Source organism: Massilia sp. TS11, assembly GCF_022012445.1.
GTDB lineage: Bacteria > Pseudomonadota > Gammaproteobacteria > Burkholderiales > Burkholderiaceae_D > Telluria.
In genome coordinates, this window is the sequence record NZ_JAKLTS010000001.1 from 1 (window position 1) to 54,705 (window position 54,705).

The 54,705-nt window shown below is 64.0% G+C and carries 57 protein-coding genes and 2 tRNA genes (1 of these 59 only partly in view); 33 read left to right on the forward strand and 26 right to left on the reverse strand.

The window, feature by feature from the left end:
- Positions 1-134 precede the first annotated feature (134 nt).
- Genes aceE through lpdA form a run of 3 tightly spaced genes read left to right on the forward strand, consistent with a single transcriptional unit; the run spans position 135 to position 5,939 of the window.
- Positions 135-2,831 (forward strand): pyruvate dehydrogenase (acetyl-transferring), homodimeric type, encoded by a 2,697-nt coding sequence (gene aceE / locus LZ005_RS00005; protein WP_237802783.1) that lies wholly within the window; start codon positions 135-137, stop codon positions 2,829-2,831.
- Between the two features lie 18 nt (positions 2,832-2,849).
- Complete coding sequence (gene aceF / locus LZ005_RS00010) at positions 2,850-4,154, forward strand: dihydrolipoyllysine-residue acetyltransferase (RefSeq protein ID WP_237802790.1); 1,305 nt, start codon at positions 2,850-2,852, stop codon at positions 4,152-4,154.
- A gap of 12 nt (positions 4,155-4,166) precedes the next feature.
- Positions 4,167-5,939: a dihydrolipoyl dehydrogenase gene (gene lpdA, locus LZ005_RS00015; protein ID WP_237802792.1), complete on the forward strand. Its 1,773-nt coding sequence runs from the start codon at positions 4,167-4,169 to the stop codon at positions 5,937-5,939.
- Positions 5,940-5,987: 48 nt separating this feature from the next.
- Here lpdA and LZ005_RS00020 read toward each other — a convergent pair whose 3' ends face one another.
- A complete protein-coding gene (locus tag LZ005_RS00020) occupies positions 5,988-6,668 on the reverse strand; it encodes a TetR/AcrR family transcriptional regulator (RefSeq protein ID WP_237802794.1) in 681 nt (226 codons plus the stop codon).
- A gap of 132 nt (positions 6,669-6,800) precedes the next feature.
- Between LZ005_RS00020 and LZ005_RS00025 the strand changes: the two genes are divergently transcribed.
- From LZ005_RS00025 to LZ005_RS00035, 3 genes are read left to right on the forward strand one after another with little or no spacing between them, the layout of a single operon-like run.
- Positions 6,801-7,922: an HlyD family secretion protein gene (locus LZ005_RS00025; protein ID WP_237802802.1), complete on the forward strand. Its 1,122-nt coding sequence runs from the start codon at positions 6,801-6,803 to the stop codon at positions 7,920-7,922.
- 6 nt (positions 7,923-7,928) lie between these two features.
- A complete protein-coding gene (locus LZ005_RS00030) occupies positions 7,929-9,527 on the forward strand; it encodes a DHA2 family efflux MFS transporter permease subunit (protein ID WP_237802804.1) in 1,599 nt (532 codons plus the stop codon).
- Between the two features lie 21 nt (positions 9,528-9,548).
- On the forward strand, positions 9,549-10,997 hold the full coding sequence (locus tag LZ005_RS00035; RefSeq protein ID WP_373889291.1) for an efflux transporter outer membrane subunit: 1,449 nt from the start codon (positions 9,549-9,551) through the stop codon (positions 10,995-10,997).
- Here the strand turns inward: LZ005_RS00035 and LZ005_RS00040 are convergent.
- A complete protein-coding gene (locus LZ005_RS00040; RefSeq protein WP_237802808.1) occupies positions 10,882-11,844 on the reverse strand; it encodes a LysR family transcriptional regulator in 963 nt (320 codons plus the stop codon). The genes LZ005_RS00035 and LZ005_RS00040 overlap by 116 nt on opposite strands.
- 101 nt (positions 11,845-11,945) lie before the next feature.
- Here LZ005_RS00040 and LZ005_RS00045 point away from each other — a divergent pair, with 101 nt between their 5' ends.
- The 5 genes from LZ005_RS00045 to LZ005_RS00065 all read left to right on the forward strand — a co-directional run bounded on the left by LZ005_RS00045 (position 11,946) and on the right by LZ005_RS00065 (position 16,654).
- The gene (locus LZ005_RS00045) at positions 11,946-12,548 is read left to right on the forward strand and encodes a short chain dehydrogenase (protein WP_237802810.1); all 603 of its coding nucleotides are present in this window, start codon (positions 11,946-11,948) and stop codon (positions 12,546-12,548) included.
- A gap of 90 nt (positions 12,549-12,638) precedes the next feature.
- The gene (locus LZ005_RS00050; protein ID WP_237802812.1) at positions 12,639-13,328 is read left to right on the forward strand and encodes a hypothetical protein; all 690 of its coding nucleotides are present in this window, start codon (positions 12,639-12,641) and stop codon (positions 13,326-13,328) included.
- Between the two features lie 94 nt (positions 13,329-13,422).
- On the forward strand, positions 13,423-14,391 hold the full coding sequence (locus LZ005_RS00055) for a BON domain-containing protein (RefSeq protein WP_237802814.1): 969 nt from the start codon (positions 13,423-13,425) through the stop codon (positions 14,389-14,391).
- A gap of 171 nt (positions 14,392-14,562) precedes the next feature.
- Positions 14,563-16,089, forward strand: a complete 1,527-nt coding sequence (locus LZ005_RS00060) for an HDOD domain-containing protein (protein ID WP_237802816.1) — start codon at positions 14,563-14,565, stop codon at positions 16,087-16,089.
- Between the two features lie 421 nt (positions 16,090-16,510).
- Entirely contained in the window at positions 16,511-16,654 is a 144-nt protein-coding gene (locus LZ005_RS00065) for a hypothetical protein (protein ID WP_237802818.1), read from the forward strand.
- A gap of 317 nt (positions 16,655-16,971) precedes the next feature.
- Here the strand turns inward: LZ005_RS00065 and LZ005_RS00070 are convergent, their stop codons facing one another.
- The 7 genes from LZ005_RS00070 to LZ005_RS00100 form a co-directional block, all read right to left on the reverse strand.
- Complete coding sequence (locus LZ005_RS00070) at positions 16,972-17,463, reverse strand: PAAR domain-containing protein (RefSeq protein ID WP_237802820.1); 492 nt, start codon at positions 17,461-17,463, stop codon at positions 16,972-16,974.
- 65 nt (positions 17,464-17,528) lie between these two features.
- On the reverse strand, positions 17,529-19,484 hold the full coding sequence (locus LZ005_RS00075) for a DUF3274 domain-containing protein (protein ID WP_237802822.1): 1,956 nt from the start codon (positions 19,482-19,484) through the stop codon (positions 17,529-17,531).
- A 3-nt stretch (positions 19,485-19,487) separates the two neighbouring features.
- Positions 19,488-20,072: a hypothetical protein gene (locus tag LZ005_RS00080; RefSeq protein ID WP_237802824.1), complete on the reverse strand. Its 585-nt coding sequence runs from the start codon at positions 20,070-20,072 to the stop codon at positions 19,488-19,490.
- A 203-nt stretch (positions 20,073-20,275) separates the two neighbouring features.
- Positions 20,276-20,351 (reverse strand) — tRNA-Lys (locus LZ005_RS00085).
- A gap of 44 nt (positions 20,352-20,395) precedes the next feature.
- Complete coding sequence (locus LZ005_RS00090) at positions 20,396-22,207, reverse strand: GspE/PulE family protein (RefSeq protein WP_237802831.1); 1,812 nt, start codon at positions 22,205-22,207, stop codon at positions 20,396-20,398.
- A 13-nt stretch (positions 22,208-22,220) separates the two neighbouring features.
- Positions 22,221-23,003 (reverse strand): methyltransferase domain-containing protein, encoded by a 783-nt coding sequence (locus LZ005_RS00095; protein ID WP_237802833.1) that lies wholly within the window; start codon positions 23,001-23,003, stop codon positions 22,221-22,223.
- Positions 23,004-23,080: 77 nt separating this feature from the next.
- Complete coding sequence (locus LZ005_RS00100) at positions 23,081-23,614, reverse strand: glycine zipper 2TM domain-containing protein (protein ID WP_237802840.1); 534 nt, start codon at positions 23,612-23,614, stop codon at positions 23,081-23,083.
- A gap of 306 nt (positions 23,615-23,920) precedes the next feature.
- On the opposite strand from LZ005_RS00100, the gene LZ005_RS00105 reads away from it, so the two are divergent.
- The 5 genes from LZ005_RS00105 (at position 23,921) to LZ005_RS00125 (ending at position 28,876) form a co-directional block, all read left to right on the forward strand.
- On the forward strand, positions 23,921-24,319 hold the full coding sequence (locus tag LZ005_RS00105) for a barstar family protein (protein ID WP_237802842.1): 399 nt from the start codon (positions 23,921-23,923) through the stop codon (positions 24,317-24,319).
- A gap of 38 nt (positions 24,320-24,357) precedes the next feature.
- On the forward strand, positions 24,358-24,963 hold the full coding sequence (purN, locus tag LZ005_RS00110; RefSeq protein WP_237802855.1) for a phosphoribosylglycinamide formyltransferase: 606 nt from the start codon (positions 24,358-24,360) through the stop codon (positions 24,961-24,963).
- Positions 24,964-24,976: 13 nt separating this feature from the next.
- Complete coding sequence (locus tag LZ005_RS00115) at positions 24,977-26,245, forward strand: RsmB/NOP family class I SAM-dependent RNA methyltransferase (RefSeq protein WP_237802863.1); 1,269 nt, start codon at positions 24,977-24,979, stop codon at positions 26,243-26,245.
- 6 nt (positions 26,246-26,251) lie between these two features.
- Positions 26,252-27,574, forward strand: coding sequence for a mechanosensitive ion channel family protein (locus LZ005_RS00120; RefSeq protein ID WP_237802871.1), 1,323 nt, complete (start codon positions 26,252-26,254; stop codon positions 27,572-27,574).
- Between the two features lie 102 nt (positions 27,575-27,676).
- Positions 27,677-28,876 carry a fatty acid desaturase gene (locus tag LZ005_RS00125; RefSeq protein ID WP_237802873.1) on the forward strand — a complete coding sequence of 400 codons (1,200 nt, stop codon included), beginning with the start codon at positions 27,677-27,679 and terminating at the stop codon, positions 28,874-28,876.
- 36 nt (positions 28,877-28,912) lie between these two features.
- Here LZ005_RS00125 and LZ005_RS00130 read toward each other — a convergent pair whose 3' ends face one another.
- The 4 genes from LZ005_RS00130 to radC all read right to left on the reverse strand — a co-directional run bounded on the left by LZ005_RS00130 (position 28,913) and on the right by radC (position 31,398).
- A complete protein-coding gene (locus tag LZ005_RS00130; RefSeq protein WP_237802875.1) occupies positions 28,913-29,917 on the reverse strand; it encodes a sulfate ABC transporter substrate-binding protein in 1,005 nt (334 codons plus the stop codon).
- Between the two features lie 260 nt (positions 29,918-30,177).
- The gene (rpmG, locus tag LZ005_RS00135; RefSeq protein ID WP_154371792.1) at positions 30,178-30,345 is read right to left on the reverse strand and encodes a 50S ribosomal protein L33; all 168 of its coding nucleotides are present in this window, start codon (positions 30,343-30,345) and stop codon (positions 30,178-30,180) included.
- A gap of 13 nt (positions 30,346-30,358) precedes the next feature.
- On the reverse strand, positions 30,359-30,595 hold the full coding sequence (gene rpmB / locus LZ005_RS00140) for a 50S ribosomal protein L28 (protein WP_237802877.1): 237 nt from the start codon (positions 30,593-30,595) through the stop codon (positions 30,359-30,361).
- A 128-nt stretch (positions 30,596-30,723) separates the two neighbouring features.
- Positions 30,724-31,398 (reverse strand): DNA repair protein RadC, encoded by a 675-nt coding sequence (gene radC, locus LZ005_RS00145; protein ID WP_237802879.1) that lies wholly within the window; start codon positions 31,396-31,398, stop codon positions 30,724-30,726.
- A 48-nt stretch (positions 31,399-31,446) separates the two neighbouring features.
- Between radC and LZ005_RS00150 the strand changes: the two genes are divergently transcribed.
- The 6 genes from LZ005_RS00150 (at position 31,447) to LZ005_RS00175 (ending at position 36,689) form a co-directional block, all read left to right on the forward strand.
- Complete coding sequence (locus tag LZ005_RS00150) at positions 31,447-31,896, forward strand: peptidylprolyl isomerase (RefSeq protein ID WP_237802881.1); 450 nt, start codon at positions 31,447-31,449, stop codon at positions 31,894-31,896.
- 16 nt (positions 31,897-31,912) lie between these two features.
- Entirely contained in the window at positions 31,913-32,860 is a 948-nt protein-coding gene (gene ispH / locus LZ005_RS00155; protein WP_237802883.1) for a 4-hydroxy-3-methylbut-2-enyl diphosphate reductase, read from the forward strand.
- 172 nt (positions 32,861-33,032) lie between these two features.
- Positions 33,033-33,962, forward strand: a complete 930-nt coding sequence (locus tag LZ005_RS00160; protein ID WP_237802885.1) for a branched-chain amino acid ABC transporter permease — start codon at positions 33,033-33,035, stop codon at positions 33,960-33,962.
- 13 nt (positions 33,963-33,975) lie between these two features.
- Positions 33,976-35,181 (forward strand): branched-chain amino acid ABC transporter permease, encoded by a 1,206-nt coding sequence (locus tag LZ005_RS00165; RefSeq protein ID WP_237802887.1) that lies wholly within the window; start codon positions 33,976-33,978, stop codon positions 35,179-35,181.
- 9 nt (positions 35,182-35,190) lie between these two features.
- Complete coding sequence (locus LZ005_RS00170; protein WP_237802901.1) at positions 35,191-35,964, forward strand: ABC transporter ATP-binding protein; 774 nt, start codon at positions 35,191-35,193, stop codon at positions 35,962-35,964.
- Positions 35,964-36,689 (forward strand): ABC transporter ATP-binding protein, encoded by a 726-nt coding sequence (locus LZ005_RS00175; RefSeq protein WP_237802903.1) that lies wholly within the window; start codon positions 35,964-35,966, stop codon positions 36,687-36,689. The genes LZ005_RS00170 and LZ005_RS00175 overlap by 1 nt, the downstream gene beginning before the upstream one ends.
- Before the next feature lie 73 nt (positions 36,690-36,762).
- On the opposite strand, the gene phaP is transcribed toward LZ005_RS00175, so the two are convergent.
- Positions 36,763-37,329 carry a TIGR01841 family phasin gene (phaP, locus tag LZ005_RS00180; protein WP_237802905.1) on the reverse strand — a complete coding sequence of 189 codons (567 nt, stop codon included), beginning with the start codon at positions 37,327-37,329 and terminating at the stop codon, positions 36,763-36,765.
- 241 nt (positions 37,330-37,570) lie between these two features.
- Between phaP and LZ005_RS00185 the strand changes: the two genes are divergently transcribed.
- Together LZ005_RS00185 and pbpG are read left to right on the forward strand one after the other, a co-directional pair.
- Positions 37,571-38,266 carry a nitroreductase gene (locus LZ005_RS00185; RefSeq protein ID WP_237802907.1) on the forward strand — a complete coding sequence of 232 codons (696 nt, stop codon included), beginning with the start codon at positions 37,571-37,573 and terminating at the stop codon, positions 38,264-38,266.
- Positions 38,267-38,322: 56 nt separating this feature from the next.
- Complete coding sequence (gene pbpG, locus LZ005_RS00190; protein ID WP_237802915.1) at positions 38,323-39,324, forward strand: D-alanyl-D-alanine endopeptidase; 1,002 nt, start codon at positions 38,323-38,325, stop codon at positions 39,322-39,324.
- Between the two features lie 31 nt (positions 39,325-39,355).
- Here the strand turns inward: pbpG and LZ005_RS00195 are convergent, their stop codons facing one another.
- The gene (locus LZ005_RS00195; RefSeq protein WP_237802917.1) at positions 39,356-40,141 is read right to left on the reverse strand and encodes an IclR family transcriptional regulator; all 786 of its coding nucleotides are present in this window, start codon (positions 40,139-40,141) and stop codon (positions 39,356-39,358) included.
- Positions 40,142-40,254: 113 nt separating this feature from the next.
- Between LZ005_RS00195 and LZ005_RS00200 the strand changes: the two genes are divergently transcribed.
- The 7 genes from LZ005_RS00200 (at position 40,255) to LZ005_RS00230 (ending at position 46,098) form a co-directional block, all read left to right on the forward strand.
- Positions 40,255-40,641 (forward strand): diacylglycerol kinase, encoded by a 387-nt coding sequence (locus LZ005_RS00200; RefSeq protein ID WP_237802919.1) that lies wholly within the window; start codon positions 40,255-40,257, stop codon positions 40,639-40,641.
- A gap of 101 nt (positions 40,642-40,742) precedes the next feature.
- Positions 40,743-41,381: a peroxiredoxin gene (locus LZ005_RS00205; RefSeq protein WP_237802921.1), complete on the forward strand. Its 639-nt coding sequence runs from the start codon at positions 40,743-40,745 to the stop codon at positions 41,379-41,381.
- Between the two features lie 87 nt (positions 41,382-41,468).
- Entirely contained in the window at positions 41,469-42,242 is a 774-nt protein-coding gene (locus LZ005_RS00210; protein WP_237802923.1) for a sulfite exporter TauE/SafE family protein, read from the forward strand.
- 187 nt (positions 42,243-42,429) lie between these two features.
- Positions 42,430-43,248, forward strand: a complete 819-nt coding sequence (cysT, locus tag LZ005_RS00215) for a sulfate ABC transporter permease subunit CysT (RefSeq protein WP_237802931.1) — start codon at positions 42,430-42,432, stop codon at positions 43,246-43,248.
- Entirely contained in the window at positions 43,245-44,099 is an 855-nt protein-coding gene (cysW, locus tag LZ005_RS00220) for a sulfate ABC transporter permease subunit CysW (RefSeq protein WP_237802933.1), read from the forward strand. Before cysT ends, cysW begins: the two co-directional genes overlap by 4 nt.
- On the forward strand, positions 44,089-45,159 hold the full coding sequence (locus LZ005_RS00225) for a sulfate/molybdate ABC transporter ATP-binding protein (protein ID WP_237802935.1): 1,071 nt from the start codon (positions 44,089-44,091) through the stop codon (positions 45,157-45,159). The genes cysW and LZ005_RS00225 overlap by 11 nt, the downstream gene beginning before the upstream one ends.
- A gap of 9 nt (positions 45,160-45,168) precedes the next feature.
- Positions 45,169-46,098, forward strand: coding sequence for a CysB family HTH-type transcriptional regulator (locus LZ005_RS00230; RefSeq protein WP_237802937.1), 930 nt, complete (start codon positions 45,169-45,171; stop codon positions 46,096-46,098).
- Between the two features lie 88 nt (positions 46,099-46,186).
- Here the strand turns inward: LZ005_RS00230 and LZ005_RS00235 are convergent, their stop codons facing one another.
- From LZ005_RS00235 to LZ005_RS00255, 5 genes are read right to left on the reverse strand one after another with little or no spacing between them, the layout of a single operon-like run.
- On the reverse strand, positions 46,187-47,230 hold the full coding sequence (locus tag LZ005_RS00235; protein WP_237802939.1) for an aldo/keto reductase: 1,044 nt from the start codon (positions 47,228-47,230) through the stop codon (positions 46,187-46,189).
- 2 nt (positions 47,231-47,232) lie between these two features.
- Positions 47,233-48,273, reverse strand: a complete 1,041-nt coding sequence (locus LZ005_RS00240; protein WP_237802941.1) for a quinone-dependent dihydroorotate dehydrogenase — start codon at positions 48,271-48,273, stop codon at positions 47,233-47,235.
- Positions 48,274-48,315: 42 nt separating this feature from the next.
- Positions 48,316-49,044, reverse strand: a complete 729-nt coding sequence (locus tag LZ005_RS00245) for an arginyltransferase (RefSeq protein WP_237802943.1) — start codon at positions 49,042-49,044, stop codon at positions 48,316-48,318.
- 31 nt (positions 49,045-49,075) lie between these two features.
- Positions 49,076-49,792: a leucyl/phenylalanyl-tRNA--protein transferase gene (gene aat / locus LZ005_RS00250; RefSeq protein WP_237802944.1), complete on the reverse strand. Its 717-nt coding sequence runs from the start codon at positions 49,790-49,792 to the stop codon at positions 49,076-49,078.
- Positions 49,789-50,343, reverse strand: coding sequence for an NUDIX hydrolase (locus LZ005_RS00255; protein ID WP_237802946.1), 555 nt, complete (start codon positions 50,341-50,343; stop codon positions 49,789-49,791). The genes aat and LZ005_RS00255 overlap by 4 nt, the downstream gene beginning before the upstream one ends.
- Before the next feature lie 131 nt (positions 50,344-50,474).
- On the opposite strand from LZ005_RS00255, the gene LZ005_RS00260 reads away from it, so the two are divergent.
- Positions 50,475-50,550: transfer RNA gene (locus LZ005_RS00260), tRNA-Met, on the forward strand.
- Positions 50,551-50,597: 47 nt separating this feature from the next.
- On the opposite strand, the gene LZ005_RS00265 is transcribed toward LZ005_RS00260, so the two are convergent.
- From LZ005_RS00265 to LZ005_RS00280, 4 genes are all read right to left on the reverse strand, one after another.
- On the reverse strand, positions 50,598-51,092 hold the full coding sequence (locus tag LZ005_RS00265) for a GNAT family N-acetyltransferase (RefSeq protein WP_237802949.1): 495 nt from the start codon (positions 51,090-51,092) through the stop codon (positions 50,598-50,600).
- An 82-nt stretch (positions 51,093-51,174) separates the two neighbouring features.
- Positions 51,175-52,056 (reverse strand): DNA-3-methyladenine glycosylase 2, encoded by an 882-nt coding sequence (locus LZ005_RS00270; RefSeq protein WP_237802956.1) that lies wholly within the window; start codon positions 52,054-52,056, stop codon positions 51,175-51,177.
- Positions 52,053-52,943 carry a DMT family transporter gene (locus LZ005_RS00275; RefSeq protein WP_237802958.1) on the reverse strand — a complete coding sequence of 297 codons (891 nt, stop codon included), beginning with the start codon at positions 52,941-52,943 and terminating at the stop codon, positions 52,053-52,055. The genes LZ005_RS00270 and LZ005_RS00275 overlap by 4 nt, the downstream gene beginning before the upstream one ends.
- Before the next feature lie 76 nt (positions 52,944-53,019).
- Positions 53,020-54,030 (reverse strand): XdhC family protein, encoded by a 1,011-nt coding sequence (locus tag LZ005_RS00280; protein ID WP_237802960.1) that lies wholly within the window; start codon positions 54,028-54,030, stop codon positions 53,020-53,022.
- 21 nt (positions 54,031-54,051) lie between these two features.
- Between LZ005_RS00280 and LZ005_RS00285 the strand changes: the two genes are divergently transcribed.
- Complete coding sequence (locus tag LZ005_RS00285) at positions 54,052-54,198, forward strand: hypothetical protein (RefSeq protein ID WP_237802963.1); 147 nt, start codon at positions 54,052-54,054, stop codon at positions 54,196-54,198.
- 1 nt (position 54,199) lies between these two features.
- On the opposite strand, the gene LZ005_RS00290 is transcribed toward LZ005_RS00285, so the two are convergent.
- Both LZ005_RS00290 and LZ005_RS00295 read right to left on the reverse strand, forming a co-directional pair.
- Positions 54,200-54,604 (reverse strand): surface-adhesin E family protein, encoded by a 405-nt coding sequence (locus tag LZ005_RS00290; RefSeq protein WP_237802964.1) that lies wholly within the window; start codon positions 54,602-54,604, stop codon positions 54,200-54,202.
- A protein-coding gene (locus LZ005_RS00295) for a M48 family metallopeptidase (RefSeq protein WP_237802966.1) crosses the window boundary here: on the reverse strand, positions 54,601-54,705 show its 3' portion. The gene runs 981 nt beyond the window's last position; 105 of the gene's 1,086 nt are visible here — the last part of the coding sequence; its start codon lies off the right edge, out of view — the gene reads right to left on this strand; its stop codon occupies positions 54,601-54,603. The genes LZ005_RS00290 and LZ005_RS00295 overlap by 4 nt, the downstream gene beginning before the upstream one ends.

Genomic DNA, 54,705 nt, shown 5'->3' on the forward strand with positions numbered 1-54,705 from the left:
TTTTTTTATTGCGATGCACCACAAGATTTCACAATATGGAATGATATTCCGCTATTTGAAATAGCCAAAATCTCAGGTAGAATCCTGCGGAAGCTGCAAAAGTCTGCAGAAAACGTCAACAAAGGAGACTCACCATGTCCGCTCAACTCGACCAGGTCACGGCGCAGACCGCTACTGATCCTGATTCGCTGGAAACGAAAGAATGGCTGGACGCGCTGGAAGCCGTTCTCGAGAACGAGGGTCCGGAGCGTGCCCATTACCTGATGGAGCGGCTGGTCGACCTGGCGCGCCGCCGTGGCGCCCACATTCCCTTTTCGGCCAATACGGCCTACGTGAACACCATTCCGGCCCACGCCGAAGCCCACTGCCCGGGCAACCTCGAATATGAAGAGCGCCTGCGCTCGTGGATGCGCTGGAACGCGATGGCGATGGTGGTCAAGGCCAACCGCGCCGACGGCGACCTCGGCGGCCACATCTCCTCGTTCGCCTCGCTGGCCAATATGCTGGGCATCGGCTTCAACCACTTCTGGCACGCCCCGACCGAAAACCACGGCGGCGACCTGCTGTACATCCAGGGCCACAGCTCGCCCGGCATCTACGCGCGCGCCTTCCTCGAAGGCCGCCTGAGCGAAGAGCAGCTGCTGAACTTCCGCCGCGAAGTCGATGGCAAGGGCCTGTCGTCCTACCCGCACCCGAAACTGATGCCGGGCTTCTGGCAGTTCCCGACCGTGTCGATGGGCCTGGGCCCGCTGATGGCGATCTACCAGGCGCGCTTCCTCAAATATCTGCACGCGCGCAAAATCGCCGACACCGCCAACCGCAAGGTCTGGGTGTTCTGCGGCGACGGCGAGATGGACGAGCCGGAATCGATGGGCGCGATCGGCATGGCCGCGCGCGAACAGCTCGACAACCTGGTCATGGTGGTCAACTGTAATCTGCAGCGTCTGGACGGCCCGGTGCGCGGCAACGGCAAGATCATCCAGGAACTGGAAGCCGACTTCCGCGGCGCCGGCTGGAACGTGGTCAAGGTGATCTGGGGCTCGAACTGGGACCCGCTGCTGGCCAAGGACAAGGACGGCATCCTGATGCGCGTGATGATGGAAACCGTCGACGGCGAATACCAGAACTACAAGGCCAAGGATGGCGCCTACGTGCGCAAGCACTTCTTCGGCAAGCATCCGAAGCTGCTCGAAATGGTCGCCAACATGAGCGACGACGACATCTGGCGCCTGACCCGCGGCGGCCACGATCCGCACAAGATCTACGCGGCCTTCAAGGTGGCGCAGGAGCACAAGGGCCAGCCGACCGTCCTGCTGGTGAAGACCGTGAAGGGCTTCGGCATGGGCAAATCGGGCGAGGCGCGCAATACCGCGCACCAGACCAAGAAGCTGGACGACGAGGCCGTGCGCGAGATGCGCGACCGCTTCAACATCCCCATCCCGGACGACAAGCTGCCCGAGATCCCTTTCTTCAAGCCGTCCGACGACGCGCCCGAGATGAAGTACCTGCACGAACGCCGCAAGGCGCTCGGCGGCTACCTGCCGCAGCGCCGTCCGCAGGCCGATGAAAAACTGGACGTGCCGCCGCTGTCGGCCTTCCAGGCAGTGCTCGACAAGACGGCCGAGGGCCGCGAAATCTCGACCACCCAGGCCTATGTGCGCATGATCACGGCCCTGCTCAAGGACCAGAGCCTGGGTCAGCGCGTGGTGCCGATCCTGGTCGATGAATCGCGTACCTTCGGCATGGAAGGCCTGTTCCGTCAGATCGGTATCTTCAACCAGCAGGGCCAGTTGTACGAGCCGGTCGACAAAGACCAGGTGATGTACTACCGCGAAGACAAGGCCGGCCAGATTCTGCAGGAAGGTATCAATGAAGCCGGTGGCATGAGCTCGTGGATCGCCGCGGCGACCTCGTACTCGACCAACAACCGGGTGATGATCCCGTTCTACACCTTCTACTCGATGTTCGGCATGCAGCGCATCGGCGACCTGGTCTGGGCTGCCGGCGACATGCGCGCCCGCGGCTTCCTGATGGGCGGCACCTCGGGCCGCACCACGCTCAATGGCGAGGGTCTGCAGCACGAGGACGGCCACAGCCACATCATGGCGGCCACGGTCCCGAACTGCATGCCCTACGACCCGACCTTCGCGCACGAAGTCGCGGTCATCATCCATGACGGTCTGCGCCGCATGGTGGCCAATCAGGAGGATGTGTTCTACTACATCACCATCATGAACGAGAACTATGCCCAGCCGGGCCTGAAGCCGGGCCAGGAAGAGGGCATCCTCAAGGGCATGTACCTGCTGCAGGAAGGCGACAAGGACGCCAAGCAGCGCGTGCAGCTGATCGGCTCGGGCACGATTCTGCGCGAATCGATGTTCGCCGCCGAACTGCTGAAGAACGACTGGGGCATCGCCGCCGACATCTGGTCGGCGCCGTCGCTGACCCTGGTGGCACGCGAAGGCCAGGACTGCGAGCGCTGGAACATGGTCAATCCGAACGCCACGCCGCGCGTGCCCTACGTGACCGGCCTGCTCGAAAAGACCAGCGGCCCGATCGTCGCCACCACCGACTACATGCGCCTGTTCGCCGAGCAGATTCGCGCCTACATGCCGAAGGGCCGCAGCTACAAGGTGCTGGGCACGGACGGCTTCGGCCGCTCGGATTCGCGCGTCAAGCTGCGCGAGTTCTTCGAGGTGAACCGCTACTACATCACGGTCGCGGCGCTCAAGTCGCTGGCCGATGAAGGCGTGCTGTCGGCGTCCGTGGTGGCACAGGCGGTGGCCAAGTATGGCATCGACCCGAACAAGCCGAACCCGGTGACCCAATAATCGAGCGGAGCGAAGAACATGAGCATTGTGGAAGTCAAAGTCCCGGATATCGGCGACTTCAAGGAAGTCGAAGTCATCGAGCTGATGGTCAAACCGGGCGACACTATTCAGGTGGACCAGTCGCTGATCACGGTCGAATCGGACAAGGCCTCGATGGAGATTCCGTCCTCGCACGCGGGCGTGGTCAAGGAAGTCAAGGTCAAGGTCGGTGACAAGGTCGCCGAAGGCTCGCTGGTGCTGCTGGTGGAGGCCGATGGCGCCGCCGCTGCGCCGGCCGCTGCTCCGGCTGCCGCCGCACCGGCTCCGGCCCCGGCGCCTGCCGCCCCGGCACCCGCGCCGGCTCCTGCACCGGCTGCCGCTGCACCGGCTGCCGCCGTCTCTTCCGTCGAGACGGGCAAGCTGGCCCACGCGTCGCCCTCGGTGCGCAAGTTCGCGCGCCAGCTGGGTGTCGATCTGGGTCTGGTCGCTGGCAGTGGTCCCAAGGGCCGCATCACCCAGGACGATGTGCAGAACTATGTGAAAGGCGTGCTCTCGGGCGCCGCCGCCGCCCCGGCCAAGGCCGGTGGTTCGGGCGTGGGCCTGGACCTGCTGCCGTGGCCCTCGCTGGACTTCTCGAAGTTCGGTCCGACCGAGCTGCTGCCGCTCTCGCGCATCAAAAAGATCTCGGGCCCGAACCTGCACCGCAACTGGGTCATGATCCCGCACGTCACCCAGTTCGACGAAGCCGACGTGACCGACCTCGAACAGCTGCGCGTGGATTCGAACGCCGCCTACGCCAAGGCCAAGTCGTCGGTCAAGCTGACCATGCTGGCCTTCGTGATCAAGGCCTCGGTCGCCGCACTCAAGAAGTACCCGAGCTTCAATGCCTCGCTCGACGCCGAGGGCGCGAACCTGATCCTCAAGCAGTACTACCACATCGGCTTTGCGGCCGATACGCCGAATGGCCTGGTGGTCCCGGTGATCAAGGACGCCGATAAGAAGTCGGTCTCGCAGATCGCCACCGAAATGGGCGAGCTGTCGGCCCAGGCGCGCGAAGGCAAGCTGAAACCGGCCGACATGCAGGGTGCCACCTTCACCATCTCTTCGCTGGGCGGCATTGGCGGTACGGCCTTCACGCCGATCATCAATGCACCGGAAGTGGCCATTCTTGGCCTGTCCAAGTCGGCCATGAAGCCGGTCTGGGACGGCGCCGCCTTCCAGCCGCGCCTGATGCTGCCGCTGTCGCTCTCGTATGACCACCGCGTCATCGACGGCGCCGGCGCCGCGCGCTTCACCGCCTATTTGGCCGAAGTGCTGGCCGATCTGCGCAAGACGCTGCTGTAAGGGAGGATTGCGATGAGCCTGATCGAAGTGAAAGTGCCGAATATCGGCGACTTCAAGGAAGTGGAAGTGATCGAAGTGCTGGTCAAGGCGGGCGACACCATCGCCGTCGACCAGTCGCTGGCGACGGTGGAATCGGACAAGGCTTCGATGGAGATTCCGTCGAGCGCCGCGGGCGTGGTCAAGGAAGTCAAGATCAAGCTGGGCGACAAGGTCAGCGAAGGTTCGCTGCTGCTGATGCTGGAAGCCGCTGGCGATGCGCCGGCCGCTGCAGCCCCGGCCCCGGCGCCTGCGCCGGCAGCCGCTGCTCCGGCAGCCGCTGCGCCGGCCCCTGCGCCGATCGCCAGCAGCTATGCCGGCAGCGTCGACATCGAATGCGACATGATGGTGCTGGGCGCTGGCCCGGGCGGCTATTCGGCTGCCTTCCGCAGTGCGGACCTGGGCATGAACACCGTGCTGGTCGAGAAGTATGCGGCCCTGGGCGGCGTCTGCCTGAACGTGGGCTGCATTCCGTCCAAGGCCCTGCTGCACGTGGCCGCCGTGATCGACGAGACCGCGGGCATGGCCGCGCATGGCGTCAAGTTCGCCAAGCCGGAGATCGACATCGACGCGCTGCGCAAGCATAAGGAAGACGTGATCGGCACCATGACCAAGGGCCTGGCCGGCATGGCCAAGGCGCGCAAGGTGAATGTGGTGCAGGGCGTCGGCCAGTTCGTCAGCCCGAACCACCTGGAAGTGACGGCGGCCGATGGCAGCAAGAAGGTGATCGCCTTCCGCCAGGCCATCATCGCGGCCGGTTCCTCGGTGGTCAAGCTGCCGTTCGTGCCGGAAGATCCGCGCATCGTCGATTCGACCGGCGCGCTGGAACTGCGCCAGATTCCGAAGAAGATGCTGGTCGTTGGCGGCGGCATCATCGGTCTGGAAATGGCGACCGTGTATTCGACCCTGGGCGCGCGCATCGACGTGGTGGAAATGATGGATGGCCTGATGCAGGGCGCCGACCGCGACATGGTCAAGGTCTGGCAGAAGCACAATGAAAGCCGCTTCGACCGCATCATGACCAAGACCAAAACCGTGGGCATGGAAGCCACGCCGGAAGGCATCAAGGTCTTCTTCGAGGCCGCCGAGGCCGGCGCCGCCGCGCCGGAAGCAGGTCTGTACGATCTGGTGCTGGTGGCCGTGGGCCGCAGCCCGAACGGCAAGAAGCTCGCCGCCGACAAGGCCGGCGTGACGGTGACCGAGCGTGGCTTCATCCCGGTCGACAAGCAGATGCGCACGAATGTCCCGCACATCTTCGCCATCGGCGATATCGTCGGCCAGCCGATGCTGGCCCACAAAGCCGTGCATGAAGCCCACGTGGCGGCCGAAGCCGCGCATGGCGAGAAGGCCTTCTTCGACGCCAAGGTGATTCCCTCGGTGGCCTACACCGATCCGGAAGTGGCCTGGGTCGGCATCACCGAAGATGAAGCCAAGGCCAAGGGCATCAAGCTGGAGAAGGGCCACTTCCCGTGGGCCGCGAGCGGCCGCGCTGTGGCCAATGGCCGCGCCGAGGGCTTCACCAAGCTGCTGTTCGACGCTGAGACCCACCGCATCGTCGGTGGCGGCATCGTCGGCACGCATGCGGGCGACATGATCGGCGAGATCGCACTGGCGATCGAAATGGGCTGCGATGGCGTCGATATCGGCAAGACCATCCACCCGCACCCGACCCTGGGCGAGTCGCTCGGCATGGCGGCCGAAGTGTATGAAGGGGTCTGTACCGACCTGCCGCCGGCACGCAAGCGCTGAGCCATCGGTGGCCGACAAAAAACGCGGGCCTGGCCCGCGTTTTTTATTTCAGCCTGCCGCGTCCTTCAGGACGGCGCGGTAGAACAGGCGCATGCGCGCCTGCAGCGCCACGCGCTGCTCGTCGCGGGTGCGCGGTGGCTCGGTCATCAGCACGCGCGACATCTGGTCGCCCATGATGCAGTTGAGCAGAAACACCGGCAGCTGGGCCAGCGGCGCATCGTCGATCAGCTGGGCGCGCACGTCGGCGCGCTCGAAATAGCGCAGCAGGGCGCCTTGCGTGACCTTGGGGCCGACCGCGTAGAAGGCCTGGATCAGATCGGGATTGGCCTTGGCCTCGGCCGCCAGCATGCGCTGCAGGGCCACGGCTTCGGGCGCCGTCACCAGATCGAAAAAGCGCAGGGCGAAGTCGTCGATCACGGTGCGCAGCGGACGCGGGTCGGTGTCCATGTCCATCTGCTGGAAGAAGCGGGTGCGGTTGGCCGCCATCGCCTCACGCAGCAGGCCCATCTTTCCGCCGTATTTGACGTAGATGGTGCGCACCGCCACGCGCGCCTCGCGCGCAATCATCTCCAGACTGACATTGCCAAAGCCTTTGTCGAGGAAGAGGCGGGCCGCCGTGTGCATCAGGCACTGGTAGCGCGCTTCCAGCTCGGCGGCCTTGGGCCGCCCCGCACCCTTGGCCACCGGCGTCAGCGGGGTCTCGAGATCGGGCAGGGATTTGATTTTCATAATTGCAATTGTAGTGTCCTGAGTCCACTTTAAGCCAAACAGAAATGAAATGCAATCATTTCATTTCTTGACTTTACTGAACGCGTAGTCAATAATTCGCCTACTTCATCCCCTCTCAGTACGGAGTTGCACATGCAAAATCAATCGGCCAAGGCGGACGCGCCCACTCTGAGCGCCGTGGACAAAGACGGCCCGGTTTCTGCCCCCGCCGGCAAGGCCCCCACCAACCGCCGCCCGCTGATTGTGCTGGGCGTGATCGCGCTGCTGGCCCTCGGGGTCGGCGGCCGCATGTACTGGCGCAGCGTGAATTTCGTGGAAACCGAAAACGCCTACGTGTCGGGGCATGTGCACCCGATCTCGGCGCGCGTGGCCGGGGTGGTGGCCAAGGTGCTGGTCGAAGATAACCAGCTGGTGAAGGCGGGCGAGGTGATCGCCGAACTCGATCCGGCCGACCAGCAGGTGCGGGTCGAACAGATTCAGGCCCAGTTGGCCGCTGCCCAGACCCAGGTGCTGCAGGCCGAGGCCCAGGTGGCCCAGGTGAAGGCCTCGGCCAGCGCGGCCGGCGCCCAGGTGGCCGCGGCCGAAGCCCTGGCCCTGCGCGCGCGCCAGGACGCCGAGCGTTTCAGCGCCCTGCACAACGCCCAGATGAAGGCAGTGTCGAAAGCCGAACTGGATGCGGCCATCGCCGCGCGCACCAGCGCCCAGGCCGACGTGGCCGCGCGCAAGGATGCGGCCCAGGCAGCCCAGGCCCAGATCGCGGCGGCCAATTCGGCGCGCGAAGTGGCCAAGGCCCAGGTGGCGGTGCTGCAGGCCCAGTTGAAAGACGCCCAGCAGCAGCTTGGCTATAACAAGATCGTGGCGCCGGTGGCGGGCCGCATCGGCAAGAAGAGCGTGGAAGTGGGCGCGCGCGTGCAGCCTGGCCAGCAGCTGCTGGCCATCGTCCAGGACGACGTGTGGGTGACCGCCAATTTCAAGGAAACCCAGCTGCCGGGCCTGAAGCCGGGCCAGAGCGTGCATGTGGCCGTCGACGCGCTGCCGGGTGAAAAGTTGGAAGCCAAGCTCGATTCGTTCTCGCCGGCCTCCGGCAACCAGTTTGCGCTGCTGCCGGCCGATAACGCCACCGGTAACTTCACCAAGATCGTCCAGCGCGTGCCGGTCAAGCTGCGCCTGCGCGCCGAGGACACCAAGCGCCTTGCGGGCCGCCTGGTGCCGGGCATGTCGGCCGTGGTGGAAGTGGACCTGCGCCAGAAGTAAGCAGCCATGGCCAATTCGAATTCGGCTTCGCTGCAGCCGATGCTGGCGGCGCACGATCAGAAGGTCGATGCGCGTACCTGGATCGCCGTGGCCTCGGGCATGCTCGGGGCCTTCATGGCGGTGCTCGACATCCAGATCACCAATTCCTCGCTGAAGGACATCCTCGGCACGCTGTCGGCCACGCAGGAGGAGGGCTCGTGGATCTCCACCGCCTACCTGTGCGCGGAGATCATCGTGATTCCGCTCACGGCGCTGCTAGCGCGTGTGCTGTCGGTGCGCTTCTACATGGTGCTGACCACGGCCGCCTTCCTGGTCTTTTCGACCCTGTGCGGCGCGGCCTGGAACCTGCCCTCGATGATCGTCTTCCGCATGCTGCAGGGCTTTACCGGCGGCGCGCTGATTCCGATGGCGATGACCCTGGTGATGGCCAAACTACCGCCGCGCAAACGCGCCGTGGGCATGGCCATCTTCGGCCTGACGGCGACGCTGGCGCCGACCCTGGGTCCGACGCTGGGCGGCTATCTGTCCGAACTGTATGGCTGGCCCTCGATCTTCTATATCAACTGGGTGCCGGGCGTGCTGCTGATTTCGGGCGTCATGTATGGACTCGATAAGCAGAAGCCGAATTGGTCGCTGCTGGTGAACGCCGACTGGCTGTCGATCGCCTTCATGGCCGTGGGCCTGGGCAGCCTGACGATCTTCCTGGAAGAGGGTAATTCGAAGGACTGGTTTCAGTCGGACTTCATCCGGATTTTCGCGGCCCTGGCCTTTGTGGGTCTGGTCGGCTGGATCTCCACGAGCCTGATGCGCAAGGACCCGTTTGTGAACGTGCGCCTGTACGGCCAGCGCAACTTCTTCGTCGCCACGCTGCTGTCGGCGGTGACGGGCATGGCGCTGTATGGCTCGTCCTTCCTGCTGCCGCTGTATCTGGGCCAGATCGCCAACTACACGCCGATGCAGATCGGCGAGGTGATCATGTGGGCCGGCCTGCCGCAGCTGTTCATCATGCCGTTCGCGGCCAAGCTGTCGACCAAGCTCGATAACCGCATCATGTGCACGATTGGCCTGCTGCTGTTTGGCGCGTCCTGCTTCATGAATGCCTACATGGACGCGACCACCGGCTACGACCAGCTGCTGCTGTCGCAAGTGGTGCGCGCGCTCGGCCAGCCCTTCATCATGCTGACCCTGTCGAACTTTGCGATGCAGGGCATCCCGCCGCAGGACACGCCCTCGGCATCGAGCCTGTTCAACATGACCCGCAACCTCGGCGGCTCGGTCGGCATCGCGCTGCTGGCCACCATGCTCACCAATCGCGAGCACTTCCACTCGGCCCGGCTGGGCGAGTCGGTGTCGATGCTGTCGGCCTCCACCCAGGAGCGGCTGGACCAGCTGACCCAGGGCTTCATCGCCAACGGAATCGATCCGGTGACGGCGGGCCAGCAGGCGATCGGCGTGATCGACCGCATCGTGCGGCGCGAAGCCTATGTGATGGCCTATAACGACGGCTTCCTGGTGATGGGCAGCGTGCTGTTCGCCTGCATGGCCGTGCTGTGGTTTGCCGATAAAGTGAAATCTCCCTCGGGCGGCGGCGCCGGGGCGCATTAATCAGAAGGATTCGACATGTTCATGACCCGTACCCTGATCGCTGCAGCCGCACTGGCTGTCCTGAGTGGCTGCGCCAGCGTCGGCCCCGACTTCCAGGCGCCGGCGAATGCCGCCGCGCCCAGCTTCCGCCACGCGGCGGGCCAGGACACGGCGCGTTTGCCAGCGGCCTGGTGGACCGTGTTCGGCGACCAGCAGCTCAACGCGCTGGAGCAGCGCGCGCTGACCCAGAATCCGAGCGTGACGGCCGCGGCCCAGCGCCTGCTGCAGGCCCAGGCCCAGCTGGGCGTGACGCGCGCCGGCAGCCTGCCGAATGTGGCGCTGGGCGCCTCGGGCGGTTACGCGCATTCGTCTCAGCAGACCTCGCAGGCCATCATGCTGGGCCGGCGCACGGTGGAAGGGCCGAACTACACGCTGGGCGCCTCGCTCTCGTATGAACTGGATATCTGGGGCCGCGTGCGGCGCGTGATCGAAGCCTCCGACGCCCAGGCGCTGGCTGCGCAGGACGACCGCGATGGCGTGCTGCTGATCCTGTCGGCCCAGGTGGCCACCACTTACTACCAGCTGCGCGGCGCGGACGCCGATATCGCGATCCTGAGCAGCGCACTGGCCACCCGGCGCGAAACCGAACAGCTGGTGGAAGCGCGCTTCAATGCCGGCCTGTCGAATGAGCTGGACCTGTCGCGCGCCCGCATCGAACGCGCCAACGCCCAGGCCGACCTGGCCGAGGCCGAGCGCCTGCGTCTGAACCTCGAGCATGGCCTGGCGGTGCTGGTGGGCGCCTCGCCCAGCACGCCGCTGCTGGCCGCGCAGGGTGCGCAGCTGCCCGCGCCGCCGCGCATCCCGGTCGGTCTGCCGGCCACGGTGCTGGCGCAGCGCCCGGACCTGGCCGCGAGCGTGGCCGGCCTGCGCGCCCTGAACGCGCAGATCGGCGTGGCTGAAGGAGCCTTCTATCCGTCCCTGAGCCTGACCGGCAATTTCGGCTATGCGTCGGAAAACCTGCGCCAGCTGACCGAAGGGGCCTCGCGCCAGTTTGGCATCGGCCCGCTGTCGCTGTCGCTGCCGCTTTTTGATGGCGGGCGCAATCAGGCCAATCTGGAACTGGCCAAGGCGCGCTACGGCGAGGCGCTAGCCAACCATCAGGGCAAGCTGCTGGCGGCGCTGCGCGAAGTGGAAGATGCGCTGTCCGACGTGCAGCAGCGCGAACAACAGGCCAGCCTGCAGGCGCAGGCGCGCGAGGCCGCGGCCCGTGCCTACGAAGTGGCGCGCGCCCGCTATGAACGCGGCGTGTCCACCTATCTGGATGTGACCGATGCGCAGCGCAGCGCGCTGGCCGCCGAGCGCGCCGCCGCGCAGATCACGACCCAGCGCCTGCTGGCCGCCGTGGCCGTGGCGCGCGCGCTGGGCGGGGGCTGGGAGCAGGGCGCGCCGCTGGCGACCCTGGCCCAAAGCGCGCCAGCACAAACGCGATAAAGGTCGACAGCTTGGGCGTCATCAGCCGGTCGCGCGCATACAGCAGGTGCATGGGGCGCGGCGGCGGCAGATAGTCGTCCAGCAGCCGCACCAGACGGCCGGCGGCGAGGTCCTCGGCCAGCATCATCTCGGCCTGCATGGCGATGCCAAAGCCGGCCAGCGCCGCCTGGCGCAGCGCGGCCGCCTGATTGGCGCGCAGGCGGCTGGCCGGCACGCTGACCGCTTCATCCATGCCGCGCAGGCGCCAGCGCACGTGGCGCGTCCAGTGCGAGAAATCGAGGCAATGGTGGCGCGCCAGATCGGCCGGCGTCTTTGGCTTACCGTGCTTGCGCAGGTAGCCGGGCGAGGCCACGATCACCATCTTGTAGGGCGCTAGCGGGCGCGCCACCAGGCTCGAATCATCGAGTTCGCCGATGCGGATCGCCAGATCAAAGCCTTCCTCCACCACGTCCACCATGCGGTCACTCAGATCGAGATCGAGGCTCACCTCCGGGTGGCGCACCAGATAGGCGCACACGGCCTCGGTCAGCGCCGCATTCCCGAACGAGACCGGGGCTGAAATGCGCAGACGCCCGCGCGGCGTGCTGCGCAGGGCTTCGGCGCCGGCTTCGGCCTCGCGCACGGCGGCCAGAATCTGGCGGCATTGTTCGACGTACTGGGCGCCGATTTCGGTCAGCGTGTGGCGGCGCGTGGTGCGCGCCAGCAGACGCGCGCCGAGCGCCTGCTCCAGCTGCTGCACATGCTTACCCACCATCACGGCGGAGATGCCGAAGCGCTCGGCCGCGGCGCTGAAACTGCCCGTATCGACAGCGCCGACGAAGATCTCCATGCTGCGCAGTTTGTCCATATTGCGAACCCAGAGTTAGGAATATAAGAAATAATAGCGCGTTTATCTTGATTGCTAACTGATTCACACTGACGGCTCTTCCATTCCTGAGGAGTCACAGCATGAAAGTTGTTGTTTTCGGTGCCAGCGGCACCATTGGTCAGGCCCTGGTGGCTGCCCTGAGCCCGCGCCACGAGGTGATCGGTGTCGGCCGCAACGGCGCCCAGCAGGCCGATATGTCGGAGCGCGCCCAGGTGCGCGCCCTGTTCGAACGTCTCGGTCCGGTCGATGCCGTGGTGGTGGCCGCCGGCGCCACCCATTTCGGCCCGCTGGCCGAGATGAGCGACGCGCAGCTGATGTTCGGCCTGCAGCAGAAGCTGATGGGGCAGGTGAATGTGGCGCTCGAGGCCGCGCGCGTGCTGCCGGCCGGCGGCTCGATCACGCTGACCAGCGGCATTGTCGGCACCACGGGCGTGCGTAACGGCGCCGCCGCTGCCATGGCCAATGGCGCGATCGACGCCTTCGTGATCGGCGCCGCGCACGAGATGCCGCGCGGGATACGCCTGAACGTGGTGAGCCCGAATGTGCTGGTCGAATCGCTGTCCAAGGAGAAGTACCGCGCCGCCTTCCCGGGCTTTGAAGGCGTGACCGCGGCCCGTGCGGCGCTCGGCTATGTGCGCGCCATCGAAGGTGTTCAACATGGCGAGGTGATTCGCGTTTGGTGATTCTTGGTCGAGCTTGTTGCTTCGCCATTTTCATTTCCTGCCCGCACGCATAGACTGCTCTGACCGCTACAAGGCGGGGAGGAGCAGTCGATGGTGAAGTGGTATGGGTTGGCGGCGCTGTCCCTCGTGGGCGGCGCGGCCGCAGCCGAGGCGCGCCTGACGGCGCAGGAAGTGCGCTGGCTGCAGGCTGCCGGACCGTTGCTGGCGCATGCGCGCCAGCAGGCGGTGCCGGTCGATATCGTGGTGCAGCCGCAGGCGGGACCGAATGATGTGCCGTTTGCGATGGGTTATGACGGCAAGCGCTGCAAGCTGGTGCTGAGCATGCGCGGCGGCGGCGACGCCGATGCGGTGCTGGCGGGCAGTGCGCCGGCGCTGCAGCCGCTGCTGATGGAAGCCGTGGCTGCGCATGAATTCGCGCATTGCTGGCGCAATGTGCAGGGGCAGTGGCTGCGTCTGCCCGCGGGTTTTACCGAGGGCGGCGATGAGGCCGGCAGTCCGGAGCTGCTGCGCGCAGCCAAGCAGCAGCGCGAACAGCGGCGCGAAGAAGGCTATGCCGACCTGGCCGCGCTGGCCTGGACCGCGCAGGCCCATCCGGGCGAGTACGCGCGCGTGTATGCCTGGCTGAGTGCGCTGCGCCAGACGGAGCCGGCTGCGCGCAGCGCCCACGACACGCGCCCCTGGCTGCGGCTGGCACGCGATGGAACGGTGTTCGCTTCGTCTGTCACGCCGTTCGCCAACGTCGAAAACCTGTGGCAGCGCGGCCTGCTGAGTGGGGATTGAGCGACAAATGTACGGTGACGCACAGAGCTGGTCGGGAATCGCGGGTTAAATCGCGGTACGAACAACCAACCAGCAGGGACTCACCATGAAAACCATGATTGCATTTGTACTGGCCGGTGCCTGCGTGTCGGCACTGGCAGCAGAGCAGGCGGCCAACACCTACCGCGCCGCCATGAACAAGGCCGCAGACGATTACAAGGTGGCCAAGGCCAAATGCGATGCCAGCAGCGGCCACGCCAAGGACCTGTGCGTCGATCAGGCCAAACTCGAGCGCGCCCAGGCCGAAGCCGACGCCGCCGGGCAGTATCCGAATTCCGACCGCACGCGCCAGAAGGCCCGCGTGAACGTGGCCGACGCCCAGTACAAACTGGCGCGCACGCGCTGCGCCGACCAGAGCGGGGATGGCAAGGACAGCTGCCTGGCCGAGGCCAAGTCCACCCACACGACGGCCGTGGCGGAGGCCAAAACGGGCCGTAGCACCAGTACTGCGCAAGCCACCACGGGCGGCAGCGGCAGCGGCGCAGGCACGGCCAGCGGCAACGCCGCCCCGGGCGCGCGCACCCAGGGCGCCACCACGGCCGGCACCGTGGGCGGTAACACCGGCACCACCACCGGCAGTGGCGCTACCTATGGCAGCACGGGCGGCACCGGTAGCGAACGCAGCACGGCCGGCACCAGCGGCGGCGCCGGCACCACCGGCACCCAGGGCGCACGCACGACGGCGGGCACCACGACCGAGCGGAGCGGCACCGGCACGACGGCCGATCGCAGCGGTACCGGCACCACGGCCGAGCGCGACACCGGCAGCCTGGCCGACCGCGGGCGTGACGCCACGCAGCGTGCCGGCGATACCATGTCCGATTCGATGATCACCACGCGCGTGAAAGCCGACATGTTCCGCGAACCGAATCTCAAAGCCAGCGACATCCATGTCGAGACCGTGCAGGGCGTCGTCATGCTCAGCGGCTTCGTCAACAACAAGAGCGAGGCCGAACGGGCGGTGGAAGTGGCCAAGAGCGTCAAGGGTGTGCAGGACGTGAAGAGCGCCATCAAGGTGAAATGATGGCGGCAGGGCGCGCAGGGCCGGGCGGCCTGCGCGCCTCGGCGCAGCTGTGGTCAGCTTGATAAGTCCGGTTCGTGCGGCGCTTGTCGCGGTTCGCGCGCTCGCCTATCATGCAGATACCACTTGTTGTGACTGAGAAAGATGCCTGTTTCCCCGCCCGATGCTGAACTCATGCCCGACCCGCGTGAGACCGCGCAGACGCGCGCCCGTTTGATTCACACATTCAGCAAAGACGGGGATCTGCTCTCGCTCGGCGTGGCCGTGGGCCGCGTCGTGCAGCTCGCTTCCTCGGACGACGAAGCGACGCGCAACCTGACCTATTACGTGCTGGCTGACGTTGCGCTGACCCAGAAGATTCTGCGCATCGCCAACACGGTGTTTTACCGTAGCGTGGCCAATACGCCGATCACGACGGTGTCGCGCGCCATCTTCGTGCTCGGTTTCGACACGGTGCGCACGACGGCGCTGGCGCTGCTGCTTGTCGACAATCTGGCCAATGCCAAACATGCCGAAGATGTGCGGCGCGAAATTGTCGAAGCCCTGTGCGCCAGCATGTTTGGACGCGAACTGGCGCGTCAGGGTCACACGTCCTCGACGGAAGAGGCGACGATCGCCTCGCTATTCGGCAATCTTGGCCGCCTGCTCATCGCTTCGCATGAGCACGAGTATTACCAGCGCATCAATGATCGTGTGATGCAGGGTGTGAACCTCACCCAATCGGCCCTGCAGGTGATTGGCTGCAGCTATGACTTCCTGACCAGCACCGTGCTGCGTGCCTGGAACTTCCCTGAAATCATCGTGCATGGCGTCGAACGTCTCGCACCCGGCGATCTGCATGCGCCGCGCAATCGCGAGGAGTGGCTGCGCCAGGTGGTCAGCTTCAGCGCCGATGCGGCCAAGCTGGTGCTGCAGACCAAGGACGCGGTCAGCACCGCAGCCGGACGCGCATTGCTACGCCGTTATGGCGCCGCCTTGCAGATCGATGAGGAGCGCTTGGGCGAGCTGTTCGCGCTGGTCGGCAAGGAAATCGACCAGGTGGTACAGGGCCTGAATCTGGTGCTGGCCAATAAGGATGTAGACAGCAAGCCTGACCGCGCGCCGATGCCGAGTGCGCTCAAGCTGGCCATGCTCGATATCCACACGATCAACACCAATGAACGTTACGACAGCGGCAAGCCGATCAATGCCCGTGATCTGTTGCTGGCGGGCGTGCAGGTCGCGACGCAGATGATGGCCAGTGGTAAATCCAAGCCGAGCGAGCTCGTCACGCTGGTCGCCGAAACCTTGTACAACAGCCTCGGCTTCCGCTTTGTCAGCCTGTGCGTGATCGATTCGCGCAGCAATCAGTTTCGTACGATTCTCGCGATGGGCGAGAAACACGCGGAAAGGCAGGCCCGCTTCAGCTTTCCGGCCGCCTATGCCAACGACATCTTCCATCTCGCGCTCGAGAATCAGGCCGAGCTGATGATCGAAGACGCTCATCAGTCATCGATCCGCAACCTGATGCCCGAGTGGCATCGGAACCTGCTGCCGGATGCGCGCAGCATCATGCTGCTGCCGCTCGTGCAGGGCAAGCGCGAGCTTGGCGTTTTCTACGGCGACCGGACGACACCGGCGCCGGAGGGCATCACCTCGGACGAGGCCGCGCTGATCAAGATCCTCGTCGGCCAGATGATCACTGCCATCCATCTGCGCTAAAGAAGAAAAGCCACCGCAAGCGGTGGCTTTTTTGCTTCGTCCTGACCGAAGAGTTTGTTCGATTTGAGCCCTGCGTATTCAGGACAAATAGCGCGACGCCTGCTCTGGCAGCTAGTGCTCGCGTAACAGCACTTTGGTGATGATTCTGGTCTCAGTTGGGACAATCTCACTAGGGGCCTTGGAGCGAAAGTCCGACAGAGTCATGTCTCCTCTCATGGCCTGGGCTTAGTCTTCACCTGTTCGCTACCTGGAAAAAAACATCGTGCACGGCGGGCGCGTGCCCAACCTTGTTGATGGACATGATTGATGTACTGTAAGCGTGCAGCTAGACATCGTTGACCAATGGACTCGGTATTTTCATCATGAAGTCATTTCACGCAGGGTCGTTCACCGAGGTGATATTTCTTGACCGGAGGTAATCGTGAATGTTTTTGATAACATTGCTCAGGCTTGTGCTCTGCTGATTGTGAGGGCTGTCGCACTTGCTCTCTGCGCCATGACGTTGAATTTATTTACAGACGTCGGATGGCAATTTGGCAAAGCAGTCTTCCTGATGGTCAATTAACTGGCTAGGGGATTGAAATGCACGAACTGTCGATTGGCGAGATAGGCCCATAATTGAGGTCGGTGGCCGAAGCGGGAAACCCTCTTCAAGCCACGCCAAAGGCAGCATTGGATGCTTAATGCAATGCGCGGCACATCTTAGGCGCGTCGGGCTCTTCCGGCGGGTCGTTGTCACGGCCGGGTCTTCCTGAAAGCAGGTCTTCCGGATGTGGGGACGACGAACAAACGGGAGTTTCGAAACGAGGGGCCGGTCGCTAACTGAATTGGCGGTCGGATACGGTACTGCGCCGGTCTCATGGTACTCGTGAGGCACCATCTTTAAAGTCGTCCTTGCCCCGCGTCGTCAGTCACGCCGACAACCTTAGGACCATTACTTGCCGTCGCGTAGTTCGCGCCCTCCAGTGGCCGGTCGCTGTGTTCGCTGACGAACGCCGTCTTCCCGTGGTGGTGCTTGCCACCCGTGTCGCTTCCGTGTACCGATTTTGCCGCATCCAATTCGTGGGCCCATACCTCCGCTTCATTGCCTTCCAGGACCTGCCAACGAGTCGTCTGCATCGCAATCAGCCTCGGCGGGATGGAGCACGCGCAGGCGCACAGGTCGCCGTCGAGCGAGACGTTCCGGTCGTTAAAGAACTCCCTGAGCCTCGGGCCGTCGCACTTGATCTTCCCTTCGCTCTTGCAGGCGGGGCAGAAAACGCTGTCGCCTTCGAGCGCGACCCTTGCCCCGCTAATGCTGATGGCGCTGCTGGCGGTGATGACCTTGCCCCCGACAGTGGTCTGCGCTCCTAGCGTAATGGTGTGACGCTTCATGCGGTTCTCTTTGTTCTTGATATAGCGGCCTTGCCGCCAGGTTACTCGCCGCAATGGCGCGGGGTTCAGAAGACGACGGATGGCGCCACTGTCCTCGGGTCTAGGCCCGATGGGTATGGTCCTGGTGCTGGCAGCGCACCGGTCGCGTAATAGGGATCGCTCAGCTTCCAGTCGGCGAGCCGGATAAGGTATTCCCAGTAGCGTTCATCGCCGAACGCGTATCCCTGGCCGACGGTCAGGTCGTAGGCGATGACGTTCTCGACCAGGCGTGTCTGGCCCGCTTTCCCGCCGTAGCTGAGTATCTGGGAGTGGTTCGTTTTCGGGACGCGCCTTTTTCCCAGTTCGGCGAGCCTCGCCTGTTTCCGTTCGCGCTCCGAAGGCGTTGCGGCAGGATTTCTGTGCCCTGAATTTGCCACCGCGTGGTCGTCCACGTAGTTCTCGGAGAAGGTCGCGAATTCCTTCCGTTGCTCCTCGTCCCCGTCGCTGCCGTCGAACATCCCGAGGCCCTCGTCGAAATTGTCGCCGAGGGCGGCGGGTTCGGGAACGCACGGCGCATTGATCCAGACGCGTTCGGTCTCCTTCGGGACGCCCTGCACGCCGAACAAGCCGAGCAGCTTGTCCGGAAGGACGTTCCAGAACCGTTTCGCGTGCTTCCCGTCGTAGGTCCTCAGGTAGTCGTTGCGGGTCTGTACCGGGGGGCCGTCGGACGTGACGAGTTTGCTCCCGTATTCCGTCGTCACGTCTTCCGGTACGTTCCGCTGCGTGTAGAAGTAACCGAACCAGTACCCGGATTTCTCGCCGACGGCTGGCACGCCTTCCTTGCCCGAGTTCCTCGCGAACACGCGTTGGTACACGTTCTCGAACCGCGAGCGCCGCTCCGAAATGAGATCTTCCGGAATGCCGCGCCAGCCGATCCCCTCGGCAGCGGATATCCCGATCACGCGGTCGTGGGGGCAGAAATTCACGAAGACCTTCCCCCGGTTTCCGCTCCGTGCGAAACGCTCGTCCTCGAACCAAGGGACGCGCTTCGGACCGACGGGCGAGGAGCCGATGTCGGCCTCCCATCCAGCGGCCTTCGGTGGACGCTGGACGAATACCGCCCTCGCGCCAGGCGAATCAGTCTCAGGCGGGGGCGCGGAAGGGGCGTCGGCGCGGTATTCGTCCCTGGCCGCCGCGACCTTCAGTGCGACCGCTTCGAAAGTTTTTACGCGCGCGCTCCCGCTTTGCACGTCGGACCAACCGTTCGTGGCCGCGAGCCAGTCCGTGATCTTGGCGTCGAAGGCATAGGGGGCGCTGTTTAGGATGAGCGTGTCGGGGGCGCGTCGTTTCATGAAGAGGACGGCGCAAAGGGTGATCATATTGCCCTGGCTGTGGGCGACGACGTTCACTGGCTCCGCAGGGAAGTCTTCGCGGATCGTGTCTATCAGGGTGGCGAGCCGCTTCGCCGCGTGGACGAAGTAGGCGCGGGGAGGCGCGTCCTGCAGCTGGCGCGTGATGTCCGGGTTCAGGCTCTCCAGGTCGATGAGGCCGCGCATGACGGAACGCTTGAAGCCGGCCTGCCAAAACTGAAGGAGATTGTTGGTGCCGTTCTGGAAAGGGCCGCCACCCCAAGCGCCATTCGAATCGTGGTAGATGCCGGGATATTTGCTCTCGTCGCCAGGCTGCAGCTTATAGCCCCAGTAGAACGGGATGACGGGCGACCTCGCTCGCCTGCCACCGCTCGCCCTCGTCGCGTAAGAGTTCGTATCCTTATTGAACCCGCGTTCTTCCAGCGAAGTGCGGCCGAGACGATGATTGAGGCCGGCGCAAATCTGGAGTTCAGTCTCCCGATACCATTCGCCATCCGAATTGACGCCGTGGACGAAAATTACAGTTCCCGGCATGAGGAGAGGCACTTCCAGGACAGGCGTGCTTTCAGACGTGGCCGGATCGACGGTCGTCCTGACGTAGTGGGCCGGCAACCACTGGGTCACCGTCATGTCCGGCCTTACGCGTGCAATTGTGCTGAGTTCGTCGCTCATGGCCTACTCGCCTCCCGACTTCTTGCAGTGAAAGCGGGTATCCATTGGAGGCTTTTTAGGTCGTGGTACTTCGTTTCCTTTGGCGAGGAAGTCCGCGTCCCAGGCGTCATAACCCTTTCCGAGATCAGCGACTTTGGCGCGTTGGCCCGAATAATAGACATCGTCCCCGACGACGGAGACCGAGTCGTGGCCGCGCACATACTTCGGCGTTCCCTTGTGCCAGCTCTTACCGTAGTCATCGGAGTAGTAGAAGCGCTCGTCGCAGACGTGCCCCCCTCCCGATTCGCAGTTCGGTGAAATGAGCGGCGAGACGAGGTAAGGGCCGCTCGCAGCGTCCACGATGTACTCGCTGTCGATGACGTTGTCCCAGTGCGTCACGACCGAGCGGATACCACGTGAAGCGTCCACGTAGACGAATTGCGCCCTCGTGCACGAATATCGGTAAAGGGGCACGACTTCGAAGTGCCTGGCTTCGTCGATCCGGTAAACGACCTGCGGCGGCGGGACGGTGTACGGTTCCTCGACGTACCGGTACCCGCAGCCGCACAGCGTCATTGCGAGAACAAATGATGCACGCATTGCGTTCACGCCGGCCTCCAGAGGAATCGGAATGTGTGAACTTTGCCAGAGGGAATCGAAACGGCGGTGCGCCAGCTGAGGTCCGTTTGAGATGGCTCAACGGCCGCCGGGAATCGCAAAAATTTTCCCCAAGTGGGGAATATTTTCGATATGCGCTTGCTAGAAATGAAAAAAGGTCAGCCGAAGCTGACCTTTTCTGTACTACTAAATTCTGGTAGGCCGTGCTGGGCTCGAACCAGCGACCAACGGATTAAAAGTCCGCTGCTCTACCAACTGAGCTAACGACCCGAAAGAGGCCGCATTATAAACAGCGCTTTGAGATTGCGCAAGTGTCAGCTGATCGCTGCCGTGACTTTCAGCACTTCCTCTGCCGTCGTGATGCCTTCGACAATCTTTTGCGCGCCCGCCAGGCGCAGCGGTTTCATGCCGTCCTGGGCGCCCTGGCGGCGCAGGGCCATGACGTCGGTTTCTTCACGGATCAGTTTGGCGAAGTCCTCGGTGATCGTCAGTAACTCGTAGATCCCGGTGCGACCGCGGTAGCCGGTCTGGCGGCATTCCGGACAGCCGATCGGGCGGTAGACGGTTTGGGGCTTGGGAATGGCGTAGTGGCCGCCAATACTCTGCCAGACATCGTCCGACAGCGCGCCGTCGGGCGCCTTGCAATGCGGGCACAGGGTGCGCACCAGTCGCTGGGCCATGATGCCGATCACTGTCGCTTCGAGCAGATAGTAGGGCACGCCGAGCTCGAGCAGGCGCATCACGGCCGAGGGCGCATCGTTGGTGTGCAGTGTCGACAGCACGAGGTGGCCGGTCAGGGCGGCCTGAATCGCCATCTCTGCCGTTTCCAGATCGCGGATCTCACCGACCATGATGATGTCGGGATCCTGACGCATCAGGGCACGCACGCCGTCGGCGAAGGACAGATCAATGCCGGGCTGCACCTGCATCTGGTTAAAACTGCCTTCGACCATCTCGATCGGGTCTTCCACCGTGCAGACGTTGACCTCGGACGTGGCCAGGGCCTTGAGCGTGGTGTAGAGCGTCGTCGTCTTGCCCGAACCGGTCGGTCCCGTCACGAGGATGATGCCGTGCGGACGCGCCGTCAGCGCATCCCAGCGCGCGGCATCGTCGGGGGGGAAGCCCAGTTCAGGCAAGGTCTTGACGACCACTTCGGGGTCGAAAATCCGCATGACCAGTTTTTCGCCAAAGGCCGTTGGCATCGTGGCCAGGCGCAGTTCGATTTCCTGTCCGCCTGCTGTCCGCGTCTTGATGCGCCCGTCCTGGGGACGGCGCTTTTCGATCACGTCCATGCGGCCCAGCAGCTTGATGCGGGCCGTCATCGCCATCATGACCGAGGCGGGCACCTGGTAGACCTGGTGCAGGACGCCGTCGATGCGGAAGCGGATGACGGCGATATCGCGCTTTGGCTCCAGATGAATGTCAGATGCGCGCTGTTCGAATGCATATTGCCACAGCCAGTCGACGATGTTGACGATATGCTGGTCATTCGCGTCGACCTGTTTATTGGTCTTGCCCATCTCCACCAGCTGCTCGAAATTATTGCGCAGCGAGGTGTCTTGGCCCGAAGCCTTGTTGGCGTCCTTGATCGACTTGGCCAAGCTAAAGAATTGCGAGATGTACTGGGCGATATCGAGCGGGTTGGCAATGACGAGCTGGATATTGCGGCGCGAAATCTTGGCGATCTCGCTGTCCCACTCGGTGGCAAACGGGTCGGCCGTGGCAACGGTCAGGGTGGCCGGCGTCAATTCCACGGGCAGAATATTGAAGCGCGCCGCGTAATTGGCCGACATCACGTCGGCGACCTTGGTGAAGTCGATTTTCAGCGGGTCGATGCGGAAGAAGGGCAGACTGACTTTGCCCGCCAGCCATTCCGTCAGCGCGTCGAGGGTCATCAGGCGATGCGGTGCCTGGGCCGACTTGATCTTGCATTGGGCAATCGCTGTCAGCGGATGCATGGAGCCGACCGCATTGCGCAGGATGCCGTGCGCCTGTGCGTAGGCGGGCTTGACTTCGGCCTTGCTGACAATCCCATCGGCCAGCAGCCACTGGAAAATCTGCTGGAGGTCCAGCGCCTTTCCGCTCTGCCAGGTCTTGGTCTTGCCTGCGAGATGATCCGCGCTCACTCTGCCCTCCGCTTCAGTTGGCTGCTTCGATGCCTTTGACCCAGGATTTGGCCGGAAGTTTGGTCGCAGCCTGGATGGCCGCCGCCCGTTCTTTCAGTACAGCCAGGTCGATCTGGGGGCGGCGCGGGAAGCAAATGGCCACAACATTACCATCATGCACTTCCGGCAGGCAAATAACGTGGCCGAAGGCAAAACGCATGGCCTTGATGTTCTTGGCATAGCTGGGATGATCGCCGAACAGATTGACCGTCATCACGCCGTCGGGGCGCAGGCAGGCGGCGCAGGCCTGGTAGAACTCGGCCGTATCGAGCACCGGGCCACGCGCGGTGGCGTCGTACAGGTCAACCTGCAGCACATCGAGGCTGCCTGCATTGTCCGGGTTCTCGACGAACTCCAGGGCGTCCATTTCCAGCACCTGCAGCCGAGCATCATCGGGCGGCAATTTGAACATCGACTGGCAGATCTGGATGACGGCGGGGTTGAGCTCGATGGCCGTGACCTGGGCGTCGGGAAATTGGCGATAGCTGAACTTGGTCAGCGCGCCCGTGCCCAGGCCCAGCTGGGCAATGTGCCTGGGCGCGTCCAGAAAGAGCATCCAGGCGAACATCTGCTGGGCGTATTCAAGCTCGGGCCAGTCCGGTTTGCGGATGCGCATCGCGCCCTGCACCCATTCTGTGCCGAAGTGCAGATAACGCACGCCATCCTGCTCCGATAACGTCACCGGGGCGTATTTGGGCTTGCGGGTGGGCATGCGCGAGGATTCGGCCTGCTCGATCGATTTTCGTTTGATTAGCATGCGCGCATTATCGCCCAACAAAAGACAAGGCCGCCAGCGAAGGCGTGGCGGCCTGAAAAACAGCGGGGGAGAGGGGCTTATTGCATCGGCTCAACACTCACGCGCAGACGCACGCGTTGGCCCGGGTCATGGCTCATCACGCTCGTGTAGCTGCGGCCGCGGTAGTCATAGGTGACTTCATAGCCGGTCGTGCGTTGCTCCCAGTTATCCACGGTGCGGCACTGGCGCACGGCCTGTTCCTGCATCTGGGCGGGCGGCGGCGGCGCCTGGCGGCCATCATTGTCGACGCGGTCGCCGACCATGGCGCCGGCAATGGCGCCGGCAGCCGTGGCGGCGGTGCGCCCATTGCCACCGCCGACCTGGTTGCCGATAATGGCGCCTGCGATACCGCCAAGGATGGCGCCACCGGCGCTCCGCCCTTGCGGCTGGGCTTGCTGTTGGACCGGCACCTGAACATATTCGGTGCGGCATTCCTGGCGCGGGCGGTTGACCTGTTCGACCAGGGGACGGACCTTGACGACGCGGCCAAAGTCTTCAAAATCCGAGGCCTGGACCAGGGGCAGGGCGCCCAGGCCGAGTGCGGCGATGATCAGTTTGGCTTGCAGCTTCATGGTTTTTCCTCGTACTTGACTTGGGGTTGGACACTTGCGTTCTGCGGTGGTTCAATAGTAATGCTTGCATGGGACAGCGGGCGCTGCCCCTTGCAAGAATTTGTAACATGGCCGTGCTCCCGTTTCCTCTATGCACTAGCATTTTCCGAGGGAATGGGTCTTGCAGTTTTTTACAAATCTGCTTCCGGAAATCACATTCGGGTTGATTCGCTGTCTACAAAACGTTACCCTACTCGCCTAAGAGGTATTGCCTTGGAACGTGGAAACGACTTTTGGAGCCCCATAGCAGCTCAGCTTGAGGAAAAAATGAGTTTGTTGATCACAGTGCCGCCGAATCTGGTGCAGTCGATCCGTGCATTTCGCGTGGTCGAGCTGCAGGAGGAGGCCTCCCGTCTGGGTCAACACTTTCTCTATGCGCATTGCGCGGGTACCTTGACCAAGTCCCAGGTCTGTGGCCGCATTGCCGAGGCGTTTCACTTTCCCAAGCCTTGTGGCAAGAATTTCGAGGCCCTCAAGCTCACCCTGACCGACACCTTGTACCGTGCTGGCGTCCAGCCGGGCTTCCTCGTCGTGCTCGAACAATTGCCAAATACGCAAAAATTCGATAAAGAGGCGCGTGAAAATCTGCTCGATGTCTTCCGCGATGCGGCCGACTATTGGGCCGAGAAGAAGGTGCCTTTCCGCGTCTTTTATTCCTTCGAGTAAGGCGCGACCCGCCGCCGGGCGGGTAAAATGGCGGCCTTATGAAAAATATTGTGATCCTCATTTCCGGTCGCGGCAGCAATATGGAGGCCGTCGTCCGTGCCGCCCAGGCTGAGCAGTGGCCGGCCCGTGTTGCTGCGGTTATCAGCAACAAGGCCGATGCCAAGGGCCTGGTGTTTGCCGCAGAACATGGCATTCCGACGGCCGTCGTGTCCAACAAAGACTATCCGGACCGCGCCAGCTTCGATGCGGCCCTTGCCGAAGTCATCGACCAGTTCGCGCCCGATCTCGTCGTCTTGGCGGGTTTTATGCGCATTTTGACGCCAGCATTTACCGAGCGTTATGCCGGGCGCATGCTCAATATCCACCCCTCGCTGCTGCCGCTGTTTCCCGGCCTGCACACGCACGAGCAGGCCCTGGCCGCCGGTGTCGCGGAGCACGGTGCGACGGTCCACTTTGTGACGGCCGAACTCGACCACGGGCCCATCGTCGGCCAGGCCCGCATTCCCGTGCTGCCTGGTGACGATGCCGACCAGCTTGCCGCGCGCCTGCTGGTCGAGGAACATAAACTCTATCCCCGTTGCATCCGTCTGTTCGTCGAAGACAAGCTCGTCATCGACAATGGCGCGGTGCGCATTCTCAACTGATTAAGGACTTTCCATGCGACTGCCTCCTCTCGTCGTTTCCGCCACCGAAGAGGTGCTGCGTGAAGTCCTGCGCTTCACCGCACCGGCCGACGGCACCATTTCCCGCTATTTCAAAGAACACCCGCGCCTCGGTGGGCGCGAGCGTGGCGCGATTGCCGAATCGGTCTACGCCTTCCTGCGTAATCGCAGCTTTTTCACCGATTTTGCGGGCCAAAACGCCTCGATGCGGCGCCTGGCCCTGCTCGGTCTGGCCAGTGTGGCGGGCATCGAAGCCCTGCCGGGCCTGAGTGAAGAAGAAGTCCAGCTGCTCGAGCGCGTCAGCCAGATCGACCGCAAGCTGCTGCCGCCTTTGATGCAGGCCAATCTGCCGGAGTGGCTCTATAACAAACTGGTCGCCCAGTATGGCGAGGCCGAGGCCCTGACCCTGGCCGAGGCCCTGAACCAGCCGGCCCCGCTCGACCTGCGCGTGAATGCGCTGAAAACCACGCGCGAAGCCGTGATCGCCGAACTGGCGACGGCCCCGATTCTGGCGGAGCCGACGCCGTTCGCGCCCCTCGGTCTGCGTTTGAGGAAGAAGCCGGCCCTGCAGAACCTGCCGCTGTTCAAGAGTGGCGCGATCGAAGTGCAGGATGAGGGCAGCCAGCTGCTGGCCCAGATCGTCGGCGCCAAGCGCGGCGAGATGGTGGTCGACTTCTGCGCGGGCGCGGGCGGCAAGACCCTGGCCCTGGGCGCCACGATGCGCAATACCGGTCGCCTGTATGCCTTTGATGTGTCCGAAAAGCGCCTCGCCAAGCTCAAGCCGCGGCTTGCGCGCAGCGGTCTGTCGAATGTGCATCCTGTGCTGATCGCCCACGAAAAGGACGCGAAGATCAAGCGTTTGGCCGGGAAAATCGACCGCGTGCTGGTCGATGCGCCGTGCTCGGGGCTGGGCACTTTGCGTCGCAATCCGGACGTGAAGTGGCGTCAGCAGGCCGAGACGATCGCAGAGATGCAGCAGAAGCAGGGCGCGATTCTGGAAGGCGCCGCCCGTCTGCTGAAACCGGGTGGCCGCCTCGTGTATGCCACCTGCAGTCTGCTGAACGAAGAGAACGACGCCGTGGTGGAACAATTCCTGGCTGCGCACAGCGATTACAGCCTGGTCCCGATGACGGATGTGCTCGCCGAGCAGAAGATTGCTCTCGACACCGGCCCCTACCTGAAGCTGCTGCCGCACCGGCATCAGACCGATGGTTTCTTCGCCGCCGTGCTCGAACGCAAGCCGATGCCGAAAGCCGCTGACTAAGCTGCCATGCCGACCTTTAATCTGCTCAACGAGCTGAACCGCGACCTGCACGATGCCAGTGCCATCTGGCAGGCGGTGGCCATCGTCCTGTCCATTGCGCTGGGCTGGGGCGCGGCCCGCTGGATGCGTCAGCGCAAGCTGAACGCGGCCCCGGCGTCCGAGCAGGCGGATCTGATCCGGGTCGGCATCGACAGTCTGACGCGCGTCGTCGGGCCGCTGCTGGCGGTGGCTTTCCTCGGCGTGGCCAAGCTGGCGCTGGCGCCTTGGTATCGCGGCAACCTGATCCATGTGGCCCTGGCCCTGATGACCTCGTTTGCGGCCATCCGGGTCGGCTTCTTCCTGCTGCGCCGCACCTTTGCGCGCCAGGGGACGGTCGGCGCCACGATTGCCACGTTTGAACGCATCCTGTCCCTGCTGGTCTGGTCGGGCCTGGCGCTGTACATCACGGGCTTGTGGCCCGATGTGATCGACGCGCTCGAGGGCATCAAGTTGCCGATCGGACGCCATCAGGTCACCCTGCTGGCGATGTTGCAGGCGGGCAGCTCGATCATCGTGCTGCTGATGCTGGCCATGTGGGCCGGCGCCGCGCTTGAAGAACGCCTGATGCGCGTCGAGACCATGCATTCCTCGCTGCGCGTGGTGACGGCCCGCCTGGGCCGGGCGGTGTTGATCCTCGTCTCGGTGCTGCTCAGCCTGTCTCTGGTCGGCATCGATCTGACCGTGTTGTCCGTGTTTGGCGGCGCCCTCGGCGTCGGTCTCGGTCTGGGCCTGCAGCGTATTGCCAGCAATTACGTGTCGGGATTTGTCATCCTGCTCGAACGCAGCCTGACGATTGGCGACATGATTGCGGTGGATAAATACACGGGCAAGGTCACGCAGATCAACACGCGCTACACGGTGATCCAGGGCCTGGATGGCATCGAGACGGTGTTGCCGAATGAGATGCTGATGACGGGCGCCGTGCAGAATTATTCTTTGAGCAACCGTCTGGTCCGGGTCGCGACCCAGTTGACTGTCTCTTACGACAGCGATTTGGCTGCCTTGTTCCCGCGCCTGGAGCAAGTCGCGGGCGAGGTGCCGCGCGTGTTGGCCGAACCGGCCCCGTCGGCCACCTTGAACAAGTTCGGCAGCGATGGTTTCGAGATCGAAGTCGGCTTCTGGATTGCCGACCCGGAAAACGGACGCGGTGGAGTCTTGTCTGAGGTCAATAAGCGAATCTGGGAAGTCCTGCAATCTGATCAGTTCAAGCTGCCTTTTCCCATGCGTGACACCCGTTTTCTCGACGCCCGTATCGCCGCCGTGATGGCCGGCGCCGGCAAACCCGGCTGACACGCTTGCCGCATTTTTGTGCGGTCGAGGGCGTTTCCGGCGTAAAATGAGAGGTATCACACCGCTTCGGAGAAAGCGGGCCTTCCCCACTTTGGAGTAGTAATGAATATTTTGAGCAGCATCCTCGACTTTTTGTCGACCGGCATCACCAACCTGAGTTTCTGGCAACTGGTGGCCTACACCCTGATCGTGACCCACATCACGATTGCCAGCGTCACCATCTTCCTGCACCGCCATCAGGCCCACCGCGCCCTGGACCTGCACCCGCTGCCCAGCCATTTCTTCCGTTTCTGGCTGTGGTTCACCACCGGCCAGGTGACCAAGGAGTGGGCTTCGATCCACCGCAAACACCACGCCAAGTGCGAAACCGAAGAGGACCCGCACAGCCCGGTGACCAAAGGCATCAAAACGGTGCTGTGGACCGGCGCTGAACTCTACCGCGCGGAATCGAAGAACAAAGAGACCATGGAGAAGTACGGCCATGGCACGCCCGACGACTGGATCGAACGCAATCTGTACAGCAAGTTCAGCTGGCAGGGCGTGGCTGCGCTGCTGATCATGAACGTGATCCTGTTCGGCGTCGCCGGCATCACCGTGTGGGCCGTGCAAATGCTGTGGATTCCCTTCTTTGCTGCTGGCGTCATCAATGGGATCGGCCACTACTGGGGCTATCGCAACTTCGACAATAACGATGCGGCGACCAACATTTTCCCCTGGGGCATCCTGATCGGTGGTGAAGAGCTGCACAACAACCACCACACTTTTGCCACCTCGGCCCGCCTGTCGAACAAGTGGTACGAGTTCGACATCGGCTGGACCTATATCCGCATCATGGAAATCGTCGGCCTGGCCAAGGTCAAGAAAGTGGCGCCGGCGCCGCGTTTCGACAAGCAAAAAGTCGTCGCCGACCTCGAGACGCTGCACTCGGTCATTACCAACCGTTACGATGTGATGGCCAAGTATGCCAAGTCGGTCAAGCTGGCCTGGAGGGACGAGCTGGAAACCCTGCGCGGCAAGGCCGAGCTGCACGCCCAGTTCCTCAAGTCGTCGCGCAAGCTCATGCAGCGCGAACCGGCCAAGCTTGAAGCCCCGCAACGTCAGCAGCTGAGCGAACTGTTCGCCCACAGCCAGGCGCTGGAAACCATGCACCAGATGCGCGTCGAACTGTCGGCCATCTGGGACCGTTCGCATGCCACCAAGGAAGAGCTGCTCCAGCAGCTGCGCGACTGGTGCGCACGTGCCGAAGCCTCGGGTATCCGGGCGCTTGAAGAATTCTCCTTGCGCCTGCGCAGTTATGCTTGATGCATAAGAAAACGGCTCCCGCGGGAGCCGTTTTTTTTACTTCTTACCCGGCTGGTAAAGTTGGTCGAAACTGCCGCCGTCCTTGAAGTGGGCGGGCTGGGCCTTGGACCAGCCGCCGAACACCTCGTCAATCGTGAATAGCTTCACCGTGGGGAATTGTTTCGCATACTTGCGCGCCTCCTTCTCTACGGACGGGCGGAAATAATTCTTGGCGATGATTTCCTGGGCTTCGTCCGTGTACAGGTACTCGAGGTAGGCCTGGGCGACGGCGCGCGTGCCATGCTTGTCGGCCACTTTGTCGACGAGGGCCACCGGCGGTTCGGCCAGAATGCTGATCGAGGGCACGATAATATCGAAGCGATTCGGCCCCAGTTCCTTGACCGCGAGCAGGGCTTCGTTCTCCCAGGCGATCAGCACGTCGCCAATGCCACGCTCGACAAAGGTGGTGGTGGCACCACGCGCACCCGAGTCCAGCACAGGCACATTTTTGAACAGCTTGCCGACGAAGTCGCGTGCGCTCGCTTCATTGCCGCCCGGCTGTTTGAGTGCAAAGCCCCAGGCCGCCAGATAATTCCAGCGCGCCCCGCCCGAGGTCTTGGGATTCGGGGTGATGACGGCCACGCCCGGCTTGATCAGGTCGTTCCAGTCCTTGATGCCTTTCGGGTTGCCCTTGCGCACGAGGAACACGATCGTGGACGAGTAGGGCGCGCTATTGTGCGGCAGGGCCTTCTGCCAGCCCGGCTTGAGCAGGCCCTTGCTGGCGATCTCGTCGATGTCATAGCCGAGCGCCAGGGTCACGACATCGGCGTCGAGCCCGTCGATCACCGCGCGTGCCTGCTTGCCCGAACCGCCGTGGGATTGCTTGATCTTCAGTTGGTCGCCCGTCTTGGCCTTCCAGTGTTTGGCGAACTCGGCATTGATGTCCTGGTAGAGCTCGCGCGTCGGGTCGTAGGACACATTCAGCAGCTGGATATCGGCGGCCAGCGCCGGGGAGAGGGCGGCGGCCAGCGACAGGGCGGCGGCCAGGCGTTGCAACAGCATGGGGACTCCTTGGTGGTTAATCTGTGGCACACAGATTAAAAGGAGGTCTTGCTAACTGGAAGGAATGATTTCGCGATTCTTTATGCGCGATACGCATAAAGTGAACAGCAGCGATCGTATCGCGCCCTCACGGGGAGGGCAGACTTGCTCAACATACAAATCGGGGTCTGACCCCGATTTTTGGCTTTTTATGCGTTTTGCGTATGGAGCGGGCAAAAAAAATCCCCGGGCCGGCCGGGGATTCTGGTGAAACCGATCGATTACTTGATCTTGGTTTCTTTGTACAGCACGTGCTTACGGGCCTTGGGATCGAACTTCATGATCTCCATCTTCGCCGGCATGGTGCGCTTGTTCTTGTCGGTGGTGTAGAAGTGACCGGTACCTGCGGTCGACTCCAGTTTGATTTTGTCGCGGCCAGTTTTCGCCATGATAGCTCCCTAATTAAATTTTCTCGCCGCGAGCACGCATGTCGGCCAGGACAGCGTCGATGCCCAGCTTGTCGATCACGCGCAGACCGGCGTTGGACAGGCGCAGGGAAACCCAGCGGTTTTCAGATTCAACAAAAATACGGCGATTCTGCAGGTTGGGCAGGAAACGGCGCTTGGTTTTGTTGTTTGCGTGGGAAACGTTGTTGCCGACCATCGGCCCTTTCCCGGTAACTTGGCAAACACGTGCCATGGTGCACTCCTTGAGATCAATCCAAAATTGGAAAAACAAGAGTATAGCTGAAAAAACCTCGGTTTATCAAGCACTTGTGAAAAAAAAGTGTGTCGCGCAATTTCGCGTAAATTTAACATTTATGACGTTCAGATTTGACCGTGCTCCGCAAAGGAATGGACCTGGGGGCCGGCCACGACAAAATGGTCGAGAATCCGCACGTCGATCAGGGCCAGGGCCTGGACCAGGGCGCGCGTCAGCAGCAGGTCGGACTCGCTCGGTTCCGGACTGCCGGACGGGTGGTTGTGCGCCAGCATCAGGGCGGCGGCGTTGTGGGCGAGCGTGGCCTTGACCACCTCGCGCGGGTAGACGCTGGTGTGGGTGAGGGTGCCGCGGAACATTTCTTTGTAGGCCAGCAGGCGGTGGCGCGCGTCCAGAAACAGCACGTAGAAGGATTCGTATTCGCGGTGGCTGAGCGTGAGGCGCAGGAAATGCTTGGCGTCCTCGGGCGAGCTGATCATATCGCCCGTGCGCAGGACTTCGGCCGCGGCGCGCCGCGCCAGCTCGTGCGCCGCTTGCAGTTCGGCATACTTGGCCAGGCCGAGGCCGTGCACGGCAGCAATGGCGTCGTGATCGGCGTGGAGCAGGGCGTGCAGCGAGCCGAATTGCTGGAGCAGCGCGCGTGCGAATTCGACGGCATTGCGTCCGCGCACACCCACGCGCAGAAAGATGGCCAGCAGCTCGGCGTCCGACAGCGCCCGCGCGCCCTCGGCCAGCAGGCGCTCGCGCGGGCGGGACGCGGCCGGCCAGTCTTGGATGCTCATCAAAACACCTTTGGGTACAATAGCGGTTTCACCGTTCCAGAGTGCACCATGTCTTCCGTCCCGACCGTTACTGAAAACGCCTACCTCACCCTGCATTACCGCCTGGCCAGCCAGGACGGCACGGACATCGTGAGCACCTTTGCCGGGACGCCGGCGACCTTGTTGCTGGGCCAGGGCCAGCTGGCCCCGAATCTCGAGGCCTTGCTGATTGGCCTGCCCGAGGGCACGCACACCCAGTTTGACCTGAGCCCGGAACAAGGGTTCGGCCCGCGTAATCCGGAATTGATCCAGCTGGTGTCGAAGTCGGCGCTGGCGGAGAACTCGGCGCCCGACGAGCAGTACACGATCGGCGACCTGGTCGAATTCAATGCCCCGAACGGCGGCCGCTTCGCCGGCATCCTGCGTGAGATGCGCGAAGATGGCGCCGTGTTCGACTTCAATCACCCGCTGGCCGGGCAATCGCTGACGTTTGAAGTCAAGCTGATCTCGGTCCTGTAATTCAGAAGGAAGGCTTATGGATAAGGAAATCCTGCTGGCCCAGCCGCGCGGCTTCTGCGCCGGGGTGGACCGCGCGATCGAAATCGTCGAACGCGCCCTGCAGCAGTTTGGCGCGCCCATCTATGTGCGCCATGAAATCGTCCACAACGCCTATGTGGTCAAGGATTTGCGCGATAAAGGCGCCATTTTCATCGAAGATCTCGATGACGTCCCGCCCGGTAACACGCTCGTGTTCTCGGCCCACGGGGTCTCCAAGGCGGTGCGCGCCGAAGCTGAGGCGCGCGGCCTGAAAGTCTTCGACGCCACCTGTCCGCTGGTGACCAAGGTTCATGTGGAAGTGGCCAAGATGCGCAAGCAGGGCTGCGAAATCATCATGATCGGCCACGATGGCCATCCCGAGGTGGAAGGCACGATGGGCCAGGTCGAGGCCGGCATGTACCTGGTCGAAACCGTCGAGGACGTGGACAAGCTGGACGTCGCTAATCCCGACCAGCTCGCCTATGTGTCGCAGACCACCCTGTCGGTCGACGACACGGCCGACATCATCGCCGCCATCAAGCGCCGTTTCCCCAATGTGCATGAGCCGAAGAAGGGCGACATTTGCTATGCCACCACCAACCGCCAGGAAGCCGTGAAGTTCATGGCGCCCCAGGTCGATCTGGTGGTCGTGGTCGGCAGCCCGAACAGCTCGAACTCGAACCGGCTGCGCGAAGTGGCCGAGAAGAAGGGCACGCCGGCCTATATGGTCGACAATGCCAGCCAGATCGACCCGGCCTGGCTCGAGGGCAAGCGCCGGATCGGCGTCACGGCCGGCGCCTCGGCCCCTGAAGTGCTGGTGCGGGCCGTCATCGACCACCTGCGTGCGCTCGGCGCCCAGAGCGTGCGTGCGCTCGAAGGCGTCGAAGAAAATGTGACGTTCCCCTTGCCAAAAGGCCTGGATGGCACGAAAACGCAGGTCGTTTAATACATACGCCTAAATGAAATTCGCTGGAGTTGTAATTTTTCAATATTAGTTTTTCCCAATCCCCGCTATGATGTCGTCCGTGCTCAAGCACGTAGTGGATGACCAGGAGCGGCACCGCGGACGCATACCCGGTGCCGCTTTTGTTAAATAGAAGATCAACACAGAGGCGTGAATGGATACCTTTATCCAACAGATTTTGAACGGCCTGGTGCTAGGAAGCATGTATGCGCTGGTCGCTCTCGGCTACACCATGGTCTATGGTGTGCTCAACCTGATTAACTTTGCCCACGGCGACGTGCTGATGATCGGCGCCATGGTCGGTTTGAGTATTCTCAACTACCTGGGCGTGCACTATCCGGGCCTGCCCGGCTATGTGCAGCTGGGCATCGCCATCCTCGGCGCGATTCCGGCCTGCATGCTGGTCAACATCGTCATCGAGCGCGTCGCTTACCGGCGTCTGCGCAATGCGCCGCGTCTGGCGCCGCTGATCACGGCCATCGGCGTGTCGATTCTGCTGCAGACCTTCGCCATGATGATCTGGGGCCGCAGCCCGCTGCCCTTCCCGCAACTGCTGTCTTCCGATCCGATCTTCATCGGCGGCGCCGTCATCTCCCAGACCCAGGTGCTGCTGCTGGCGCTGGCCGCGCTGGCCATGGTCGGCCTGGTCTTCCTGGTGGAAAAAACCAAGATGGGCCGGGCCATGCGTGCCACGGCCGAGAACCCGCGCGTCGCCGGCCTGATGGGGGTGGATGCCGACAAGGTCATCGTGGCCACCTTCGCCATCGGCGCGGCCCTGGCTGCCGTGGCCGGGGTGATGTGGGGCGCCAACTATTCCTCGATCCAGTTCGCCATGGGCTTCATGCCCGGCCTGAAAGCCTTCTCGGCCGCTGTGCTGGGTGGCATTGGCAATATCTACGGCGCCATGGTCGGCGGCATCCTGCTCGGCATCATCGAGAGCCTGGGCGCGGGCTATATCGGTGACTTGACCGGCGGCTTCCTGGGCTCCAACTACCAGGACATCTTCGCTTTCATCGTGCTCATCGTCGCGCTCACGATCCGCCCCTCGGGCATCATGGGTGAACGTGTGGCCGATCGTGCCTGATCAGGAGACGACCATGAAACTTCTCGACTTCGACGTCCAGCACAAACCGGCCAAGGCCTACACCAGCATGGCGATCGTGCTGCTGGCCCTGCTGATCTTCCCGATGGTGGCCCAGCACTACGGCAATTCCTGGGTGCGTATCCTCGACATGGCCCTGCTGTACATCATGCTGGCCCTGGGTCTGAACATCGTGGTCGGCTTTGCCGGCCTGCTTGACCTCGGCTACATCGCCTTCTACGCGGTCGGCGCCTACATGACCGGCATGCTGGCCTCGCCCCAATTCGCGACCCTGCTCGAATCTCTGATCAACAACTACCCGGCGCTCGGCAATGCCCTGGTGGCCGTGCTCGGCGAGGACATCCGCCAGAACGGCATCCACCTGTCGGTCTGGCTGATCGTGCCGTTCTCGGCGGCCCTGGCCGCCTTCTTCGGCGCGCTGCTCGGCGCCCCGACCCTGAAACTGCGGGGCGACTACCTGGCCATCGTGACGCTCGGCTTCGGCGAGATCATCCGCATTTTCATGAACAACCTGAATGAGCCGATCAACTTCACCAATGGCCCGCAGGGCATCAACCTGATCGATCCGATCAAGGTGTTTGGCGTCAATCTCGCGGGCGAGCGCGGCGTCGTCCAGATGGGGCCGCTGTCCATGCCCTCGGTCAACGCCTACTACTACCTGTTCCTGTTCCTGTGCGTGGCCATCGTGTTCATCACAGCGCGCCTTCAGCATTCGCGTCTGGGCCGGGCCTGGGTCGCGATCCGTGAGGATGAGATCGCCGCCAAGGCGATGGGCATCAACACCCGCAACGTCAAACTGCTGGCCTTCTCGATGGGCGCCTCGTTCGGCGGCGTGGCCGGCGCCATGTTCGCCGCCTTCCAGGGCTTCGTGTCGCCCGAGTCCTTCTCGCTGATGGAGTCGATCGCCGTGCTGGCCATGGTGGTGCTCGGCGGCATTGGCCACATTCCGGGCGTGATCATGGGCGGCGTGCTGCTGGCGGCCCTGCCCGAGGTGCTGCGCCACGTGGTCGAGCCGGCCCAGAACGCCATCTTCGGCCATGTGCTGATCGAGGCCGAAGTGCTGCGCCAGCTGCTGTACGGTCTGGCCATGGTGGTGATCATGCTCAAGCGCCCGGCCGGCCTGTGGCCCGCGCCCAAGCACGAAGACCGCCCCGACGCGGAAACGAACGACAAGAACGCCACCGGCGTGATGCCCGCCTGAGGAAAGACCATGGACCAGCAAGACGTGCTCCTGAATATCAACGGCGTCAACAAGCGCTTCGGCGGCCTGCAGGCCCTGACCGACGTCAGCATCAAGATCATGCGCGGCCAGATCTATGGCCTGATCGGGCCGAATGGCGCCGGCAAGACGACCTTCTTCAATGTCATCACCGGCCTCTACCAGCCGGACACGGGCAGCTTCGAGCTCGCCGGCAAGCCTTATTCGCCGAGCGCCCCGCACGAGGTGGCCAAGGCCGGCATCGCCCGCACCTTCCAGAACATCCGCCTGTTCGGCGACATGACCGTGCTCGAAAACGTGATGGTGGGGCGGCATGTGCGCACGCGCCAGGGTGTGTTCGGCGCCATCTTCCGCCACCAGGCCGCGCGTGAGGAGGAGGCGGCGATTCGCCGCCGCGCCCAGGAATTGCTCGACTTCGTCGGCATCGGCCAGTTCGCCAATCGCACGGCCAAGTTCCTGTCCTATGGCGACCAGCGCCGCCTGGAAATCGCGCGCGCCCTGGCCACCGACCCGCAATTGCTGGCCCTGGACGAACCGGCGGCCGGCATGAATGCCACCGAGAAGCTGGCCCTGCGCGAGCTGCTCGTCAAGATCAAGGCCGAAGGCAAGACCGTGCTGCTGATCGAGCACGACGTGAAACTGATGATGGGCCTGTGCGACCGCATCACCGTGCTCGAGTACGGCAAGCCGATCGCCGAAGGCCTGCCCGCCGACATCCAGAAGAACCCGGCCGTGATCGAGGCCTACCTCGGGGGAGCGCACTAATGACGACTGAAAACATCCTCAAGGTCTCCGGCCTGAAAGTGGCCTATGGCGGCATCAAGGCCGTCAAGGGCATCGACATCGAAGTCAACAAGGGCGAGCTGATCACCCTGATCGGGGCGAATGGCGCCGGCAAGACCACGACCCTGAAAGCCATCACCGGCACCCTGCCGAACTGCCACGTGGAAGGCACGGTCACCTATCTGGGCCAGCATCTGAAGGGCAGCAAATCCTTTCATCTGGTCGAGAAGAAGCTGGCCATGGTGCCGGAAGGGCGCGGCGTGTTCACGCGCATGACCATCCACGAAAACCTGCTGATGGGCGCCTACACGCGTAATGACCAGGCTGGCATCGAGGCCGATATCGACAAGTGGTACAGCGTGTTTCCGCGTCTGAAGGAGCGGCGCGAGCAGCTGGCCGGCACCCTGTCCGGCGGCGAGCAGCAGATGCTGGCGATGGCGCGCGCGCTGATGTGCCACCCGACCCTGCTGCTGCTGGACGAGCCCTCGATGGGCCTGTCGCCGATCATGGTGGAGAAGATTTTCGAAGTGATCCGCGATGTCTCGAAGCAGGGCATCACGATTCTGCTGGTCGAGCAGAACGCCAAGCTGGCGCTGGAAGCGGCCCACCGCGGCTATGTGATGGACTCGGGCGCGATCACGATGAGCGGCGTGGCCAGCGAGCTGCTGCACGATCCGCGCGTGAAGGCCGCCTACCTCGGCGAATAAAACGGCGCCGCCCAAACAAAAACGCCCCGGTTTCCCGGGGCGTTTTGCTTACTACAACATCATCGCTACATGATTACTTCTTGGCGGCTTTCGGAGCAGCCTTGGCCGTGGCCTGGGTGAAGTGGTTCATGGCGGCGTTGACATTGGCTTCCAGGGCTTCGACAGCCTGCTTGGTCACCTTGCTCAGCTGCTCATAGCCAGCGTTGGCGTTGCCGATGGTGGCTTTCACCACGGCGACCACGTTTTCGGTACCGGCCGGGGCGTTCTTGGTCACTTCGTCGACCAGGGCCACGACCTTGCGGTTGGTTTCAGCCAGCTGGGCTTCAGCGGCTTTCGAGAATTCAGCCTGGGTGCCGGCAGCGATGGCCGCGATCTGACGGCCATAGGAAATGGCTTTCTCGGCGGTCGGCTGTGCCTGGGCAGCGCTCAGGCTGAAGAATTCCTGGGCGTCTTTGGCGGCCAGCAGCTGCTTGGTGGCAGCGGTCGACTCTTCCAGCGAAGCCTTGGCGGCGGTCAGGTTCAGTTCCACCAGCTTTTCCACGCCTTCAAAGGCTTTGGAGGTCAGCGAGTTCAGAATGGCGAACTGCGATTCGAGGTTGGCCTTGGTGGCACTCGAAAATTGCTCGGGGATAGCAAACATGGTTTTCTCCAATAAAGGAAAGCAAGCGGTTAAGATTGTGCATCGCAACAAATGCCATTTTACGCAGCTGTTCAGCTAAGTCAAGCATTTTTTGTGCGACGCAGCAAAATGTGGAATTTCTATTTTTCTTGACAGCAAGAGCGGGGTCAAGGCAGCGCATGGTAGACTGCCCGCGACCCTCCGCGCCTTGATATGGCGCAATAACACGCTGGAAATGTTGCAACGCATAAGAAGGAGACCCATGATCACCAGTCCGCAACAAGAGATGGTCGACGCCGCCATCCGCTCGCGCCGTTCGATCCGCGCCTTTCTGCCCACGCCGGTAGCGCGCGAGGACATCGAGGGCATTCTCGAGGTCGCATCGCGCGCGCCCTCGGGCACCAATATTCAGCCGTGGAAGGTGTATGTGCTGACCGGCGCGGCGCGCGCGCGCCTGTGCGCGGCCATCAGCGCCGTCCACAATGACCCGGCCGCGGCCGCCGCCCATCAGGAGGAGTACGCCTACTACCCGCGCCAGTGGGTCTCGCCCTTTATCGAGCGTCGCCGCAAGGTCGGCTGGGATCTGTACACCCTGCTGGGCATCACGCGCGAGAACAAGGCCGGCATGCACGCCCAGCACGGCCGCAACTACCAGTTCTTTGACGCCCCGGTCGGCCTGATCTTTACGATCGACCGCGTGCTCGAGCAGGGCAGTTGGCTCGACTACGGCATGTTCCTCGAGAACATCATGATCGCCGCGCGCGGGCGTGGCCTCGACACCTGTCCCCAGGCCGCCTTCACACCCTTCCACCGTATTATCAAAGAGCAACTTTGCTTGCCGGATAACGAAATGCTGGTCTGCGGGATGGCGCTCGGCTATGCCGACCCCGATAAGATCGAGAACACGCTACAAACGGAGCGCGAACCGCTGAAAAACTTCGTCCGTTTTCTTGAATAAGCGCGTATACTGCTGAAATTAAAGGCTGTGTTCGATTTGCTTCAAAGGATTGATTGATGGTAAAGCTTGCGTTGAGCGCCCTGGCGGCGACCATGTTGTTGGCCTTCCCCGGCAGCGACGCGCTCGCCGCCAGCAAGACCAAGGCCGCGGCCGTCAAAAAAGTCAAGAAAGCCCAGGACGATGATGAGCGCGTTGTGCGCCGTCTGGTCACGGTCAATGGCAAGCGTAAGTACATTACGCAGAAGGTCAGCACCCTGTCGACCATGGGCGACAAGGCCGGCCTGGCCCAGACCCACGATCCGCTCGACCTGAAATCGAATGTGGCCTTCGTGCTGGACCAGGAAAACGCCGAGGTCCTGTTCGAGAAGAATGCCAATGTGGCCCTGCCGATCGCCTCGATCACCAAGCTGATGACCGGCCTGATCGTGGTTGAAGCCAAGCAGGACATGGACGAAGTGCTGACCGTCACCGACGACGATGTCGACCGTGAAAAGCACAGCAGCTCGCGCCTCAAGGTGGGCAGCAAGCTGACCCGCGCCGACATGCTGCATATCGCGCTGATGAGTTCGGAAAACCGCGCCGCTTCGGCCCTCGGCCGCAATTATCCGGGCGGGCTGCCGGCCTTCGTCGAAGCGATGAATGCCAAGGCGCGCGAGCTCGGCATGAGCGACACCCATTACGTCGATTCGAATGGCTTGTCCAGCCGCAATGTGGCCAGTGCGCGCGACCTGTCCAAGCTGGTCGCCTATGCGCACAACCAGCCGCTGCTGCGCCAGTACTCGACCGACCCGCGTTCGGTCGTCGAAGTCAGCGGCAAGCCGATGCAGTTCGCCACCACGAACGGCCTCGTCGCCAGTCCCAACTGGGAGATCGGCCTGCAGAAGACCGGCTTCATCAACGAAGCCGGGCGCTGCCTGGTGATGCAGGCGATGATCCAGGGCCGCTCGGTGATCATGGTCTTCCTCGATTCCAAGGGTAAGCTGTCGCGGATCGCCGATGCCGGGCGCATGCGCAAGTGGCTCGAATCCTTCAAGACGCCGAGCTTCGGGCAAGGCTAAACAAAAACGGGCCCGCGGGCCCGTTTGTTTTTCAGGCCGCTTTTTCGGGCCGGTAGCCGAGCGTGGCCGAAATCTGATTGGCCGTGCTGACCAGATCCTCGAGCCAGTCTTCCTGCAGACGGTCGCCCGGGGCCGAGATCGACAGCCCGGCCACCAGCTTGCCCGAGTCGTCGCGGATGCCGGCGGCCATGCAGCGCACGCCCAGTTCCAGTTCCTCGTTGTCACGCGCATAGCCGCGCGCGCGCACCAGGCTCAGCTCGCGTTCGAGGCGGGCCAGATCGGTGATCGAATTCTTGTTGTGACCGGCCAGACCGGTGCGCGTCGCATAGGCGCGGATGGCCTTGGGATCGTCGACCGACAGGAACAGCTTGCCGGTCGACGTCAGATGCAGCGGTGCCCGGCCGCCGATCGCGCGCACCACCTGCATGCCCGAGCGTTCCGAGAAGGCGCGGTCGATGTAGACGATCTCGTCACCCTGGCGCACCGACAGGTTGATCGTCTGCTGGGTCTTTTTGTGCAGCGCACGCATAAAATCGAGCGCGGCTTCACGCACGGAAAGCCGGCTCTTGACCACATTGCCCAGTTCCAGCAGGCGCATGCCGAGCCGGTAAGTGCCCGGTTCGACCCGGTCGACAAAGCGCGTGATCACCATATCGTTGAGGATGCGGTGCGCCGTCGACGGGTGCAGACCGGCTTCCTGGGCCAGCTCCTTGAGGCTGACCGGGTCCGAGTGCTTGGCCAGGGCGTCCAGCAGGGACACCATGCGTTCGATCACCTGAATCGAAGTTTTCGCGGTTTCCAGGGAGTCGTTTTTCATGATGTGGTTGGTGCGGTGCGGGATGAACAGAATCTTTATACCATATTGTGAAAAGGGATGGCAAACCACGGGGCCCCGGCGGCATAATATTGTTTCGCTACCACAGGACGCCCATGGAACAGCCCACCAGTGAATTCAAGAGCAAAAGCGGTCTGAAACGCATCTTTGCCGCCTTTTTCTATTCGATCGACGGCTTCAAGGCGGCCTGGCGCCATGAGCACGCTTTTCGTCAGGAACTGCCGCTGGTCGTGATCGGCAGCATCGTGGCCCTGGTCCTGCGCATCCCCATCTTCGAAAAGCTGCTGCTGATCAGCGTGCTGCTGCTGGTGCTGATCGTCGAGCTGCTCAACTCGGCCATCGAAGCCGTGGTCGACCGCATCTCGCTCGAGCGCCATCCGCTGTCGAAAAACGCCAAGGACTTCGGCTCGGCCGCCGTCTTCCTGTCCCTGGTCGTGGCCGTCGCCACCTGGGCCGTGGTCCTGTTCGACCGTTACTATTAAGCGCCTATATGCCGATTCGGTCATAAGCAGCTAACGAATCAATTGTTGCTGTTCGTCTAAGGCGCGCTATGCTGATCGCCTTAGCCAATTGAGGAGGAATCATGACCCTGCGTCTCGGCGATACCGCCCCCGACTTCGAACAAGACAGCACGCTCGGCCGCATCAAGTTTCACGAATGGGCCGGCAATAGCTGGGTGGTGCTGTTTTCCCACCCGGCCGACTTCACCCCCGTCTGCACCACCGAGCTGGGCCTGACCGCCAAGCTCAAGCCCGAGTTCGACAAGCGCAATGTGAAAGCGATTGCCCTGTCGGTCGACCCGGTCGACGCCCACGCCAGCTGGATCAAGGACATTGAGCAGACCCAGCAGACCGTGGTCGGCTTTCCCATCCTGGCCGACAGCGACAAGAAAGTGTCCGAACTGTACGACATGATCCACCCGAACCAGTCGGCCACGGCCACCGTGCGCTCGCTGTTCATCATCGACCCCGCCAAGAAAGTGCGCCTGATCATCACCTACCCGATGAGCACGGGCCGCAATTTCAATGAGGTGCTGCGCGTGATCGACGCCCTCCAGCTGACCGACGGCTACACCGTGGCCACGCCCGGCAACTGGCAGGACGGCGACGACGTGATCATCCCGCTGACGGTGACCGATCCCGAGGTGATCAAGCAGAAATATCCGAAGGGCTACAGCGCACCGCGCCCCTATCTGCGCCTGACCCCGCAGCCGAACAAATAAGCGCGCGCCGCATAAGCAAATAAGTTAAGTGTCGTTTTCTATGTAAGCTGAGCACATTAGAATCGTCCTAACTCTTGGAGATTCTGCATGAGCTTCACTTATATCGCATCGGGCTTCGCCGTTGGCCTGCTGGTTGGCATGACCGGCGTCGGCGGCGGCAGCCTGATGACCCCGATCCTGACCCTGCTGTTTGGCGTGCAGCCCTCGGTGGCGGTCGGGACCGATCTGGCTTTCGCCTCGCTGACCAAGACGGCCGGCACCCTGACCCACAAGGTGCGCGGCACCGTGCGCTGGGACATCGTACGCCTGCTGTGCGTGGGCGCCTTGCCGGCCGCGCTGCTCGCCACCATCGGCCTCAAGCTGTTCGGCACCCTGAACAAGGAAATCGGCCAGTTCATCCGCTATTCGATCGCCGTCTCGGTGATGCTGACCGTGGTCGCCATTCTGTTCCGCGGCAAAATGCTGGCCTGGATGCTGGCCGATCCCGCGCGTCAGCTGCACGGACGCCGCCTGAGTGCGGCCACCGTGCTGGCCGGCGCCATTCTCGGCGTGCTCGTCACGATCAGTTCGATCGGCGCCGGCGCCATCGGCGCCACCCTGCTGGTGCTGATGTACCCGCGCCTGACGGCGGCCGAAGTGGCCGGCACCGACATCGCCTATGCCGTGCCGCTGACGGCGATTGCCGCCTTCGGCCACTGGTGGCTGGGCTCGATCGACTGGGCGCTGCTGCTGGCCCTGCTGGTCGGCTCCGTGCCCGGCATCACCCTCGGTTCCTGGGCCGCGCGCGCCGTGCCCGACCGTTTCCTGCGCGGTCTGCTGGCCACGACCCTGACCGGCGTCGCCTTCAAGCTGATCAGCTAAGCCATTGTTTCTCCAATAAAAAAATCGGGGCCCGACCCCGATTTTTTTATTTCCGCCCAGATAAATCGGGGTCAGACCCCATTTATGCATTCGGCAAAATTCGTCTAAGCAAATGCGAAATGATTACTTCCGCTTATGCGATTTGAGTGGGAAGATTTAATCTCTCATACTCATTTCGTTATATGTGATGTCTGCTCGCGTTCTACCTGGTCTACGGCTCAGCTTGGGAATCAGCCTCGTGTATCTGAGCCTGATCGTCCTGATTCCGCTCTCGGCCGCCTTCCTGCGCAGTGCCAGCCTGTCGCCGGCCGAGTTCTGGCAGGCCGTCACGCAGGAACGCGTGCTGGCCTCCTACCGGCTGAGCTTTGGCGCGGCTTTCGTCGCGGCGCTCGTGAATGTGCTGTTCGGCGGCCTGCTGGCCTGGGTGCTGGTGCGCTATGAGTTTCCGGGCCGCCGCCTGATCGATGCCCTGGTCGATCTGCCGTTCGCGCTGCCGACAGCCGTGGCCGGCATCACCTTGACCACCCTGTACGCCGCGAATGGCTGGCTGGGCCGCTACCTGACGGCGGCCGGGATTCAGGTGGCGTTCACGCCGCTGGGCGTGGTGCTGGCCCTGATCTTCGTCGGCCTGCCGTTCGTCGTGCGTACCGTCCAGCCCGTGTTGGAGGAAGCCGAGCGCGAACTGGAGGAGGCCGCCGCCAGCCTCGGCGCGCGCCCCTGGCAGGTGTTTTGGCGCGTGATCTTGCCGACCATTGTGCCGGCCCTGCTGACCGGCTTTGCGCTGGCCTTTGCGCGCGCCACCGGCGAGTACGGCTCGGTGATCTTCATCGCCGGGAATATGCCGATGGTGTCCGAGATCACGCCCCTATTCATCGTCACCAAGCTCGAGCAGTACGACTACGCGGGCGCCACCGCCATCGCCGTTGTGATGCTGCTGTTTTCCTTCGTAATGCTGCTCACCATTAACCTGTTGCAGGCCTGGAGCCGCCGCTGGAGCGCCCGATGAATCGTCCCGCTCTGCAAGACCCGGTCTGGGTGCGCGCCACCTTGCTGTTGCTGGCGCTCGGCTTCGTCACGCTGTTCCTGTTGATCCCATTGGCCGCCGTGTTCAGCGAGGCCCTGCGCAAGGGATGGGACGCCTATCTGGCCGCCATCACCGAGCCCGACGCCGTCGCCGCCATCCGCCTGACCCTGACCGCCGCCGCCATCGCCGTGCCGCTGAATCTAGTGTTCGGCGTCAGCGCCGCCTGGGCCATCGCCAAGTTCGAGTTCCGCGGCAAGAGCCTGCTGCTGACCCTGATCGATCTGCCGTTCTCGGTTTCGCCCGTGATCTCCGGCCTGATTTACGTGCTGCTGTTCGGCGCCCAGGGCTGGTTCGGCCCCTGGCTGCGCGAGCACGACATCAAGATTCTGTTTGCCGTGCCCGGCATCGTACTGGCCAGTATCTTCGTCACCTTTCCCTTCGTCGCGCGCGAGCTGATTCCGCTCATGCAAGCCCAGGGCAATGAAGAAGAGGAGGCCGCCCTCGTGCTTGGCGCCTCGGGCTGGCGCAGCTTCTGGCGCGTGACCCTGCCCAACATCAAGTGGGGCCTGCTGTACGGCGTGATTCTGTGTAATGCGCGCGCCATGGGCGAGTTTGGCGCGGTGTCGGTCGTGTCCGGCCATATCCGCGGCGAGACCAATACCATGCCCCTGCATGTCGAGATTCTCTACAACGAATACAACTTCGTGGCCGCCTTCGCCGTCGCCTCGCTGCTGGCCCTGCTGGCGCTGCTGACCCTGGCCCTGAAAACCCTGGTCGAATGGCGCATGCGCCGGCCCGACCCACTTCCGCTGGAGCCCCACCATGAGCATTGAAGTCCGCGCCATCGACAAGCGCTTCGGCGCCTTCCGCGCCCTCGACCAGGTCTCGCTGGCCTTTCCCACCGGTGAATTGACGGCCCTGCTGGGCCCCTCCGGCTGCGGCAAGACCACGCTGCTGCGCATCATCGCCGGCCTCGAGTATCCGGACGCCGGCCAGGTCCTGCTCGACGGCGAGGACGCCTCGGCCCGCCATGTGCGCGAGCGCCAGGTCGGCTTCGTGTTCCAGCACTACGCCCTGTTCAAGCACATGAGTGTGTTCGAGAACGTCGCCTTCGGCCTGCGCGTCAAGCCGCGTGCCCAGCGCCCGAGCGAAGCCCAGATCCGCGAAAAAGTGCATGCGCTGCTCGACCTGGTCCAGCTCGACTGGCTGGCCGAGCGCTACCCGTCCCAGCTGTCGGGTGGGCAGCGCCAGCGCATCGCCCTGGCGCGCGCGCTGGCCGTCGAGCCGCGCGTGCTGCTGCTCGACGAACCCTTCGGCGCGCTCGACGCCCAGGTGCGCAAGGAACTGCGGCGCTGGCTGCGCCGCCTGCACGACGAGCTGCACGTGACCTCGATCTTCGTCACCCACGACCAGGAGGAAGCGCTCGAAGTGGCCGATCAGGTGGTGCTGATGAACAAGGGCAGGGTGGAGCAACAGGGCACGCCCGACGCCGTCTACAACGAGCCGGCTTCGCCCTTTGTCTACGGCTTTCTCGGCAATGTGAACCTGTTCCATGGCCGCGTGCACGAGGGCGTGCTGGCCAGCGGCGACAGCGCTCTGCCGGCCCCGGACCACGCCAGCGTGCGCGATACGGTGGGCATCGGCTATGCGCGCCCGCATGAGCTCGATATCCGCCCGTATGCCGCAGGCGGGGCCGGCATTCCGGCGCGGCTGCGGCGCGCGCGCGCCATCGGTCCGCTCGCCCAGCTCGAGCTCGAGCGGGCCGACACCCAGGACCCGATCGAAGCCCTGATCCCCGATGAAACCCTGCGCCAGCTTGGCCTGCGCGAAGGCGACACCGTGCTCGTGCAGCCGAAACGCCTGCGCGTGTTTGTCGATGGCATTGCCCACTGAGAGGAACGTATGAACTTCCAACAACTGCGCTCCGTGCGCGAAGCCGCCCGGCGCGGCTACAACCTGACCGAAGTGGCGCAGGCCCTGTTCACCTCGCAGCCGGGCGTGAGCCGCCAGATCCGCGAGCTCGAGGACGAACTCGGCGTCGTGATTTTCGAGCGCAATGGCAAGCGTCTGACCGGCCTGACCGAGCCCGGCAAAGGCATTCTGAAGATCGTCGAGCGCCTGCTGGTCGAGGCCGAGAACCTCCAGCATGCCAGTGAGGAATACGCGCGCCAGGACAGCGGCACCCTGACCATCGCCGCCACCCACACCCAGGCGCGCTATGCGCTGCCGCGCGTGGTGCAGGCCTTCCGCGCCGAGTTTCCCCAGGTGCGCATCGCGCTCCAGCAGAGTTCGCCCGAGCACATCGCCGAATGGGTCCTGTCGGGCAAGGCCGACATCGGCATCGCGACCGAGGGCCTGTCGGCCTTTCCCGAGCTGGTGTCCTTTCCGTGCTACCGCTGGAGCCACTTGATCGTCGTGCCCGACGGCCACCCGCTGCTGTCGCAAACGCCGGTGCGCCTGAGCGATCTGGCCGCCTGGCCCCTGATCACCTACGACCTCGGCTTCACCGGGCGCGGCCACATCGACGCCGCCTTCCGTGAGGCTGGCGTGACGCCCGACATCGTGCTGACCGCCATGGATTCCGACGTGATCAAACAATACGTGAGCCTCGGCCTCGGCGTTGGCCTGGTGGCCTCGATGGCGTTTGATCACGGGCGCGACAAGGGTCTGCGCGCGATCGAGGCCTCGCACCTGTTCGCCACCAACACCACGCGTCTGGCCGTGCGCCGCGGCGCCTATCTGCGCAAATACGCCTACCGCTTCATCCACCAGTTCGCGCCCGAGCTGAAGGCGCAGGACATCAGCGCCGCCCTGGCCACCGACGAAGCCTGAATCTTTCCCCTCAAACAAATCGGGGTCAGACCCCATTTTCCCGTACGGGAAAATGGGGTCTGACCCCGATTTGTTTGAGGGGAAATTATTACTGGCCGGGATTGAAAATGCGCGCGTGGATGGCGTCGATCGCGGCTTCGGTGTCGGCGTCGAGGCGGACGTCGAAGGCGTCGATGTTTTCCTTCAGCTGGGCCAGGCTGGTCGCGCCGATGATCGTCGCGCCGACGAACCAGCGCGAATAGGTCCAGGCCAGGGCCAGCGCCGCCGGGGTCAGGCCTCGGCTGCGCGCCAGGGCCGCATATTCGCGCACGGCCTCGAGCACGGCCGGGCGCAGATAGCGCGGGCTCCAGCTTGGCGGAAAGCGCGTCAGCCGGCCGGCCGCCTGCGGATCGTCGACATACTTGGCCGTCAGCTGGCCGAACGCCAGCGGGCTGTAGGCCAGCAGGCTGACCTGCTCGCGGTAGCAGGTCTCGGTCAGCAGCGTCGTCTCGAAGGCGCGCGCCGTCAGGTTGTACAGGTTCTGAATGGTGGCGATGCGCGGCAGCTTTTCCTGCTCGGCCAGGCGAGTGAACTCGCTCACGCCCCACGGCGATTCATTCGACACGCCGATATGGCGCACCTTGCCTTCCTTGACCAGCTCGTCCAGCGCGGCCAGGGTCTCGGCGATCGGCACATGGGGGCGCTCCTTGGCCGGATCGAAATAGTTCTGGCCGAAGATGGGAACATTGCGGCTCGGCCAGTGCAGCTGGTAGAGGTCGACGTAATCGGTCTGCAGGCGCTGCAGGCTGGCCTCGAGGGCGGCGCGGATGCCGGCGCGGTCCAGATTGCTCTGGCCGCCGCGGATCCAGCTCATCGCCGTCGGCCCGGCCACCTTGGTGGCGATCACGAGGTCGTCGCGCTTGCCGCGCTTTTTCAGCCAGCTGCCGATGTAGCGCTCGGTCGAGCCCGTGGTCGTGGCCTTGGGCATGACCGGATACATCTCGGCCGTATCGATGAAATTGATGCCGCGCTCGAGCGCATAGTCGAGTTGGGCGTGGGCCTCGGCTTCGGTGTTCTGCTCGCCAAAGGTCATGGTGCCGAGGCAGATGCGCGATACGCTCAGCCCGGTCTTGCCAAGTGTGGTGGTCTCCATATTCATTGTCCGCGCAGGGCGTCCGCGCACTCGCGCACCAGTGCCGGACCCGCGTAAATCAAGCCGCTGTACAGCTGTACCAGAGCGGCGCCAGCCGCCATTTTGGCACGTGCGTCGCTGCCTTGCAGAATGCCGCCGACGCCGATGATGGGCACGGCGTCGCCAAGCTCGGCCTTGAGCCCGCGGATCACCTGGTTCGACAAGGCGAACACGGGCGCGCCCGACAGGCCGCCGGCCTCCTCGCCATGGCGCATGCCGGCCACGGCCGTGCGGCTCAGGGTCGTATTCGTCGCGATCACGCCGTCAATGCGGTGGCGCAGCAGGGCATCGGCGATGTTCTTGATCTGCTCGGCGTCGATATCGGGCGCGATCTTCAGAGCCAGGGGCACATAGCGCTGGTGCTGATCGGCCAGGCGCTGCTGGGCGTCCTTCAGCTGGGCCAGCAGGGCGTCGAGTTCGGACGCGCCCTGCAGCTGGCGCAGGTTCTTGGTGTTGGGCGAGGAAATGTTGACCGTCACGTAGCTGGCATACGGATACACTTTTTGCAGGCAGTGCAGATAGTCCTCGGCCGCGCGCTCGATCGGGGTGTCGGCGTTCTTGCCGATGTTCAGGCCGAGCACGCCCTGGCGCTCCTGGTAGTAGCGCGAGGCCTGGACATTGGCGACAAACGCGTCGACCCCGCCATTGTTAAAGCCCATGCGGTTGATGATGGCCTTGGCCTCGGGCAGGCGGAACATGCGCGGCTTGGGATTGCCGGGCTGCGGGCGCGGGGTCACGGTGCCGACTTCGATCGCGCCGAAGCCGAGCGCGGCCAGGCCGTCGATGTAGGCGCCATCCTTGTCGAGACCGGCGGCAAGGCCGACCGGATTCGGAAAGCGCAGGCCCATCACCGTGCGCGGATCGGGCGCGGGCGGCTTGACCATGGCAGTCAGGCCGAGGCGCGCCGCGCGCCGCAGTGCCGGCAGGGTGAGGTTGTGGGCCGTCTCGGGATCGAGGGCGAACAGCAGGGGGCGGGTCAGGGCATACAGGAGTTTGTCGGACATGGCTTGGCTCGCGGAATCAATCCCGCATTGTACCAAGCCGCCCTAGAGGCCGAGCGGGCCCCACTGCCCCTTGATGCGCGCTTCCAGCGGACGGAACTGGATCTTGTAGGCCATCTTGGGGCTCTGCGCGATCCAGTAGCCGAGGTAGAGATGGGGCAGGCCAAGCTCGCGCGCCTGGGCGATCTGCCACAGGATATTGTAGGTGCCGAGCGAGGCGCCTGCGAGTTCGGGCTCGAAGAAGGTGTAGACCGAGGACAGGCCGTCCGACAGCACGTCGATGATCGAGACCATGCGCAGGGTGCCGTCCGGCTCGCGGAACTCGACCAGGCGGGTGTTCACGCGTGACTGCAGCAGGAACTGGGCGTACTGGTCGCGGCTGTCCTGGTCCATGCCGCCGCCGGCGTGGCGCGTGGTCTGGTAGCGCAGATACAGGTCGTAGTGTTCGTCGGAGAAAGCCAGATGGGCGACGCTGGCCTCGAGATGTTGATGGCGCTGCCAGGCGCGCCGCTGTGAGCGCTTGGGCACGAAGTCGTCGACACGCACGCGCACCGGCACGCAGGCCTGGCAACCGTCGCAATACGGACGGTAGGTGAAGATGCCGCTGCGCCGGAAACCGCTGCGCACGAGTTCGGAATACACATCGGCATTGATCAGGTGCGAAGGGGTGGCCACCTGCGAGCGCGCCTCGCGCTGCTCAAGATAGCTGCACGGATAGGGGGCCGTGGTGTAGAACTGAAGGGCGGCGAAGGGCAGTTCGTTCAGCTGCGTCATGCAGGGCTTTCCGGTGCGTGAGGCGGTCGGCCTATTGTAGCGAAATGGCCTGCCATTGTGTGATGGGCGGCTCGGCAATCGCGCGCCGCAGGTGGGCCAGGAATGCGGCGCGCGCGATCGGGGCCGCGCCCAGCGAGGCCAGGTGGCCGGTCTCCTGCTGGCAGTCGATCAGTTGCACACCCTGGGCGCGCAGAAAACGCACGAGATGGACCAGGGCCAGCTTGGAGGCGTCGCTGACGCGCGCGAACATCGATTCGCCATAGAACATGCGGCCGATGCAGACGCCATACGCGCCGCCCACCAGTTCGCCATCGTGCCAGACTTCGGACGAGTGCGCGTAGCCGGCCCGGTGCAGGCCGCAGTAGCCGGCGATGATGTCTTCGCTGATCCAGGTGCCGGGGCCGTCGCGGCGCGGGGCCGCGCAGGCGCGCATCACGGCCTCGAAATCGCGGTCGAACACCAGTTCCCAGCGGCCGTCGCTGTCGCGGCTGGCCTGCACCTTGCGCAGGGTTTTCTTCAGGCTGTGGCTGATGCGCAGCTCGGCCGTGCGCAGCACCATGCGCGGGTCGGTGCACCACCAGAGGATGGGCTGGCCCTCTCCATACCAGGGAAAGATGCCGTGCCGATAGGCCTCGAGCAGGCGCGCCGGCGACAAGTCGGCCCCGGCCGCCAGCAGACCGGGCGCATCGTGCACGAGCGCGGTTTCCGGGTCGGGAAATGGGTCGCCTGTGTCGAGCCAGGGAATCATGCGCGCATCGGGCGGACGATGTCGATGCTGTGAAAACCCATCTGCCCGCGCGCGTGGTCGGCGAAGAACAGTTCGAGCGTGCGCGCCACCGTGGGAAAGGCCAGATCCTGCCAGGGAATCTGGTCCTGGCGGAACATCTGGACCTCCAGGCTTTCGACCCCGGGCGCGAAGTCCAGGTCGGTCAGGCGGGCCAGGTAGAACAGGTGGACCTGGTGGACATGGGCCACATTCAGCAGGGTGAACAGGCCGCCCAGGGCGATATGGGCGCCGGCTTCCTCCTCGGTTTCGCGCACGGCGGCGGCGGCCGTGGTCTCCTCGTTTTCCATGAAGCCGGCCGGCAGCGTCCAGTAGCCATAGCGCGGTTCAATGGCCCGCCGGCACAGCAGCACCTGGACCTCGCCGCCGTCCTCCCAGACGGGAATCGAGCCGATGACGAGCTTGGGATTCTGGTAGTGGATGGTGGCGCATTCGGCGCACACATAGCGCGGCCGGTTGTCCCCGTCGGGGACCAGCAGGGCCACCGGAGCGGCGCACTCGGAACAGAATTTCATCGGGTCGGGCGGTTCAATCAGGAAGGCTTACTTTACACCGTTTGCCCGCGCTGCGCTGGGTGCTATCGCACATTCGGGAAGGATTGACATTGCCTTAAAAGTGAAAGCACGCTATAATCGTTTTTCTCAGACGCGGGGTGGAGCAGTTGGCAGCTCGTCGGGCTCATAACCCGAAGGTCACAGGTTCGAGTCCTGTCCCCGCAACCAGAATTTCGCAGCCCCCGGCGCCGCAAGGTCCCGGGGGCTGTTTGCATTCAGACGCGCCAGAAGCGCTGCACGCCGCCGGGGAAATCCTCGTCCTGGCGTTCGAAACCCAGGCCCGCCAGCAGGCGCTGCATGCAGGCCGAGGCCGGCAGGCAGTCGGCGCGCAGCGGGCGGCCCGGTGGCTGCTTGTGCAGCACGTCCTGGATCAGCAGGCGCCCCAGGCCATAGCCATGCAGGGCGGTGTCGACCGCCGTCATGTAGATCTCGTCGTGCGATGGGCGGTGCAGCAGGATCAGAAAGCCGACAAACAGGCCGTCGATGCGGACCACGCTGGTGCGCCCGCGCAGCCATTCCCCGCCCGGCAGGCGCAACCACCCCGTCAGCAGACAAAACAGTTGCATGCCGAGACCGGCCGCATAGCGCGGTTCCAGGTAGAGCGGCGTGAAATGGCCCTTGTCGCTGCCTTGCAGGATCAGGTTGAACACATGGACCACATCGCCCGCGCGCAGGCGGTCGATGCTGACCTGGGCAGGGTGGTCGGGCATGAAAACGTATCGGGTCTCGGAAGTTGTGTATGTATTTTACTGACTGTTAAGCAATTTTTGGTATTTACACAAGTAAACTATTTTAAACCTCATCTTTCAGGCTTGCCCACAGGTGGGCGGCGGCCAGGGTGCGCTGCGGGGCGTAGCGCGCCAGCCAGGCTTCGGCCTCGGCCAGACTCGGTTTGTCCGGCTGGCCCAGCAGGCGGGCGATGGCGCTGCGCACGGCCACGTCGCCATGCAGCGAGCAGTCCGGATGGCCGATGCCGCGCAGCAGGCCGTACTGCACGGTCCAGGGGCCGATGCCTTTCACGGCCAGCAGTTGCGCGCACAGCTTGTCGATGTCGGCCGTGGGGCGCAGGTCGAGCGTGCCGTCCTCGGCCAGCCGGGCCAGGCGCAGCAGGGTCTCGGCCTTGGCGCGCGAAAATTTGTGCTGGCCGAGCAAGTCGGCGTCGAGGCGCAGCACGTCGGCCGGTTCCGGATAGCAGAACAGGCCCGTGGCGTGCTGGCGCCCGGCCAGGGTGATCAGGGTCCGGCGCAGGCTGATGGCGAAGGACAGGTTGATTTGCTGGCCGATGATGGCCCAGCTCAGGGCCTCGAACACCGTGCCCGACTGAATCACCCGCAGGCCCGGGCGGCGCCGCGCCAGCGGACCCATGAGCGGATCGCGCCGCACCGCGCGCAGAAACGGCGCGGGATCGATGCGCAGGCCCAGCATGGCCTCGGCTGCGCTGGCGGCCAGGGCGCGCGCGCCGGCACTGACACGCCCGCTGCCATGCAGACGGCCCTCGGCCTGGCCCGGGTGCAGCTGCAGTTCCAGCACGCAGGCCTGGCCGGCCAGCACCATGCCCTTGCGGATCCAGTCCGGCCCCGTCTGTTCGGCCGTGCCGCTGGTGTCGCGCGCGTGGAAGGCGAGGGCGTCGTCGGCGCAGTAGTCGGCCGGCAGGGCGATCTGCAGCACGCTCATGGCTGCGCCGCCCTGCCGAACGACGGCAGACGCGGGCGGAAGCCGGTGACCAGGGCGGTCCCGGTCAGCACGATGGCGCTGCCGGCCACCGTGTGCCAGCCGATCTGCTCACCGAGGAACAGGGCGCCCCACAGAATGCCGAACAGCGGATTGAGGAAGGTGACCGTCAGCGCCGAGGTCGGTCCGACATCGCGGATCAGGCCGAAGTAGAGCAGATAGGCCACGCCGCTGCACAGCACCCCGAGCGCCAGCGCGGCCGCCATCACGCCCGGCGTGGGCGTGCCCGGCATCGGCGCCAGCGCCAGTGTCGGCAGCAGCATCAGGGTCGCCGTCCACATCGAGCCGTGCGCGGTGGCGACCGGCTCGACCGCCTTGGCGCGTTTGGCATACAGGCTGGCGATGCCGTAGTTGATGGCCGCCAGCAGGCCGGCCGCAATCGCCAGCGCCGCGCCGGGCTGGGTGCTGACATGGTCGAAGCCGACCAGCAGCGCCACCCCGAGCGTGCCCAGCACCAGCCCGCACAGCACGCGCGCCGAGATCGGCGTGCGCAGCCAGACGGCGGCGATCAGGGCGGCCCACATCGGCGCGGTCGCGTTCAGCACCGACATCACGGCCGCCGACAAGGTCTTGGCGGCGAAGGCGAACAGCAGGAAGGGCAGAGCCGAATTGAAGAAGCCCAGCACCGTGTAGTGCCGCCAGTGGCTGCGCCAGTGCAGCGGCTTGCGCAGCGCCTGGCTGACCAGGGCAAGGAACACGGCCGCGAATGCGACCCGGCAAGTGATCAGCGCGGCGGGCCCCAGCACGGGCGCGCCGATGCGCAGGAACAGGAAGGACGAGCCCCAGATGGCGGCCAGCAGAAACAGTTTGAGCAGGTTGGCAGTAGTCATGGCAAGACAGTCGGCAAAGAGGGCGCTATCGTCGCGCGAAGGGCGGGGCAGCGCCAGCCGCTTCTTGCTTTCAAATTCAGGCCAGCGCGCAGGCCGGTCCGCCCGGCGTCTCGAGGGCGTCCGCATGGGCCAGACGCAGATGGCCGGGCACGCCGTTCTTCACGGCCGTCAGCTCGGCCAGGATCGAGATGGCGATTTCGGCCGGGGTCTTGGAGCCGATGTACAGGCCGATCGGCCCGTGCAGGCGCGCCAGCTGGGCCGGGCTGACGTCGAACAGCTGCAGGCGATCGCGCCGCTTGGCATTGTTGGCGCGCGAGCCGATCGCGCCGACATAGAAGGCGTCCGACTTGAGCGCCTCCATCAGGGCCAGGTCGTCGAGCTTGGGGTCATGGGTCAGGGCCACGACGGCGCTGCGCGCGTCCAGGCGCGCCTGCAGTACCAGGTCGTCCGGCATCTCGTGCACGAGCGGCACGCCGGGCAGGTCCCAGCCGGCGCGGTATTCTTCGCGCGGGTCGCACACGGTCACCGCATAGTCCATCGCGCTGGCCACCTGGGCCAGAAAGCGCGACAGCTGGCCGGCGCCGATGATATACAGACGCCAGCGCGGCCCGTGGATGGTGGTCAGGTGGGTCGCGCTGCACTCAAGTACAGCACCCGGCGCGGCCGGCGCCAGGCTGGAGGCGCCGCTGCGCAGATCGAGCGTACGCGCCAGCAGCGCGCGTCCTTCCAGGCCGTCGAGCAGGGCGCGCAGGCCCTCGGCCGTGTGCAGCGGTTCGATGGCCAGGGTGATGGTGCCGCCGCAGGGCAGACCGAAGCGGTGGGCCTGATCGGCCGTGATGCCGTAGCTGAGCACTTCGGGCGTGCGCCGCGTGATGCCGCGTTCGCGCACCTGGGCGATCAGATCGTCCTCGACGCAGCCGCCCGAGACCGAGCCGACCACGCGCCCGTCATCGCGGATGGCCAGCATGGCGCCGACCGGGCGCGGGCTCGAGCCCCAGGTCTTGACGACGGTGACCAGCTCGGCGCGGTGGCCCGCATCGAGCCAGGCGACGGCGGTTTTGAGAACGTCGAGATCGATACTGTCCATGAATTCGCTTATACTGGCCGGATGACGCATGATACAAAAAAAGCCGCGCCCACGCGCGCGGACAGCGCGCCCAAGTTCGGCCGCCTGCTGGTGGTGCTGCTCAGCACCGTGCTCTTCCTCGGTCTGCTGACCTGGGTGATGGCGACCTTCTTCCCGGACTTCGGCTAAGTCACTTCTTCTGGGTCGCGCAGACCAGCTTCAGCGCCTTGTCGGCCGGTGTGTCCGGCGCGATGTCTTCGGCCGCGAATTTCTCGTACTTGATGTTTTCCACCGGCGCCCCGTCGCTGGTGTCGTTCGTGTAGAACTGCTGGATCAGCAGGGTGCTGGTGCGCTCCTCGCACCCGTACTGCTGCTGCACCAGCACCAGCCGATACGGCTTGCCGCCCGGGCTCATGCGCGCCGTCGCATAGCGCACCCGGGTCCAGGCCTTGAGGCCGCGGTCGGCCTTGGCCACGGTCTCCACGTTCACATGGGCGGTGCCGTCGGCCAGCTGGCCGATCGGCTTCCAGGGATCGGCCGCGGCGGCGGCGGCCAGCGGCATCAGGCAAAGCAGGGCGGTGCGCAGTCGGCTCATGGCAGCAGAGGTTTGGCGGCGGCCTGCTTGGTCTTGAGTTCAGCCAGCGCGCTGTCGAGCGCGCGCGCACGGCTCGCCGTCCACGGATGGAAGTGGGTATA

Excerpts from the sequence above, each read along its gene's own strand:
- aceE (WP_237802783.1), top strand. The coding sequence starts at position 135 with ATGTCCGCTCAACTCGACCAGGTCACGGCGCAGACCGCTACTGATCCT.
- aceF (WP_237802790.1), top strand. The coding sequence starts at position 2,850 with ATGAGCATTGTGGAAGTCAAAGTCCCGGATATCGGCGACTTCAAGGAA.
- lpdA (WP_237802792.1), top strand. The coding sequence starts at position 4,167 with ATGAGCCTGATCGAAGTGAAAGTGCCGAATATCGGCGACTTCAAGGAA.
- LZ005_RS00020 (WP_237802794.1), bottom strand. The coding sequence starts at position 6,668 with ATGAAAATCAAATCCCTGCCCGATCTCGAGACCCCGCTGACGCCGGTG.
- LZ005_RS00025 (WP_237802802.1), top strand. The coding sequence starts at position 6,801 with ATGCAAAATCAATCGGCCAAGGCGGACGCGCCCACTCTGAGCGCCGTG.
- LZ005_RS00030 (WP_237802804.1), top strand. The coding sequence starts at position 7,929 with ATGGCCAATTCGAATTCGGCTTCGCTGCAGCCGATGCTGGCGGCGCAC.
- LZ005_RS00035 (WP_373889291.1), top strand. The coding sequence starts at position 9,549 with ATGACCCGTACCCTGATCGCTGCAGCCGCACTGGCTGTCCTGAGTGGC.
- LZ005_RS00040 (WP_237802808.1), bottom strand. The coding sequence starts at position 11,844 with ATGGACAAACTGCGCAGCATGGAGATCTTCGTCGGCGCTGTCGATACG.
- LZ005_RS00045 (WP_237802810.1), top strand. The coding sequence starts at position 11,946 with ATGAAAGTTGTTGTTTTCGGTGCCAGCGGCACCATTGGTCAGGCCCTG.
- LZ005_RS00050 (WP_237802812.1), top strand. The coding sequence starts at position 12,639 with ATGGTGAAGTGGTATGGGTTGGCGGCGCTGTCCCTCGTGGGCGGCGCG.
- LZ005_RS00055 (WP_237802814.1), top strand. The coding sequence starts at position 13,423 with ATGATTGCATTTGTACTGGCCGGTGCCTGCGTGTCGGCACTGGCAGCA.
- LZ005_RS00060 (WP_237802816.1), top strand. The coding sequence starts at position 14,563 with ATGCCCGACCCGCGTGAGACCGCGCAGACGCGCGCCCGTTTGATTCAC.
- LZ005_RS00070 (WP_237802820.1), bottom strand. The coding sequence starts at position 17,463 with ATGAAGCGTCACACCATTACGCTAGGAGCGCAGACCACTGTCGGGGGC.
- LZ005_RS00075 (WP_237802822.1), bottom strand. The coding sequence starts at position 19,484 with ATGAGCGACGAACTCAGCACAATTGCACGCGTAAGGCCGGACATGACG.
- LZ005_RS00095 (WP_237802833.1), bottom strand. The coding sequence starts at position 23,003 with ATGCTAATCAAACGAAAATCGATCGAGCAGGCCGAATCCTCGCGCATG.
- LZ005_RS00100 (WP_237802840.1), bottom strand. The coding sequence starts at position 23,614 with ATGAAGCTGCAAGCCAAACTGATCATCGCCGCACTCGGCCTGGGCGCC.
- LZ005_RS00105 (WP_237802842.1), top strand. The coding sequence starts at position 23,921 with ATGAGTTTGTTGATCACAGTGCCGCCGAATCTGGTGCAGTCGATCCGT.
- purN (WP_237802855.1), top strand. The coding sequence starts at position 24,358 with ATGAAAAATATTGTGATCCTCATTTCCGGTCGCGGCAGCAATATGGAG.
- LZ005_RS00115 (WP_237802863.1), top strand. The coding sequence starts at position 24,977 with ATGCGACTGCCTCCTCTCGTCGTTTCCGCCACCGAAGAGGTGCTGCGT.
- LZ005_RS00120 (WP_237802871.1), top strand. The coding sequence starts at position 26,252 with ATGCCGACCTTTAATCTGCTCAACGAGCTGAACCGCGACCTGCACGAT.
- LZ005_RS00125 (WP_237802873.1), top strand. The coding sequence starts at position 27,677 with ATGAATATTTTGAGCAGCATCCTCGACTTTTTGTCGACCGGCATCACC.
- LZ005_RS00130 (WP_237802875.1), bottom strand. The coding sequence starts at position 29,917 with ATGCTGTTGCAACGCCTGGCCGCCGCCCTGTCGCTGGCCGCCGCCCTC.
- rpmG (WP_154371792.1), bottom strand. The coding sequence starts at position 30,345 with ATGGCGAAAACTGGCCGCGACAAAATCAAACTGGAGTCGACCGCAGGT.
- rpmB (WP_237802877.1), bottom strand. The coding sequence starts at position 30,595 with ATGGCACGTGTTTGCCAAGTTACCGGGAAAGGGCCGATGGTCGGCAAC.
- radC (WP_237802879.1), bottom strand. The coding sequence starts at position 31,398 with ATGAGCATCCAAGACTGGCCGGCCGCGTCCCGCCCGCGCGAGCGCCTG.
- LZ005_RS00150 (WP_237802881.1), top strand. The coding sequence starts at position 31,447 with ATGTCTTCCGTCCCGACCGTTACTGAAAACGCCTACCTCACCCTGCAT.
- ispH (WP_237802883.1), top strand. The coding sequence starts at position 31,913 with ATGGATAAGGAAATCCTGCTGGCCCAGCCGCGCGGCTTCTGCGCCGGG.
- LZ005_RS00160 (WP_237802885.1), top strand. The coding sequence starts at position 33,033 with ATGGATACCTTTATCCAACAGATTTTGAACGGCCTGGTGCTAGGAAGC.
- LZ005_RS00165 (WP_237802887.1), top strand. The coding sequence starts at position 33,976 with ATGAAACTTCTCGACTTCGACGTCCAGCACAAACCGGCCAAGGCCTAC.
- LZ005_RS00170 (WP_237802901.1), top strand. The coding sequence starts at position 35,191 with ATGGACCAGCAAGACGTGCTCCTGAATATCAACGGCGTCAACAAGCGC.
- LZ005_RS00175 (WP_237802903.1), top strand. The coding sequence starts at position 35,964 with ATGACGACTGAAAACATCCTCAAGGTCTCCGGCCTGAAAGTGGCCTAT.
- phaP (WP_237802905.1), bottom strand. The coding sequence starts at position 37,329 with ATGTTTGCTATCCCCGAGCAATTTTCGAGTGCCACCAAGGCCAACCTC.
- LZ005_RS00185 (WP_237802907.1), top strand. The coding sequence starts at position 37,571 with ATGATCACCAGTCCGCAACAAGAGATGGTCGACGCCGCCATCCGCTCG.
- pbpG (WP_237802915.1), top strand. The coding sequence starts at position 38,323 with ATGGTAAAGCTTGCGTTGAGCGCCCTGGCGGCGACCATGTTGTTGGCC.
- LZ005_RS00195 (WP_237802917.1), bottom strand. The coding sequence starts at position 40,141 with ATGAAAAACGACTCCCTGGAAACCGCGAAAACTTCGATTCAGGTGATC.
- LZ005_RS00200 (WP_237802919.1), top strand. The coding sequence starts at position 40,255 with ATGGAACAGCCCACCAGTGAATTCAAGAGCAAAAGCGGTCTGAAACGC.
- LZ005_RS00205 (WP_237802921.1), top strand. The coding sequence starts at position 40,743 with ATGACCCTGCGTCTCGGCGATACCGCCCCCGACTTCGAACAAGACAGC.
- LZ005_RS00210 (WP_237802923.1), top strand. The coding sequence starts at position 41,469 with ATGAGCTTCACTTATATCGCATCGGGCTTCGCCGTTGGCCTGCTGGTT.
- cysT (WP_237802931.1), top strand. The coding sequence starts at position 42,430 with ATGTCTGCTCGCGTTCTACCTGGTCTACGGCTCAGCTTGGGAATCAGC.
- cysW (WP_237802933.1), top strand. The coding sequence starts at position 43,245 with ATGAATCGTCCCGCTCTGCAAGACCCGGTCTGGGTGCGCGCCACCTTG.
- LZ005_RS00225 (WP_237802935.1), top strand. The coding sequence starts at position 44,089 with ATGAGCATTGAAGTCCGCGCCATCGACAAGCGCTTCGGCGCCTTCCGC.
- LZ005_RS00230 (WP_237802937.1), top strand. The coding sequence starts at position 45,169 with ATGAACTTCCAACAACTGCGCTCCGTGCGCGAAGCCGCCCGGCGCGGC.
- LZ005_RS00235 (WP_237802939.1), bottom strand. The coding sequence starts at position 47,230 with ATGGAGACCACCACACTTGGCAAGACCGGGCTGAGCGTATCGCGCATC.
- LZ005_RS00240 (WP_237802941.1), bottom strand. The coding sequence starts at position 48,273 with ATGTCCGACAAACTCCTGTATGCCCTGACCCGCCCCCTGCTGTTCGCC.
- LZ005_RS00245 (WP_237802943.1), bottom strand. The coding sequence starts at position 49,044 with ATGACGCAGCTGAACGAACTGCCCTTCGCCGCCCTTCAGTTCTACACC.
- aat (WP_237802944.1), bottom strand. The coding sequence starts at position 49,792 with ATGATTCCCTGGCTCGACACAGGCGACCCATTTCCCGACCCGGAAACC.
- LZ005_RS00255 (WP_237802946.1), bottom strand. The coding sequence starts at position 50,343 with ATGAAATTCTGTTCCGAGTGCGCCGCTCCGGTGGCCCTGCTGGTCCCC.
- LZ005_RS00265 (WP_237802949.1), bottom strand. The coding sequence starts at position 51,092 with ATGCCCGACCACCCTGCCCAGGTCAGCATCGACCGCCTGCGCGCGGGC.
- LZ005_RS00270 (WP_237802956.1), bottom strand. The coding sequence starts at position 52,056 with ATGAGCGTGCTGCAGATCGCCCTGCCGGCCGACTACTGCGCCGACGAC.
- LZ005_RS00275 (WP_237802958.1), bottom strand. The coding sequence starts at position 52,943 with ATGACTACTGCCAACCTGCTCAAACTGTTTCTGCTGGCCGCCATCTGG.
- LZ005_RS00280 (WP_237802960.1), bottom strand. The coding sequence starts at position 54,030 with ATGGACAGTATCGATCTCGACGTTCTCAAAACCGCCGTCGCCTGGCTC.
- LZ005_RS00285 (WP_237802963.1), top strand. The coding sequence starts at position 54,052 with ATGACGCATGATACAAAAAAAGCCGCGCCCACGCGCGCGGACAGCGCG.
- LZ005_RS00290 (WP_237802964.1), bottom strand. The coding sequence starts at position 54,604 with ATGAGCCGACTGCGCACCGCCCTGCTTTGCCTGATGCCGCTGGCCGCC.